The following is a 55601-nucleotide window of genomic DNA, read 5'->3' on the forward strand; positions in this document are numbered from 1 at the left end:
GTGAGTCCACCCGCACCCGTTGTCGCCGTCGACGGGGCAACCGCCACGACCGGGCCGTCACCGGCGGGCAGCGTCAGCACCGCAGTCGTCGGCTCGTAGTGCAAAGGGCCGACGACGACGGCCTCGGCCGGCCAGTCCGGTCGCGGCACCTCCAGGGCGGGCAGGGTCGCGATGAGACGTCGCAGCGGTCCCGGATCCTCGGCGGGCAGGCCGATCCCGACGCGGGCCGCGGATCGCTGCCGGAGCCCGGCGCGCCACGACCGCGCACTGAGTGCGCGCAGCGCCGCGTCGCGCAGCCGCCCCCGCACACCCGTTCCGGCCGCCAGCCCGCTGCCGATCGGGGGCAGGCCCTTCGACGGCCGGTACAGCGGGTGGGTGTTCAGCTCGACCCAGGGCACGCCCAGCAGGTCGGCGGCCAGCCCGCCGCACGCGGTGATCGAATCGGAGACCACCAGATCAGGTTCGAGTGCGGCGATCCGATCCCTGTTGAGCACCGCCATCCGGGCCGCCCGTTGGTGGATCTTGGCGCCCGCGTCGGCGTCGTCGTCGGCGGCCGTGGGATTCAGACCGTCCAGTTCGCAGGCCTCGATGCCCTCTCCACGTGCCGTGTCGAGCCATCGGGTCCCGGTCAGCAACGTCGGCGAATCCCCGTTGGCCAGAAAACGAAGACACAGTGCGATCGCCGGGAAGGCATGCCCCGGATCGGGGCCGGCAACAACTGCGACGCGCATTGGGCTACCGTGCCACAGCGCTGCGGCACTACGCTTGCGCCCATGACCGACCAGGCTTCTGAACTGAAAACCGACGTCGACAACATCCGGGCGGTGGAGACCTTCCTCTACGCCTTACAGGACGAGGACTTCGACACCGCCGACGGCCTGCTCGCCGATCACGCCGAATGGCACAACGTCGGCTATCCCACGATCCGCGGCCGCCAACGCATCATCGGGCTCATGCGCCGCGGTCAGGGACGATTCGGCTTCGAGGTGAAAGTCCACCGCATCGCCGCCGACGGCAGCTCCGTGCTCACCGAACGCACCGATGCGCTGGTGTTCGGACCCCTGCGCCTGCAGTTCTGGGTGTGCGGGACGTTCGAGGTGCACGCCGGGCGAATCACGTTGTGGCGCGACTACTTCGACACCTTGGACTTCCTCAAGGCAACGGTGCGCGGTCTGGTCGCGACGGTGGTCCCGTCGCTGCGGCCGACGATGTAGTCAGGCGCCGCGGACGTGGCCGAGTTCGTTGAACGCCTCGGCCCAGCCGATGAGCCGGTCGGTGGCGTTGGACAACTCGTCGCGGTAGCGCTGTTGCCACATCGGTGAGGTGGACGTCGGTCCGGCATTCGCCGCCGACACGAGTTGCGCTGCGGCGTTGACCATTTCGCTGTACTGCCGCGCCCCATGATCGAGTTGCGCCGTGAACGCCGCAATGGTGGGTGCCAGGTGGGCGCGCGACTGCGGGGTCGCGCGGATCGCGCGCTCCATCGACATCACTTCGTTCGCGGTGGCGCCCATGGTCGTCGCGGTCTGGTTCGCCGCGGCGCTCAGCTCGCGAAGTTCATCCGGCGGCAGCATCCGCCCCCGCTCCAGGACCCCGAGCAGCGAGAAGAATCCGCGCTCGGAGGCGGCCAACGCCGCCATCGGTTGGCGTGCGGCCGAACCCCACGGAGGGAGCCTGCGGGTGGCACGGGACCGCGGAGGGGGCAGCGGCTCGCGTCGCAGCCACCGGTAGCGCAGGAACGTCAGCGTGGCCAGGAAAGCCGCGCCCACGGCGATCGGAGACGGAATGAGCAGCGCCCATGCGGGGACGTCCCACGCTGCCACCACGCCGGTCACACCGATCCAGAACACGCAGGAGATCGTGAAGAACACCGTGAGCCGCAGCGCCCAGCGCCGCTTACGGAGCAGCTTTGCGCGGGGGTCGGCGGCGGCGTTCAGCTTGTCGGCCAGCACATCGGACCACTCGGCGGCCGTGTCGATGCCATTCTGGACACCCCGCTGCACCATCGAACGCCACGGCTCGGGTCGACGGCTCTGCGAACTCACTGGTGTCCTCACGAACTATTGAGACAGCGGGTTTTCCGGTGTCGCCTGCTGCGGATTGGTCGCCGGGGTCGCGGGCTGCGGGGCGGCGTTACCGCCCGCGGGCAACTGCTCACCGCGCATCGAGGCGCGAATCTGCTCCAGCCGGGAGTGCCCGGCCATCTGCACGCTCGCCTGCTGGACCTCCAGCATCCGGCCCTGCACCGAGTTCTGCGCCAGCTCGGCCTCGCCCATGGCGTTGGCGTACCGGCGCTCGATCTTCTGACGCACCTCATCGAGGCTGGGCGTGGTGCCCGGGGCGGCCAACTCGCTCATCGAGCGCAACGACGAGCTGACCTGCTCCTGCATCTTGGCCTGTTCGAGCTGGGACAACAGCTTCGTGCGCTCCGCGATCTTCTGCTGCAGCATCATCGCGTTCTGCTCGACGGCCTTCTTGGCCTGGCCGGCCGCATTGAGCGCCTGATCGTGCAGGGTCTTGAGATCCTCGACGCTCTGCTCTGCGGTCACCAGCTGCGCGGCGAACGCTTCGGCGGCGTTGTTGTACTCGGTGGCCTTGGCGGCGTCACCGTTGGCGACGGCCTGATCGGCCAGCGTCAATGCCTGTCGCACGTTGACCTGCAGCTTCTCGATGTCGGCGAGCTGGCGGTTCAGACGCATCTCCAGCTGGCGCTGGTTGCCGATCACCTGGGCGGCCTGCTGGGTCAGGGCCTGATGCTGGCGCTGGGCTTCCTCGATGGCCTGCTGAATCTGCACTTTCGGGTCGGCGTATTCGTCCACCTTGGAGCTGAACAGCGCCATGAGGTACTTCCACGCCTTGACGAACGGATTGGCCATGTCAGTTCACTCCGCCTTCGTGTCGTTGTGTCGGACTCGCCGGCCCGGCTTCCCGTGCTGCCCAATCTATCGGGTCGGCGCGCATCGCCACAGTCTGCTCGGCGCGTCAGGCGACCGCCATCGACACAACCTGGGGAATGACCACCTTGGTGGTGGCGTCGATGTTGGCGGCACCGGCGAAGGCGGCGCTCTCCTCACGCTCCATCTCCTGACCGGCGTCGAAGAGCACGCGGGAGAGCGGGACGTCCAGGGCTCCGCAGATGGCGCTGAGCAATTCGCTCGAGGCTTCCTTGCGGCCGCGTTCGACCTCCGAGAGGTAGCCCAAACTGACCCGGGCGGTATCCGACACTTCGCGCAGGGTGCGTCCCTGATCGACGCGGGCACGACGCAGCACGTCGCCGATCACCTCGCGCAGCAATGCCGTCATCGTGCTTCTCCCTTCGGAGTTGGTGTCTGGGATCTAGAAGGGCAACGCTGAAGGCGGGCCGGTTGGTTCCCGAATAACGCAGATCACTGTCGAACGAGGACCGACCGCAGGCGGACGACGGCCTCCCGGACCGCCGCGAGGCGGATCTCCCACCGCGATCCGTCCAGGCGCAACTCGACGACGTCGGTCTCGACCGGTCCGGCGATGCCGAGAAATACCGTTCCGACGGGGTGGCCACCGTGCGGTTCGGGACCGGCGACACCGGTCAGACCCACACCCCACGTCGCCTCGCAGCGCTGTCGGGCGCCGACGGCGAGGGCACGCGCCGTCGGCGCCGCCACGGGCCCTACCTCGTCGAGCACCTCGCGTGTCACCCCGGCCAGCAAGATCTTGGTGTCCTCTACATAGGTGACCAGGCCGCCGCGTAACACCGCGCTCGCACCCGGCACACCCGCCAGCGTTGCCGCCAGCAGGCCCGCCGTCAATGATTCGGCGGTCGCGACGGTCTGCCCGCGCACCGTGAGGTCGGCGACCAGGGCGCGTGCGTCGTCACTGACCAGCGGGTCGTCCACGCGAATCCTTGATCGCCGTCACGACGTAGTCGACGCCCGTGACGACCGTCAGGATGACCGCCGCCCACATGACCACCCACGCGGCGGCCAGCCACGCACCGGACAGCGGCAGCACGAACAGCCCGATCGCCACCCCTTGTACGAGCGTCTTGAGCTTGCCGCCGCGGCTGGCAGGGATCACGCCGTGACGCAACACCGCGAACCGCAGCGCCGTGATGCCGATCTCCCGGGTGAGGATCACCACCGTGATCCACCACGGCAGGTCGCCCAGTAGCGAAAGCCCGATCAGCGCCGCGCCGATGAGCGCCTTGTCGGCGATGGGGTCGGCCAGCGTGCCGAACTCCGTCACCATGCCGTAGTTGCGCGCCAGCGCCCCGTCGAACCGGTCGGTGATCACGGCGACGGTGAACACCACGAATGCGGCTATCCGCCAGAATGTTTCATGTCCGTCGCCGACGAACAGCACCACCAGGAAAACCGGAACCAACGCCATCCGCACGCCCGTGAGCACATTCGCGATGTTCGCTATGCGGGCGCGCGGAACCAGCGGATCAGTATGGGGTTGGCCCGACACCGCAACAGAATATCGGTTGCTCGAACCGATACTCTCCACCTGTGAGCGCAGAAACCGGCGAGGTCGTCGTGCGGCGTGCGCGAACCTCGGATGTCCCCGCCATCAAGACCTTGGTCGACATCTACTCCGGCAAGATCCTGCTGGAGAAGAATCTGGTGACGCTCTATGAGGCCGTACAGGAGTTCTGGGTCGCCGAAATCGACGGCGAACTGCTCGGCTGCGGCGCACTACACGTGTTGTGGTCCGACCTCGGCGAGGTGCGTACCGTCGCCGTGCATCCCAAGGTCAGGGGTCAGGGCGTCGGGCATGCGATCGTCGACAAACTGCTCGACGTCGCCCGCGAGTTGCGCCTCGAACGGATCTTCGTGCTCACCTTCGAAGTCGAGTTCTTCAGCAGGCACGGATTTCGGGAGATCGACGGCACACCCGTCACCGCCGAGGTCTACGAGGAGATGTGCCGCTCGTACGACACCGGTGTCGCCGAGTTTCTCGACCTGTCCTACGTCAAGCCGAACATCCTCGGTAACACCCGAATGCTGTTGACCTTGTAGCGTTTTGTGCACGCCTTGTTGCGCTCAGCGCTCCTGACCGTGCACCCGTCACTCGTCGTCGTCGCTGCCGGTGTCCGAACCGCGGATCGAGGCCAGCGTCGCCGCCAGTTCGTCGGGTTTGACGAGCACCTCGCGAGCCTTGGAGCCCTCGCTGGGCCCGACGATGTTGCGGGTCTCCATCAAATCCATCAACCGGCCGGCCTTGGCGAATCCGACGCGCAGTTTGCGCTGCAACATCGACGTCGACCCGAACTGGCTCGACACCACCAGCTCGACCGCCTGCAGGAAGACGTCCATGTCGTCGCCGATGTCGGGGTCGACGTCGGTGCGTTCGCTGTTGGTCTTGGCGTTGGTGACGCCCTCGGTGTACTCCGGTTCGGCCTGCGACTTGGTCGCTTCCACGACGGCGTGGATCTCGTCGTCGGTGATGAACGCGCCCTGCAGCCGGATCGGCTTGTTGGCCCCCATCGGCAGGAACAGTCCGTCGCCCATGCCGATCAGCTTTTCGGCGCCCTGCTGGTCGAGGATGACGCGGCTGTCGGTCAACGACGACGTCGCGAACGCCAACCGTGACGGCACGTTCGTCTTGATCAGGCCGGTGACGACGTCCACCGATGGTCGCTGCGTGGCCAGCACCAGGTGAATGCCTGCGGCGCGGGCCTTCTGGGTGATGCGCACGATCGCATCCTCGACATCGCGCGGTGCGGTCATCATGAGGTCGGCCAACTCGTCGACGATCGCGACGATGTACGGGTAGGGCTTGTACTCGCGCTGGCTGCCCAACGGTGTGGTGATCTCGCCGGAGCGCACCTTCTTGTTGAAGTCGTCGATGTGGCGCACGCGCGAGGCCTGCATGTCCTGATAGCGCTGCTCCATCTCCTCCACCAGCCACGCCAATGCGGCGGCGGCCTTCTTCGGCTGGGTGATGATCGGCGTGATGAGGTGCGGAATACCCTCGTAGGGCGTCAGTTCCACCATCTTCGGGTCGATCAGGATCATCCTGACCTCTTCCGGCGTGGCGCGCACCAACAGTGACACCAGCATCGAGTTCACGAAGCTCGACTTGCCCGATCCGGTCGAGCCGGCGACCAGCAGATGCGGCATCTTGGCGAGGTTTGCCGAGATGTACTCGCCCTCAATGTCTTTACCCAGACCGATGACCAGCGGGTGGTGATCACCGCGGGTGGCCGGGTCGGTCAGCACATCGGCCAGACGCACCATTTCGCGGTCCACGTTGGGGACCTCGATGCCGACCGCGGACTTGCCCGGGATCGGAGCCAGCATCCGCACGCTTTCGGTCGCCACCGCGTAGGCGATATTGCGTTGCAGCGCAGTGATCTTCTCGACCTTGACACCCGGTCCGAGTTCGACCTCGTAACGGGTGACGGTCGGGCCGCGGGTGCAACCGGTGACCGATGCGTTGACCTTGAACTGGTCGAGCACCTCGGTGATCGCCTCGATCATCCGGTCGTTGCCCGCGCTGCGCCGTTTCGGCGGATCGCCGGCGATCAGCAGCTCGAGTGACGGCAGCGCATACGGTCCGTCGACCACACGGTCCAACGTCATCGTCGACTGCTTGGCCTTCTTCTTGCGCGTCTTGGCGGTCGGTTCGGGGATTGTCGGCGCTTCGTCGGACAGCGGATAGTTGTCCATCGGAGTACCGGTCGGCCAGGCCTGCTCGGCGTCGTCGCCATAGGAGCCCGGATCGTCGTAGTAACCGTCGGAGAAATCGTCGGACTCGGAGATGACGGCGGTGTCCTCGTCGTCGTAATCGTCGTAGTCGTACTCGTCGTAGCCGCGGGCGGAGAACATGGCGCGCACGGTCGAGGGCACTTCGCGAATCGTCGTACCGGTCACCAGCAATACGCCGAACAACACACCGATGAACAACAGCGGCGCGGCGATCCACGCCGTCAGCCCGTCGGAGAGCGGACCGCCTATTGCGAATCCGAAGAAGCCCGACGCATGTTGACGCGCCGCCGGGTCCTGCGGCGATCCGGCCCACAGATGCCACAACCCGAGTGCGGGCAGCGCGATCATCGACGAACCCAGGATCAGCCTGGGCCTCGCGTCCGGATCAGGTTCGGTGCGCATCAGGGTCACACCGACGGCGGCCAGCGCGATCGGGACAAGTACGACGGCGGCGCCGATCAACGTCCGCCAGAAGGTGTCGAGCCAATCGCCCACCGGGCCGGCGGCGCCGAACCATGAACTCGCCGCGAGGATCACCGCCAAGCCGAGAAGGGCCAACGCGATGCCGTCGCGGCGATGGCCGGGTTCGAGATCGCGGGCCCGACCCACCGAACGCGCCGTGGTGCCCGCGCCCTTGGCCAACATCAGCCAACCGGCCCGCACGCCGCGACCCACCGAGGCACCCGCCGAGGAGATGGGTGACGACGTCCGGCGCGACGATGAGGCCCGGCGCGGTGCCGGCTTACGTCGCGGCGCTGCCCGGCCGCCCGATCGCGCAGCCGGCTTTGACCTGGTCGAACGACTTCCAGAGCGCGCGGCGGTCTTACTAGGCATGCCTGTAAGCCTAGTCGCTCCAGCCCCAGAATCACCATCTGCCACACGGGTAACAGATCCGTATCGATTGACGCGCTTTCGCGACTTATCGTGCGGAAATGACCGATATCGACAGGTCGGCGGGCTTGCCGACCACCACCAAAGTGCTCTGTGCCGCCTATGGCGCCATCGCGGTCGTCGCGCTGATCGCGACCTGGAGCCAGAACCTGGCCTACCTCGACCGCGGGGCCGGCTTCTTCCTCGCGTTCTGGGAGGACACCAAGGTCAACGCGGCGGCCCGGTCCATCACCGCGGACATCGCCCTGTTCCTGCTCGCCGCGGTGATCTTCATGGTCTACGAGGCCCGCAAACACGGCATCAAGTTCGTCTGGGTCTACATCGTCGCCTCGTTCTTCATCGCGATCAGCGTGACGTTTCCGTTGTTCCTGCTGGCGCGCGAGTTGCGCATCCACCGCACCGAAGCCCCGCGCATCGGGGCCGGGGACACCGTCGGGCTCGTCCTTGTCGCGGTGCTCACCCTGGCCTTCACGATCTGGATCGACGTGGTCTGAGCGTCGCGGGTGTGGGTGAGTAGGCTGTGCACTCGTCCAGCAGCACTCACCGAGGAGTCACGCCGCAGATGCCTGTCGTTGTCGTCGCCACCATGACCGCCAAACCCGAATCCGTTGACACCGTGCGGAACGCCTGCAAGAAGGCCATCGAAGCGGTGCACCAGGAGCCCGGCTGCGAGCTCTACGCGCTGCACGAGGCGAACGGCACCTTCGTGTTCGTCGAGCAGTGGGCCGACGAGGATGCCTTGAAGACGCACAGCACCGCCCCGGCCATCGGTGAGCTGTTCGGTGCGGTGGGCGAGCACCTCGACGGCGCGCCGGACATCAAGATGTTGCAGCCGGTCGTCGCGGGAGATCCGAGCAAAGGCGCGCTGCGGTCCTGATGGCTCCGCTCGCAGGCAAAGTCGCGTTCATCACGGGCGCGGCGCGGGGCCAGGGCCGCGCGGAGGCGGTGAAGTTGGCCTCCGACGGCGCCGACATCATCGCCGTCGACCTGTGCGACCAGATCGCGTCGGTGCCCTATCCGTTGGCGACGGCCGATGATCTGGCCGCGACCGTGAAGCTCGTCGAGGACGCGGGCGCGCGAATAGTGGCGCGCCAAGCCGATGTTCGCGACCAAGATGCGTTGGCCTCAGCGCTGCAGGCCGGCGTCGACGAATTCGGCCGCCTCGACATCGTGGTGGCCAACGCCGGAATCGCGCCGATGCAGTCGGGCGCCGACGGGTGGCGCGACGTGATCGACGTGAACCTGACCGGCGTACATCACACCGTGGAGGTGGCCAAGGGGGCACTGATCGCTCACGGCGAGGGCGGGTCGATCGTGCTCACCAGTTCGGTCGTCGGCCTGGTCGGAATGGGCAGCGACGATCCCGGCGCGATCGGCTACGTCGCCGCCAAACACGGCATCGTCGGGTTGATGCGGCTCTACGCCAACCTGCTTGCACCGCACAGCATCCGGGTCAACTCGGTACATCCCGCCGGCGTGGACACCCCGATGATCAACAACGAAGCGACACGGGAGTGGCTGGGCAGCATCGCGGAGAAGTCACCGCAGGACATGGGCAACGCGCTTCCCGTCCAGGTGCTGCAACCCGAAGACATCGCGAACGCGGTGGCGTGGTTGGTCTCTGACGCCGCGCGCTACGTCACCGGGGTGGCGCTGCCCGTCGACGCCGGATCGGTCAACAAGCGCTGAGCTTCCAGCGGTCGGTCGCAGCCGCCTGCTCTACCTGTCGGTGATGCCTCTTTTACTGCCCAGCTACGAGCGAATTATTCGTCGGTAGCGAATAATTCGCTCATAGGCGGGCAGCCGCACAATTGGTCCCTGCGGATGCTGGAGGGGCTGAGTCAGATCTCGATGACCGTCGGCACGATCATCGGCTGGCGGCGGTAGACCTCCCCCACCCATTTGCCGACGGCGCGCCGCGACGCCTGCGCGATGCGGTTGATGTCGGTGACCCGTTCGGCCACAAGCGCTTCGAGTGCCTCTTCGACCTTGCGGGTGGCGGGCTCGAGGGCCTTCGGGTCCTCGGAGAAGCCACGCGAGTGCAGGTGTGGCGCAGCCGCCGGCTTACCGGTGCCACGCTGGACGACGACCGTGATGCCGATGAACCCGGAAGAGAGCGTGAGCCGCTGACCGACCACGGCATCCCCGACGTCTCCGGTGACCAGCCCGTCAACGAACATCTTCCCCGTCGGCACCGCGCCCGCGATCGAAGCCCGACCGGCCACCAGGTCGACGCTCACGCCGTTTTCGGCCAGCACGATGTTCTCCTCGGGTACCCCCGTGCGGGCGGCCAGACCGGCGTTGGCCCGCAACATCCGCCAGGTGCCGTGCACGGGCATCACGTTGCGAGGCCGCACACCGTTGTAGAGGAACAACAGCTCACCGGCGTAGGCGTGCCCGGTAACATGCACGCGCACTTGCGCGTTGGTGACGACACGCGCGCCGATCTTCGCCAGCGCGTCCAGCACCCCGAAGATCGCTTCCTCGTTCCCGGGTATCTGCGACGAGGACATGATGATGAGATCACCTGCGGTCAACGTGATGCTGCGGTGCTCACCGCGCGACATCCGCGACAGCGCCGCCATCGGCTCGCCCTGCGTTCCGGTGGTGACGAGCACGACGCGCTCAGGTGCCATCATCTCCGCGGCGCCGATGTCGATGATGTCGTCATCGTTTTCCAGCGTGAGATATCCGAGTTCCTTGGCGATGCCCATGTTGCGGACCATCGACCGGCCGACGAACGCCACTTTGCGGCCCAGCGCCACCGACGCGTCGATGATCTGCTGTACGCGACCGACGTTGGAGGCGAAGCAGGCCACGATGACGCGGCCCTGGGCGCTGCGGATCAGTCGGTGCATGTTCGGACCGATCTCGCTTTCCGACGGCCCCACACCGGGAATCTCGGCGTTGGTCGAATCACACAGGAACAGGTCCACCCCGGCATCGCCGAGCCGCGACATACCGGGCAGGTCGGTCGGTTTTCCGTCGGGCGGAGACTGGTCGAGCTTGATGTCACCGGTGTGCAGCACAGTGCCCGCGCCGGTGTGGATCGCGATGGCCAGGCATCCCGGAATGGAGTGGTTGACCGCGAAGTACTCGCATTCGAACACGCCGTGTCGCGAGCTCTGGCCCTCGTCGACTTCGACGAAGACCGGCTTGATCCGGTGCTCGCGGCACTTCTCGGCCACCAGTGCGAGCGTGAACTTCGAGCCGACGACCGGGATGTCGCGACGGAGCTTGAGCAGGAACGGAATCGCGCCGATGTGGTCCTCGTGCGCGTGGGTGAGCACCAGCGCCTCGACCTCGTCGAGCCGATTCTCGATGAGGCGCAGGTCGGGCAGGATCAGGTCGACGCCGGGCTCGTCGTGCGTGGGGAACAAGACTCCACAGTCGACGATCAGCAGTCGGCCCAGATGCTCGAAAACGGTCATGTTGCGGCCGATTTCGCTGATCCCGCCGAGCGCAGTGACCCGAAGTCCGCCTGGGGCCAGCGGCCCCGGTGGGTTGAGTTCTTCGTTCACTACCGCAGCACCGCGGCCGCGCGCATGTCTGCGGCCAACGCGTCGAGTTGTGCGGGCGTGGCAGGCACTTGCGGCAGCCTCGGGTCACCGGCCTCGAAACCCTGCAGCCGCAGACCGGCCTTCGACAGTGTCACCCCGCCGAGTTGGGCCTGCGCGTCGACGAGCGGGCCCAGCGTGGCGTTGATCTTGCGGGCCGTCGCGATATCGCCGGATTGGAAGGCCGACAACATTTCTCGCAACTGGCTGGCCGCCAGGTGGCCCCACACACTGACGAACCCGACGGCTCCCATGGCCAGCCAGGGCAGGTTGAGAGCGTCGTCCCCCGAGTAGTACGCCAGCCCCGTCTCGGCGATGATCTGCCCGCCGCCGTGCAGATCGCCCTTGGCGTCCTTCACGGCGACGATGTTGGGGTGCTCGGCAAGGATGCGCAGCGTCTCCCACTGGATCGGCACCACCGACCTCGGCGGAATGTCGTAGAGCACCACCGGAAGAGGCGTCGAGTCGGCCACCGCGGTGAAGTGCGCCAGCAGCCCGGCCTGGGGCGGGCGCGAGTAGTACGGCGTCACCACCAGCAGTCCATGTGCGCCCTCGGCCGCGCACGCCCTCGCCAGGTGCACGCTGTGCGCCGTGTCGTAGGTGCCCGCACCGGCGATGATGCGCGCCCGATCGCCCACGGCGTCGAGCACCGCACGCAGCAGCGCGATCTTCTCGGCATCGGTCGTCGTCGGCGACTCACCGGTGGTCCCGGACAGCACGAGGCCGTCGCAGCCGGAGTCGACGAGTCGGGTCGCCAACCGGGCGGCGGTGTCGGTGTCGAGCGTGCCGTCCGGCTTGAACGGAGTCACCATCGCGGTCAGCACGGTGCCCAACCGGGCCCTCACATCGATTCCGCTGGTGCTCACGCGGCTCAGATTACTCGTTGATGGTCACGCTTCCGTGGCCAGTGGGGATGTGGCGACCTCCGTGCCGTCGGACAGCGTGGAGATCTCGAAGTCGCTGAACACCTGGGGTGCGACGTGGGCCAGTTGGCGAAGGCACTCGATGGCCAGCCGACGAATCTCGACGTCGGCGTGCTCGCTGGCCCGCATCGCGATGAAATGCCGCCAGGCGCGGTAGTTGCCGGTCACGACGATGCGGGTTTCGGTGGCGTTGGGCAGCACCGCACGCGCGGCCTGTCGCGCCTGCTTACCTCGCAGAACACCGAGTTTCTCCCCGGGCTCGTCGCCTCGGAATTTGGCCTCCAGGCGTTCGAGCAGCTCGGCGTAGGCAGCGCGGCTGGCGTCGGCGGCGGCGGTGAACAGCTCGATCAACTCGGGATCGTCCGCGATGCCGGGCGGCACCACCACCTGCGCGTCGTGTTCGGGAACGTACCGCTGCGAGAGCTGGGAGTAGGAGAAGTGGCGGTGACGGATCAGCTCGTGTGTGCATGAGCGGGAGATACCGGTGATGTAGAAGGAGACCGACGCGTGCTCGAGCACCGAGAAATGCCCGACGTCGATGATGTGGCGGATGTAGGCGGCGTTGGTGGCGGTGCGCGGATTCGGCTTCGACCAGCTCTGATAGCACGCGCGGCCGGCGAATTCGACGAGCGCGGGCCCGCCGTCGGCATCGGTTTCCCACGGCACATCCGGCGGGGTGATGAACTCCGTTTTGGCGATCAATTGGACGCGCAGCGGCGAGGTCTCGGCCACGGCTCACCCTAACGCGGACCGTCGGTGATGCCGGTGAGCGCGTGGGCCGCGCCGAGCCGGCCGCCGGGTGTGCGCCGGCTGTGCGGTTTCATCCGCGACTCGCCGGTCGCGGCGGATCAGATCGCACATTCGGCGGCGAACCGAGCGAAGAATCCAGGTTTCGACCCCGTGCGTGACGGGAACAAATCCGTTCTCAATCGGTGTTACCCAGACGCCGATCTAGAGAGGGAGTGTGACCAATGGCCACCGATTACGACGCACCCCGTGTGAAGGAAGCCGACGAAACGGTCGATGAGTCACTCGAGGCGATCGCCGCCCGGCGCGGCCAGGCTGACGTCGCAGTTCTCGACGTCGACGACGGTGACGGGGTCGACCCGATCATCCTGCCCGACGTGGACTTGTCCGGCGAGGAGCTGACGGTCCGGGTGATCCCGAAGCAGGCCGACGAGTTCACCTGCTCGAGCTGCTTCCTGGTGCAGCACCACAGCCGGCTGGCGCTGCAGTCCGGCGATCGCACGATCTGCGCCGACTGCGTCTAGACGCCCTTCTTGGCCGACTGTGGGGTTGTGTCACGCGATATTGCGCGCCGCGTGCATCAATCCAACACTCGGCGCAAGTCAGCGGGCCCCTAAGAGCCAGACGAGCCAGCTGACGACCAGCACAGCGGCGTACACGAACAAGATTGTCTTCGCGATACGAACTCCGCGATTATGAGTCAAGCGCGAGTGCACGAAGCGACTTCTACGCCCGGCGAACGCCAGCGCAACACCGACCACAGCGATCGCCGGCACCGCGACTGGCCACGCAGCCCATATCAACGCCGGGCCGTAGAGGCTCAGCCCGAACACGAACCCGAGGACGTACTCCCCTCCTGAGGCGGCCCCGTTGACAACGAATCGCCCTGCCGTCAGAAGACCGGCTACGAGGCACGCTGCTGCTGCCACGAGAGCGATGGATACTCCGATCTCCCGAAGGGACGGCGAACGTCCGGTTGTGGCGACCACGGACCTATCTTCCTTTGGCGACTGTTGGCAGTCGACCGGCGGTCGGATCCTGCAACTCGGTCGCGTGGGCACTGAAGGGATCTCCACCCCAGGGTGTGAGGTTTTCCAGTTCCCACTTCCAACTTGGGATGTCGGGTTCAACGAAGGGGATGGTCGCATCGCCAACCCAGTGGTGGCGGCTGAGGCTGGTCGCCGGGCCTAGTTCGCTACCCGAGTTGGCTGGATCCCATTGGAGTTCTACGGGCTCGGCGTAATCGCGGTACTGGTAGGTCTCCATGCTCGGGTAAATGGTCGTGTTGCCTCCGAGACTTACCGCACCATTCTCCGCGGGAGCGAAGGTCACGCGACCGTTCACCGTCACGCCAGCCGCCTTGGCCGCGGGGTTCTCGTATGAATCGTGGGCGTTGTAGTCAATAGTGATCCGACCATCGGGCGCTTCGAGAACATTGACCTGGGGAACGGCTGCAAGCGCGCCGCCTCGCTCTCCGTCGACTGCGACGGTTGGATTTTGTCGTGCGACGACAACGCCGTTCTCGTAATCGAGCAGGATCGTCACGCGCGACGCTTCAATGTCGGCATTCGGATCCGGTCCACGGTTGTCGCCCAAATTGTCTGGGAATAACCGACCGTTGGCGATGTCAGTCCCGTCCATGGCGACATTCTGGACCTTCTCAGCCGGGATGAAGAGGTTGGTCCGGACAAGTCCCCGACCCGGTTGCGGCGTGAAAGACCCTGCCACCACTTCCGCGTCGACACCGAGATTCCTCGGCTGATATGACCCGGGGTCGAGCGCAGCCGCCATACGCCAGTCATTGGGCGAGGCGGGGTCGCGACCGTAGACCTCGCGGAACGCATTGCGGCGGTTGAGCTCTCGTTCAGGAGTGACGTTCTCCGCGCCGATGCTCGGAAATCGATCACCAGTCGCCGATGACAGAACCCGCGCAAGTTCGTCGTCTGTCGACTCAGCATGCATCAACACAGCAGCGATGCGATTCCGGAGGTCGGCCACCTTCGCATTCGCCTTGACGACCTCCTCCGTGGACCATCCGACGGTATCGGGTGGAAGAACGGTGTTGGTGTTGGTCACTATCTCGATTGCCGGCGACTCGGCGGCATATGCAAGAAGCTCTCTGACTTCACTCTTTACAGCCTTTGCATCGTCGTACGCACGTGCGGCGCCAACGGCGACGAGAAACGCCTCTCGCGCGGAGATCTCGAGGCTATTGCGGCTCTCGCTGATCGCTTCTCGAGCGGCTTCTGCGGCATCCCCGCTCCACTGAGTGAACGCCGGCAGGTTACGAAGCTCGTCAGCCTTCTCGCGACTGGTCCGAGCCCGAGCAGCCGCGGCCTGCGAGACCTCATGGATCTCGTCAGGTTCCCAAAACTGTATGTCCGCGAGCGAAATGGACACGCGTTAGCTCACAGTCCTAGGTCGCGCAGACTGGGGTCGGCTTCGTCAATCGCAGAGGCTGATTCTGAGTCAGTTTCGAGGTAGCTGGCTGCAGCTGAACGAAAATCGTGGCCGCGTTCAACCAGATCAGTGTAGTGACGAGCGCTTTCTTCTTCCCATTGCGCCGCCTTCGCCGCCAGTGCGACCGCGCTCCCGCCGATCCAGCCACGCTGAGCTGCAGATATCCGCAAATGCGCGGAATTATGGCGAGCACGCAACTCGTCGGCGGTCATATCAATGTGCCGCGCTGTCTTATCCAGAGCTGGCACATCGACTTTCAGTTCGTCACTCATTCCATGCACACAAGTTGGCTAACGAGAAGCACTGATTGTTTGCTGGACAACCTACCACCATCAGGTGACTGCACCGGACACAAAATCCTTCGGCTGCTGAAATCGGCGCAAGTCGTCGACCAAGTCGCCGTTTGCGCCGACCGTGACGTCGGCCAAGCCGAGCCACGCCGCCATGGTCCGCAGTTCGTCGGCCAACGCCGGGGCGACTCGCGACCGCTCCGCGCCCTCTTCCACGAACGCGCCAACAACATGCAGCGCGTCGCCGGCCCGATCAGCCTTCAAGTCCACCCGACCAACCAGTTCACCGTCGAGCAGAAACGGCCACACGTAATACCCGTACTGGCGCTTGGGCGCCGGTGTGTAGATCTCGATCCGGTACTTGAATCCGCCGAACAGGCGCTCGACGCGTGGCCGAAAGAAGATCAGCGGGTCGAACGGGCATAGCAGCGCCGTTCCGCGGTCGCTGCGCGGAATGGTCTGTCCCGCGCGCAGGTACGCCGGCCCCTTCCAGCCGTCGACCTGAACCGGTTCCAGCTCGCCGTCCGCGACCAACTTCGCGATGGCCGGTTTCACCTGCGCCGGCGACAACCGGAAGTAGTCCCGGATGTCCTGTTCGGTTCCCACGCCCAGCGCGCCGGAGGCCCTCAGCACCAGCTCCCTCACTGCGTCCGCCTCGTCGACCTCGCGCGCGAGCACCTCCGGCGGCAGCACCCGCTCGGACAGGTCGTAGTGCCGCGCGAACCCGACCCGCGTCGCGGTCGTCAGCACTCCCGACGCGAACAACGCCTCGGTCACCCACTTCGTGTCGCTGCGGTCCCACCACGGACCTTTGCGGCCCCGTTGCTCCGCACCCAGATGCGCTTCTATCTGCCCCGCGGTCGACGGGCCCAGCTCGGTGACCGCGCGGACCACCTCGTCGGCCAGCTTGGCGTTCTTCTTGACGATCTCCTTGCCCCACCGGCCGTGGGTGTACTCGCGCATCCGCCACCGCAGCAGCGGCCAGTCGTCGACCGCCATCAGCGCCGCCTCGTGCGCCCAATACTCGACCAGCATCCGCGGTGACCGCGCCGAATGGCTCCACGCCGCCCTGTCGAGCACGTCGCGGTCGTAGGGCCCGAGCCGGCTGAACACCGGCGCATAGTGGGCGCGCACCGACACCGACACCGAATCCAACTGCAACACCTGGATCCGGGAGATCAGCCTTCGCAGGTGCGCGCGGGTGACCGAGCCCCGCGGGCGCGGTTCGGCCCGACCCTGCGCGGCGACGGCGACACGGCGCGCCTGGTCGGCCGTGAGTTTCCTCGGCACCCCGCCATGGTGCCCGACACCACCGACATCCCCGTCCGCCAGCGCTCAGTTACTACGCAATCCGCGGTGAAACCGTCCCCAGCTGAGCGGGTTTTCGGCGAAAACCGTCAGCGCCGCCGGTAGCTGTAGAACCGGTAGCGCAGACCCGATGTGCTGGTCAGCCAGTCCCCCGCCGCGCCGATCCAGGACTCGTCGAGCACCGGGGCCATCACGTCGGCGTCCTGACGCGGCAGGTCGATCTCGATCTCGGTCACCTCGCAGCGCGTGGCGATCGGCAGGGCCGCCGTGTAGATCTGCGCGCCGCCGATCACCCAGACCGGATCGTCGGTCAGCGCGTCGTCCAGCGATGCGACCACTTCTGCTCCCTCGGCCGCATAGTCGGGCCGGTGGGTGAGCACCACGTTGCGACGCCCGGGTAGCGGACGGACCTTGGCGGGCAGCGACTCCCACGTCAACCGGCCCATCACCACGGTGTGCCCCATCGTCAGTTCCTTGAACCGGGCCTGATCCTCGGGCAGGCGCCACGGGATACCGCCGCCGCGGCCGATGACACCCGAACTGGACTGCGCCCAGATGAGCCCGACGTCAGACCGCAACCGGGGCCTTGATCGCCGGGTGCGGATCGTAATTGAGGATGGCGACGTCTTCGTAGGTGTAGTCGAAGATCGAATCCCGCGGCGCGAGAACGAGTTCCGGGTAAGGGCGGGGATCGCGGCTGAGCTGCAATCGCACCTGCTCGACGTGATTGTCGTAGATGTGGCAGTCCCCGCCCGTCCAGATGAACTCGCCGACCGCCAGCCCGGCCTGCGCCGCCATCATGTGGGTCAACAGCGCGTAGCTGGCGATGTTGAACGGCACCCCGAGAAACAGATCGGCGCTGCGCTGATACAGCTGGCACGACAGTTTGCCGTCGGCGACGTAGAACTGGAAGAACGCGTGGCACGGCGGCAGCGCCATCTGCGGAATCTCCCCGACGTTCCATGCCGAGACGATGTTGCGGCGCGAGTCGGGATCGGACTTCAACAGCTCCAGCGCTGCGCTGATCTGGTCGATGTGCTCACCCGACGGTGTCGGCCAGGAACGCCACTGTACGCCGTATACAGGGCCGAGATCCCCTGTCGGAGAGGCCCATTCGTCCCAGATGGTGACGCCGCGCTCCTGCAGCCAGCGGACGTTCGAGTCACCGCGCAAGAACCACAGCAGCTCGTAGATGATCGACTTGGTGTGCACCTTCTTGGTGGTGATCAGCGGAAAACCGGCCGCGAGGTCATAGCGCATCTGGTGGCCGAACACGCTGCGGGTGCCCGTGCCGGTGCGGTCGGACTTCGGCGTCCCGCGCTCCATCACCAGCCGCAGGAGGTCCTCATACGGCGCGCTCAAGGATCCAGCGATCGGCACGCCGGTCAGCTTACTTCCAGACCCGCCGAGTAGAACGGAGGCCATGCCGAGTATCTCCGCGACCGTCACCACTCCCGACGGCACCTGCCCTGTCACCCTGCACACCCCGAACGGTCCCGGACCGTGGACCGGTGTCGTCATGTACGTCGACGCCGGCGGCGTCCGCGACACCTTCCAGGAAATGGCCGCGCGGCTGGCCGGCTTCGGCCACGCCGTGCTGCTCCCCGATGTGTACTACCGCCACGGCGACTGGGAACCGTTCGACATGCGGACCGCGTTCACCGACGCGAAGCAGCGCAGTCGCCTGTTCTCGATGATCTCCTCGATCACCCCCGACATGATGGCCTCCGACGCCGCGGCGTTCTTCGACTTCCTGCAGTCCCGGCCCGAGGTCAAAGGTGACGCATTCGGCGTCTGCGGCTACTGCATGGGCGGGCGCACCTCGGTGATCGTCGCCGGCCGGGTGCCCGATCGGGTCGCCGCGGCGGGATCGTTCCACGCCGGTGGGCTGGTCACCGACGAACCCACCAGCCCGCACCTGCTCGCCGACCGGATGAAGGCCACCGTCTACGTCGCCGGCGCCGAGAAGGACCAGAGCTTCACGACCGCGCACGCCGAGACCCTCGACAAGGCTCTGACCGCGGCGAACGTCGCCCACACGGTGGAGTTCTATCCCGCCGGCCACGGCTTCGCGGTGCCCGACAACGCCCCGTACGACGAAGAGGCCGCCCAGCGGCACTGGATTGCTCTGCAGGAGCTCTTCGAATCCGCTCTGCCCGATTGAGGTGCATTTGACCGGGTCCGGACACACCCTGCCGGGGCGATACGCGACGATGATCCGATGGACGTTTCGGATCACGGCGCTCACGCGGACCATGAGGACGTCGGCTCGCGTATCGACCCGGTGCTGGCCCGCAGCTGGCTGCTGGTGAACGGCGCACAGTACGACCGGTTCGCGCCTGCCGTGCGGTCCCGAGCCGACATCGTCGTCCTGGACATCGAGGACGCGGTCGCGCCGAAGGACAAGACCGCGGCCCGCGAAAACGTCGTCCGCTGGCTGACCGAGGGCAACACCGACTGGGTCCGCGTCAACGGGTTCGGCACGCCGTGGTGGGCCGACGACCTCGCGGCGCTGGCGAAGACGTCGGTCGGTGGGGTCATGCTCGCGATGGTCGAATCCGTCGACCACGTCACCGAAACCGCCAACCGGCTCCCGGGTGTGCCGATCGTCGCGCTGGTCGAAACCGCCCGGGGGCTCGAGCGCATCACCGCCATCGCCGCCGCGAAGGGCACGTTCCGGCTGGCCTTCGGCATCGGCGACTTCCGGCGCGACACCGGCTTCGGCGAGAGTCCGACCACCCTCGCCTACGCGCGGTCGCGGTTCACCATCGCGGCCAAGGCCGCCCACCTGCCGAGCGCGATCGACGGTCCCACGGTCGGTTCGAGTGCGCTCAAGCTCAGCGAGGCCACGGCGGTGTCCGTCGAATTCGGCATGACGGGCAAGATCTGCCTGACACCCGAGCAGTGCACCACCGTCAACGAGGGGCTCTCCCCGTCGCCCGAGGAAATCGCCTGGGCCAAAGAGTTTTTCGTCGAGTTCGACCGCGACGGCGGTGAGATCCGCAACGGGTCCGATCTACCCCGTATCGCGAGAGCGAACAAGATCCTCGATCTGGCCCGCGCGTACGGCATCGAGGTGTCGGAGTTCGACGACGTCGACGATCCGGCGCACATCCCGGCTCCGTCGGACACCTACCACTACTGAGGACGACGTCTGCGCAGCAACATCTGCAGCGACCGCAGCAGACCGCGTGCAGCGTAGATCCCGGCGACGATCGTCGCGAGGATCATCACGATGAACATCAGCAGCCAGTTCGTCCGGTCGTGGTCGACGTTCCACCAGACGATGGTGAACAGGATCGCGCAGACGAACACCACGATGTCGCGCCAGTTGCCGCGGTACGACATCGCCGCCAGCCGCAGGTCGCGGCTGCGCTCGGCGGCGCTGATCATGTCTTCGATGCGATGGTCGATGCTGGCTTTCAGCCGCGCCTTGAGTTCGGGCTGGTCGTCGGGTATGCGCTCGAGCAGGTCCATGTCCTTGGTGATCATTCCGCGGAAGTCAGGTCCGCGGAGGTTGCCCGCGGCGATTCCGAGCAGCGCGCCGCCGGCGAGTGGCGCTGCGCCCAGGGCGAGTTCGGCGATTCCCGGCATGGCTAATCCTCCATCAACGTGGCGGCCAACGGTCGTGATGGTTACCTTATGGGCGCTCGATCTTGCAGCGCGGTGATCATCCGTTGTATCGCCTCGCGCGTCGCCTGCAGCGTCGAAGGCTCCAATGCGTCGGCAAGTCGATTGTTGACGACGAGCGCACGTTCGGTGATTCCCCGCAGAACACGATGGCCTTCGGCGGTTGGCGCCAAGAGAGGCGATGTGCGGTGGTCGGGGTTGGGTCTGAATTCGCCGAGGCCGGCAGCGACCAGATCGTTGGCAACCCTTTGCACCCCCTGACGTGTGACCCCGAGGCGGCGAGCGGCTTGCGGCACGGTCAGCGGTAGTTCAGAGACCGCGCTGAGCAACTGCCATCGCGCCTGCGTCTGCCCCTCGCCGGCCGCGATGGCTTCACCTGAGCGCCGCAAGAGCCCGGCGAGTTCGTATACGTCTGCGATCAGCAGTGCCATCTCATCCGCGCTGTTATCCATTTGATAATATGTTGTCATTATGGTTCATAATTGTCAATCAGCTCGAGTTGTGACTGGAATCGGAGGAACATGAGCGCAGCAATAGCGAATCTTCAAGCGGCACAGCGTGATGCCGTTGCGCGTCGTCCACCGGTCCAGGGCTTCCCGCATCTGGCTGAAACGATGCGGCGCGCCGGTGTCCGAATCAATACCTGGTGGCTTCCAGCGATGCACAGCCTGTATGAGACCGATCTCGGTCCAGTCTGCATCCAGGACGTGCCCCTGGTCGACGGCATGTCGGAGGTGCCACCGTTCAACCAAGAGGCGCTCGTCGCCGCGCTGCGCGCCGACCAGGCGGGTGAGACCAGTTTTCGAGAGTTTGCCGCAGCGGCGTGGCGAGCCGGCGTTCTCCGCTATGTCGTCGACCTCGAGAATCGCACCTGCACCTACTTCGGCCTACACCATCGGTCGTACGTCGAACACTATGCTGCAGTGAGGATTTGCGACAATCCAGGAGCCTCTGAAGCTTGACAGCTATTCCATCAGCTGAGCAGCGACTGTTGCGCCGAGGTTCCAGCAGGCTTCGACGTCGGCCTTGGTCGGCTTACCCATGACAAGAACCGTCTCCGCAGCCTGCACCCAGCCAAGCCCAGTAGTGATGGCCATGAGACCCCGCTCGGCTCCCTCGGTGCCCTCGTTGCCGTGAATGTAGGCCCCGAACGACCGTCCTTGGGTGGTGTCGAGCAGTTGGTAGTACGACTGGTCGAAGGCATGCTTGAGGGCACCGCTGAGATATCCGAGGTTGGCGGGCGTGCCCAGCAGATAGCCGTCAGCCTCCAACATCTCGACCGGAGACACCGTGAGCGCTGGTCGGCGCACCACTTCCACGCCTTCGATCTCCGGATCGGTTGCGCCTGCCACGACCGCCTCGAGCATCTCTTGGCAGTGTGGCGACGGAGTGTGATGGATGATCAACAACGTTTTGCTCACGGCTCGCGCTCTTCCATCTCGACCGCTCTCTTCATCGCTTCGCGCGCCCGGCTGCGGTCACCGGCGTAGTCGTAGGCACGCGCCAGTCGATACCACCGTCGCCAGTTCTGCGGGTCGTTTTCCAGCTCCGCACGCACGGTGACGAACAGCGCGTCGGCGGCCTCACGCTGGATTCGCCCCGACGGCATCCGGGGCAGCGCGCTGACGTCGAGCTCCATCCCCTCGTCGTGGACGATCCGCGCGAGCCGCTGATGGGCCAGGCCCGCGCGCAGTGTGCTGAGCATCGCCCACAGCCCGATCAGCGGGAGCACCATCAGCGCCAGCCCCAAGCCCACGGCCGCGGGCTCTCCGGTCGTGACGAATGCCATCGCCAGGCGCCCGAGCAGCACGAAGTACACGACCAGCGCGACACACATGAAGCCGATCAGCAGTTGGATGCGCAGGACGCGGCCGCCGTCGGCCATCAGAGGTCGAGGAGCGGCTCGATACCCACGGTGAGCCCCGGCCGTTCGGCCACCCTGCGCACCGCCAGCAGGACTCCGGGCACGAAGGAGGTCCGGTCCAGGCTGTCGTGCCGGATGGTCAGCGTCTCCCCTTGTGTGCCGAACAGCACCTCCTGATGGGCGACCAGCCCCGCCAGGCGCACCGAATGAACTGGAACACCGTCGACGTCGGCGCCCCGCGCACCGTCGAGACCCGTGCTGGTGGCATCGGGGTTGGGCGGCATGCCTTTTCGCGCCTCGGCGATGAGTCGCGCGGTGCGCGCCGCGGTACCGGACGGGGCGTCGGCCTTGTGCGGATGGTGCAGTTCGATGACTTCGACCGATTCGAAATGCCGCGCGGCCTGCTGTGCGAAATGCATTGACAGCACCGCGCCGATCGCGAAGTTCGGCGCGATCAGGACCGCCGCGCCCGGTTTGGTGTCCAGCCATGCCCGGACCGTGGCCAGCCGCTCGTCGGTGAACCCGGTGGTGCCGACGACGGCGTGTATCCCGTTCTCGATGAGGAACTCGAGGTTGTCCATCACGACGTCGGGATGGGTGAAGTCGATGACGACCTCGGTCTGGCTGTCGGTCAGCAGGCTCAACGGATCGCCCGCGTCGACTCCCGCGGTGAAGGTCAGGTCTTCGGCGGCTTGCACGGCCTCGACCATCGTCGCGCCGACCTTGCCCTTTGCGCCCAGCACTCCGACTCGCATGGCGTCACCTTATCCACCCGGGGTCGACGCTGATCGAAGCGACCGAATCGCCGCATTCGGCGGCAATGCCGCGGGAAAGCGGGTAACCATTCATGACGGCACACCGGAACGACAGCAGATGGAGTTCGAAGTGACGGATATGAGTGGACGGCCCGAGCAGCAGGTGGGTGACCAGCGGCCCGCTCGCCAGGTCATCGCGACGTTCGACAACTATGCCGACGCGCAACGGCTGGTGGACCGCATGTCCGACGGTGGCTTCCCCGTCGAGCACGTGCGCATCATCGGCGACGACCTGCGCACGGTCGAGCGCATCACGGGACGTATGACCAAGGGACGGGCGGCGTTCGCCGGCGCGGCCAGCGGCGCCTGGTTCGGGTTGTTCATCGGCTTGCTCTTCGCCATTTTCACCGTGGGGCCGGTCTGGATCGTGACGATGCTGATCGCATTGGCGATCGGGGCGTTTTGGGGTGCGGTTTTCGGGTTCGTCGCGCATGTGGCGACCCGAGGCGAACGGGACTTCTCCAGCGTCGAGTCACTCGAAGCCCGCCGGTACGAGGTGTGCGTGCCGCCTCAGTATGCCGCCGAGGCGGCACGCTATACCCAAACCGCCTGAGCGGCAACGCTTCCGCGGCTACAGTGGTGACGCCCCCCGCAGGTGTTCGAAGATCAGCGACGTCTGCGTACCGGCCACGTCGGCGTCGGCGTTGAGGTTCTCCACCACGAACGACCGCAGGTCGTCGGTGTCACGCGCGGCGACGTGGAGGATGAAGTCGTCGGCACCCGCGAGAAAGTACACGTCCATCACCTGCGGTCTGCGCCGGATCTGCTGAATGAAGCTGTGGATCCTGCCGCGAGCGCTGGACTGCAGGCTCACCGAGATCATCGCCTGTAGCGGGAGACCGATGGCGCCCGGATCGATGTCGGTGTAGAAACCGCGGATCACCCCCGCCTCCTGAAGGCGCCGCACCCTGCCATGGCATGTCGACGGCGCAATCCCGACCGCCTCGGCAAGTGCGCTGTTCGGCATGCGCGCGTCGCGGTGTAGCGCGGTGAGAATCCGGCGGTCGACGTCATCGAGGGGAACCGGGCGAACATCCTTCGGGTCCGCACCGCCAGAAGTACGTGACAATGAAGATGCTTCGTCCATAGTGCGAATGTACAGAATTTCAAGCACAGCAATTGCTGATCACACGAAGCTTCTTCACACTGAGTACACATTCAGCAGAGGAGCGGTCATGCGTGTCGGCATTCCGACCGAGATCAAGAACAACGAATACCGGGTCGCGATCACCCCGGCCGGCGTCGCCGAGCTCGTGCACCGCGGTCACGAGGTGATCATTCAGTCGGGTGCGGGTGAGGGTTCGGCGATCTCGGACGCCGACTTCAAACGCGCGGGCGCCCAGCTCATCAACGGCGCCGACGAGGTATGGGCCCAGGCCGACCTCCTGCTCAAGGTCAAGGAGCCGATCGGCGCCGAATACGAGCGCATGCGCCGTGGTCAGACGCTGTTCACCTACCTGCATCTGGCGGCATCGCGGCCGTGCACCGAAGCCCTGCTGGCTTCCGGGACGACGTCGATCGCCTACGAAACCGTTCAGGCCGCCGACGGCGCCCTACCGCTGCTGGCCCCGATGAGCGAGGTTGCCGGGCGGTTGGCGGCCCAGGTCGGGGCCTACCACCTGATGCGCAGCCACGGAGGCCGCGGCGTCCTGATGGGCGGCGTGCCGGGCGTGGCTCCCGCCGACGTCGTCGTGATCGGCGGCGGCACCGCCGGCGCCAACGCCGCGCGGGTCGCGACGGGCATGGGCGCACACGTCACCGTGTTCGACGTCAGTCTCACCAAGCTGCGCGCCGTGGACGCGGAGTTCGGCGGCCGCGTGCAGACCCGCTACTCGTCGATCCTGGAGCTCGAGGACGCGGTGAAGGACGCCGACCTCGCCATCGGCGCGGTCCTGGTGCCGGGCGCCAAAGCCCCCACTTTGGTTTCGAATTCGACTGTCGCTCATATGAAGCCCGGTGCGGTGCTGGTCGACATCGCCATCGACCAGGGCGGGTGCTTCGAGGATTCGCATCCGACCACGCACGACGACCCGACGTATGCCGTACACGACACGATCTTCTACTGCGTCGCCAATATGCCCGGCGCCGTGCCCCGCACGTCGACCTTCGCGCTGACCAACGCCACCATGCCGTACGTGCTCAAGCTGGCCGAGCTGGGCTGGCGTGCGGCGTGCCGGGCCGACGCCTCGCTTGCGAGGGGTTTGTCCACACACGACGGCGCCCTGCTGTCCGAACAGGTCGCCGTCGACCTCGACCTGCCGTATACGGATCCGTCGCCGATGCTGCTCTGACCCCGATCTCCGCGTGTTTGCCCGGCACCCTTAAACGTGCCGGTGCAAAAAGATAGGGATTCGCCCGATTCCTCCGTCGCGCTCGATGCCATACGGTTTAGTCCAGCGGCTGGCGCTCAGTGCAGGGGGGCCAAGAGCGTGGGGGGACAGCCGCTGACAAGCCAGCTGGACCCGGCCCCGAGGGGTGGCCGGGCTAAGCTGCTGCCCTCGCCATCATGCGGCCAGGAGTTCGGCCACCAGCACCGAAGCCACGTCACCGACTAACTGGCGGTCGTTCGGGGCGTCGGGGTCGTTTGCCGCGGTCCTGGTCATGATCGCCAGCAGAAGTCGCTCGCCCGCCGGGCCGTACGCTATACCGACGTCGTTCGTGCTCGCGTAGTCACCACTGCCGGTCTTGTCGGCCGTCGCCCAGCCCGGTGGCAGGACGGGTCGCACGCTGGACGTCTGGTTGGTCCGCATCCAGTCCTCGAGTTGCCGGCGTTGCGGCTCGGCGAGCACGTTGCCGGTGAGTATCGACCGGTATCCAGCCCCGATGGCCTCGGGCGTCGTGGTGTCGCGCGGGTCTGCCGGCACCGCCGCGTTGAGCTCGATCTCCCAGCGGTCGAGCCGGGACCGCTGGTCGCCGATGCTGCGGGCGAAATCGGTCACGCCGGACGGACCGCCAATGACCCGTAACAGCCAGTTGGCCGCGGCGTTGTCGCTTCGCTGCAGGGCGGCCTGACACAACTGCGCCAGCGTCATCGTCTGCCCGACGTGCGCCTCGGTCACCGGCGAGTTGGGCACGATATCGCCCGGTTCGATGGTGACGCGATCGGTGAGCGCGAGCTCACCGCGCTCGGCCTTCTGCAGCACCCGCGCCGCGGCGTAGGTCTTGAACGTGGAGCACATCGCGAACATGTCATGCGCTCGGTGTGCGATGGTGCGCCCGGTGCCGAGATCGGTTGCGAACACCCCGATCAACGCGTTCTGGCGGCGTTCCATCTCGCCGAGTCGATCCTCGACCGGCTGCGGGGGGCGGTCAGGGTCGGCCATGACGGCCTTGTGCGGCGATGCGGCCAGCGCCGCCAGTGTCAATCCACCGATCAGAACGTGACGCCGTGGCACCTCGGTCATGGGTCCCCAGCGTAGGTGATCAGCCGGCGATGGCCCGAAGCGGCTGAGGCAGTGACCGTTTCGACCGAACCGGACCGAGCACAGCACCGCCGTAGGGCCGCCGCAAAAGCCGGCGCGCGACGGAATTGACCTCGTCGAGCGTCACGGCCTCGATCTTCGCCAACGTCTCGTCGATCGTTCGGTGTTCGCCGAAATGCAGTTCGCTGCGTCCGATGCGGTTCATCCGCGATCCCGAATCCTCGAGGCCAAGCACCAGTCCGCCGCGCAGGGAGCCCTTCGCGATGCGGCACTCGTCTTCGGTGATCCCGTCACGCGCCACCGCCTCGAGCACATCGGTGGTCACGCGGGCGACCTCGTCGAAGCGGTCCGGCAGGCAACCCGCGTAAACCGACAGAGCTCCGCTGTCGGAGAAGGTGTCGACCGTCGAGTACACCGAGTACGCCAACCCGCGTGCCTCTCGAATCTCCTGAAACAACCGCGAACTCAGGCCGCCGCCGAGCGCCGTGTTCAGCACCGACAGCGCCCAGCGGTGTTCCCAGTGCCGTCCGGGCGTGCGCACACCCAGCGTCAGGTGCGTCTGCTCGGAGTCCCGGCTGACCAGCTCCAGACTCGGGCGCCCGCCGACCCGGCCGATGCCCTTGCGCGGTGGCACCGGTGTGCGGCCCCGCACCAGTCGCGCACCGAAGTACTCGCGCGCCAGCGACACCACGTCATCGTGATCGACGTTGCCCGCCACTGCGAGCACCATTCGCTCGGGGGTGTAGCGGCGGACGTGGAAGGAGTGCAGTTGGGCGCGTGTCATCGAGGAGATCGAATCCACGCTGCCGATCACCGGGCGCCCAACGGGGTGCGAGCCGAACATCGCGGCGAGAAACACGTCGCCGAGAGTGTCCTCGGGATCGTCGTCGCGCATCGCGATCTCCTCGAGCACGACGTCGCGTTCGACCTCGACGTCCTGGGCCGCGCACTGTCCGCGCAACACGACATCGGCGACGAGGTCGACGGCCAACTCCAGATCGGAGTCGAGCACATGCGCGTAGTAGCAGGTGTGCTCGCGGGCGGTGAAGGCGTTCAACTCACCCCCGACCGCGTCGACGGCCTGCGCGATGCCCACCGCCGACCGGGTGGGCGTCGCCTTGAACAGCAAGTGCTCGAGGAAGTGCGCCGCGCCCGCAACGCTCGGCCCCTCGTCGCGCGAACCGACGTCGACCCACAGCCCGACCGACGCCGAATGCACCGACGGGATGTACTCGGTGACCACACGCAGGCCACCGGGTAGCAGCGTGCGACGCACTGCCTCCGACGATCGGTCGCCACGTCCGTTGTGGCGCAACGCCCTAACTGCTGGCCGCTGCGGCATCTGCCGGTGCGGTCTCCGAGTCGGGGGCTTCCTCATCGACCAGGATCAGCGAGATCTTGCCGCGGTTGTCGATGTCGGCGATCTCCACACGCAGCTTGTCGCCGACTTTGACGACATCCTCGACCTTGGCGATCCGCTTGCCACGTCCCAGCTTCGAGATGTGGACCAGCCCGTCGCGACCCGGAAGCAGCGACACGAAGGCACCGAAATCCGTTGTCTTGACGATGGTTCCGAGGAATCGCTCGCCGACCTTGGGCAGCTGCGGATTGGCGATCGCGTTGATGCGGTCGATCGCGGCCTGCGCCGACGGTCCGTCGGTGGCGCCGACGAACACCGTGCCGTCGTCCTCGATGGAGATCGACGCGCCGGTCTCCTCGGTGATCTGGTTGATGATCTTGCCTTTCGGGCCGATCACCTCGCCGATCTTGTCCACCGGCACCTTGATCGTGGTGATCCGCGGCGCATACGGGCTCATCTCGTCGGGGCCGTCGATCGCCTCGGCCATCACCTCGAGAATCGTCAGCCGGGCATCCTTGGCCTGCGACAGCGCGCCCGCCAGCACCTGCGACGGGATGCCGTCGAGCTTGGTGTCCAGCTGCAGCGCGGTGACGAACTCCTTGGTGCCCGCGACCTTGAAGTCCATGTCGCCGAACGCATCCTCGGCACCGAGGATGTCGGTGAGCGCGACGAACCGGCGCTCGGTCTTACCGTCCACTTCGATGTCGTCGGACACCAGGCCCATCGCGATGCCCGCGACCGGAGCCTTCAGCGGCACACCGGCGTTGAGCAGCGCCAGCGTCGAGGCGCACACCGAACCCATCGAGGTGGAACCGTTGGAGCTCAACGCCTCCGACACCTGACGGATCGCGTACGGGAACTCCTCGATGCTGGGCAGCACCGGCATCAGCGCGCGCTCCGCCAGCGCACCGTGGCCGATCTCGCGGCGCTTCGGCGAACCGACACGGCCGGTCTCACCGGTCGAGTACGGCGGGAAGTTGTAGTGGTGCATGTAGCGCTTGCTGGTCTCGGGCCCCAGCGAGTCGATCTGCTGGGCCATCTTGATCATGTCGAGGGTGGTGATGCCCAGGATCTGGGTCTCGCCACGCTCGAACAGCGCGCTGCCGTGCGCCCGCGGGACGACTGCGACCTCGGCGCTCAGCGCGCGGATGTCGGTGATGCCGCGGCCGTCGATACGGAAGTGATCGGTCAGAATGCGTTGCCGCACAAGCTTCTTGGTCAGCGACCGGAATGCGGCGCCGACCTCCTTCTCGCGGCCCGCGTACTGCTCGGCCAGCCGCTCGAGCACCTCGGCCTTGATCTCGTCGGTGCGGTCGTTGCGCTCGGCCTTACCGGCGATCGTCAGCGCCTCCGACAACGCGTCGGTGGCCACCGAGGCGACGGCGTAATAGACGTCTTCGCCGTACTCCGGGAACACCGGGTAGTCCGCGGTCGGCTTGGCGGCGCTCTCGGCCAGCTCCTGCTGGGCTGCGCACAGGCTCGCGATGAACGGTTTGGCGGCCTCCAGGCCCTCGGCCACGACGGCCTCGGTGGGCGCCTGCGCACCGCCGGCGACCAACTCGATGACATTGTCGGTGGCCTCGGCCTCGACCATCATGATCGCCACGTCACCGCCCTCGATGACACGACCGGCGACAACCATGTCGAACACCGCCCGCTCGAGCTGCTCGACGGTCGGGAAGGCCACCCAGGTTCCGTCGATCAGCGCGACACGCACGCCGCCGACCGGGCCCGAGAACGGTAGGCCGGCGATCTGCGTGGACGCCGACGCGGCGTTGATCGCGACCACGTCGTACAGATCCTTGGGATCCAGGCTCAAGACGGTGACCACGACCTGGATCTCGTTGCGCAAGCCGTCGACGAACGTCGGCCGCAGCGGACGGTCGATCAGCCGGCAAGTCAGGATCGCGTCGGTCGACGGGCGGCCTTCGCGGCGGAAGAACGAGCCGGGGATGCGACCCGCGGCGTACATGCGCTCTTCGACGTCGATGGTCAACGGGAAGAAGTCGAAATGGTCCTTGGGGTTCTTGCTGGCCGAGGTGGCCGAAAGCAACATCGTCTCGTCGTCGAGATAGGCGACGACGGCGCCGGCGGCCTGCTGGGCCAGTCGGCCGGTCTCGAAACGGATGGTGCGGGTGCCGAAGCTCCCGTTGTCGATCACGGCGGTCGCTTCGTACACGCCGTCTTCAATTTCAACTACAGACATAGGTGTCCGTATGGCCTCTCTGATTCAGTGTCTCCACTGTTTAGCTGTTTTCGCGTCGTCACAGCGCTTGAACCACGGGCCCCGATGCGGCTACGGCCATCGATCGAAGCTGCCGGCAGTTCTTCCGGCAGCCACTACCGAAGACCGCGCGATCGAGCAGGTCCTGGTTATGACGCGCGGGAACGATGCTCGCGGAGCTGCGAAAATCGCACCCAGGTCGTTCGCGCCGAATAAGCAGTCGAACGAGGCCATCGTACTCTGCGAGGAGTACCCGGCCGAATCCCGGCGCGCGTTCACGCGCCGGTACGAGGTCAGCGACGCAGGCCGAGTCGTTCGATCAGCGTGCGGTACCGCTGGACGTCGACCTGGGCCACGTACTTGAGCAGCCGGCGCCTGCGGCCGACGAGCAGCAGCAGACCGCGCCGTGAGTGGTGATCGTGCTTGTGCACCTTCAGGTGCTCGGTGAGGTCGGTGATCCGCTTGGTCAGCAGCGCGACCTGCGCCTCGGGCGAACCGGTATCGGTGTCATGCAGTCCGTACTCGGTCAGGACCGACTTTTTCTCTTCGGCGGTGAGCGCCACGAAACAACTCCATCTTTTCAGTCCGCGGGAAGGGACATGAGCCCCGTGGAGGCGCGGCCGCCGCGAACTGCAGCGCACGCCCGGTCGGCAGGCAGTCTAGCAGCGGCGGGTGTACAGCACGAAATCCGCCGAGCGCTCACCCATGTACTCGCGTTGGCCCGTTGTCCTGGGGTTTTGTGTTCGGGACTGAGCGCTCGGCGTCAGCGGGTCAGGATCGTGCGGGCGTGTTCGGTGTCGCGGCCCATCTGCTCCACCAGGTCGTCGACGTTGGCGAACTTCTCCTGGCCGCGCAGCCTGGCCACGAAGTCGACGGCGACGTGCTGGCCGTACAGGTCGGCCGTGGTGTCGAGCACGAACGCCTCCACGGTGCGGGTGCGCCCAGAGAAGGTCGGGTTGGTCCCCACCGACACCGCGGCCTGGTACCGCTCGCCGGGGATCACGCTGCCCGCGACCGGTCCATGACCGAGGACGGTGAACCACGCCGCATAGACGCCGTCGGCGGGTATCGCCGAATACATGGGCGGCGCCACGTTGGCGGTCGGAAAACCCAGCACCTTGCCCCGTCCGTCGCCGCGCACCACGACGCCCTCCACGCGGTGCGGGCGCCCCAACGCCTCGGCGGCGGCGACGACATCGCCCGCGTCGACGCAGGACCGGATGTAGGTCGAGGAGAACGTGACGGCCTCGTCGCGGGCGGTGTCGGCCACCCCAAGAGCCTCGGAAACCAGGGTCATGCTCTCCACAGCGAAGCCGAAGCGCTCGCCGGCCTGGCGCAACAAGCGGACATCGCCCGCCGCCTTCTTGCCGAACGTGAAGTTCTCCCCCACGACGACCTCGACCACATGCAGGCGCTCGACCAGGAGTTCATGGATGTAGCGCTCCGGGGTCAGCTTCATGAAGTCGGCGGTGAACGGCATCACCAGGAAGACGTCGACGCCGAGTTCCTCGACCAGTTCGGCGCGCCGGGTCAGCGTGGTCAGCTGGGCGGGATGACTGCCCGGGAAGACGACCTCCATCGGATGGGGATCGAAAGTCATCAGCACGGTGGGCACCCCACGCGACCGGCCGGCCTTGACCGCGTGGTTGATCAGCTCCTGGTGTCCGCGATGCACACCGTCGAAGACCCCGATGGTGACCACACATCGGCCCCAGTCCGTCGGGATCTCGTCTTGTCCCCGCCAGCGCTGCACGAGGGCAAGCCTACGGCGCGTCCGAGGTTCGCCGCGTCGCCGGATCCCCCGGATGAGGTGAGTATTGCCTAAACTTTCTCAATGTGAATCCTGCCGGCGATGCGCGTGACCTGACGACGGTTGCCCAGGACTACCTGAAAGTCATCTGGACCGTCCAGGAGTGGTCGCAGGAGAAGGTGAGCACCAAACTGTTGGCCGAGCGGCTCGGGGTGTCGGCCAGCACCGCCTCGGAGTCGATCCGCAAGCTCGCCGACCAGGGCCTGGTCGACCACGAGAAGTACGGCGCGGTGACGCTGACCGAGGCCGGCCGGGCCGCGGCCTTGGCGATGGTGCGCAGGCATCGGCTGATGGAGACGTTCCTCGTTCGCGAGCTGGGCTACAGCTGGGACGAGGTGCACGACGAGGCCGAGGTGCTCGAGCACGCGGTGTCGGACCGGATGCTCGACCGCATCGACGCCAAGCTCGGGCACCCGACCCGCGATCCGCACGGCGATCCGATCCCGGCCGCCGACGGCCGCGTGCCCACCCCGGACGCACGCCAGTTGTCGGCGTGCCACGACGGCGACCGCGGCACCATCGCGCGCATCTCCGACGCCGATCCGGAGATGCTGCGGTACTTCGACAGTGTCGGCATCAGCCTGGACTCACGGCTTCGCGTGGTGGCCCGGCGCGACTTCGCCGGCATGATCTCGGTGGCCATCGAGTCCGCAGACGGGCACGACACCACCGTCGACTTGGGAAGCCCGGCCGCAGAAGCGATCTGGGTGGTGGCGAGCTAGCTCGTTTGCGAACCCCTGGTTTGTGAACCCCTGGTTTGTGAACCCCTGGTTTGTGAACCCCTGGTTTGTGAACCCCTGGTTTGTGAACCCCTGATTTGTGGTCCTCCGTCGGGCTGCCGACCACTTCGACGAGTGCCCGCCTATCAGCGAATTATTCGCTGCCAGCGAATCTTTCGCTGTGAGGCGGGCACCTTCGCGAATGTGGGCCGCGAGAAACCGGCCGCCGGATTTGCGCCATCGCTCACATTTCAGCTGGGTGCCCGTCAGCGTCGTTCCAGGGCGGCGGGCTGTTCCTCGGACATCTTGAGCCCAGAAGCCCGCACGAGCACCGCCAGCACTATCGCAACCAACAGCAGCGCGGGCACATCGCCCAGCAGATGCCCGGTCTGGTGTTCACCGCGGACCGACTGCACCGCCATGATGACGGCGTGGACGACGCTGGACCACACCGTGAACCAGATCAGGCTCAGATGAGCGCGTGGGTTTCGCGCCGCCCACACCAGGAACACGCCCAGCGTGGCGTAGAGCCCGACGATCATCATGAAGTAGTCGGAGTGGTGCGGTGGTCCCGGATGCCACGCCCATCCTGACGGCCACACGGCGGCAAGCGGATACAGGCAGAGGGCGACCACGCCGAACACGCCCAATGCGATCTGAAGAGCCTTGTACGCAGACACCATTGTCGGCTCCCATCTCTAGGAGGGGGTCAGTATGCGCCCGGATGCGCCGGCCTACAAGGTCGCGGGACGCAACACGACGACCGACTTCGTGCGAGCGGACCTGTCTTCCAGCAGCGCGACGACCTGCCCGTCCTGAGCCGTAGCGGCGTAGATTCCCTCGATGCCCGCCGGTTTGAGCGGTCGGCCGTGACGCACGTCCTCGGCCTCGTCGGCGGTCAGGTCCCGCCGCGGAAACGTCAGAAGACACGCGGCGTCCAGGGTGTACGACAGCCGTGGTGTTTCGGCGAGCTCGTCCAGCGAGCGCGCCTCGGTCAGCCCGAAGCCGCCGACTCTGGTGCGTCGTAACGCCGTGAGATGCCCACCGACCCCCAGCGTGGCCCCGATGTCGCGGGCCAAAGCACGGATGTAGGTGCCGCTCGAGCACTCCACTTCGACATCGACGTCGATGACGCCGGCTTCGTGCCGTGCCTCGAGTACCGCGAAAAGGTCGATCCGCACGCGGCGGGGTGCCAACTCGACGGTTTGCCCTTCGCGCGCGAGTTTGTAGGCGCGTTGTCCGCCGATTTTGATCGCGCTCACCGCTGACGGGATCTGGTCGATCTCACCCCGCAGGTCGGCGACCGCGCGGTCGATGTCCTCGTCGGTGACGTGGCCGGCCGAAACCTCGTGCAGCACCTCGCCTTCGGCGTCATCGGTGGAGGTGGTCTGGCCGAGGCGGATGGTCGCGCGGTACGCCTTGTCCGTCGCCGTCAGCAGTCCGAGGATCTTGGTGGCGCGCTCGATGCCGACGACCAGAACACCGGTCGCCATCGGGTCAAGGGTCCCGGCGTGTCCGACCTTGCGGGTGCCGAAGAACCGACGGCAGCGGCCGACGACGTCGTGACTCGTCATGCCCGCGGGTTTGTCGACGATGACCAGCCCCGCCTCGGTCATAGCACGATCGCGGTCAACGCCAGACCGTCGCGGACCGACCACCGGCCGGTCAGGGTTTCCAGTGGCGGTCCGTGCATCGCCGCCGGGTCGATCAGGATTCGCGAGACGAAACCACCGGAGGTGCCGCCGTCGTCGACGTCGAAGACGATGTGCGCGTCCTCGAAACCCAGCCACCGGTGAGTCACCGGGAACCACGCCTTGTAGGTTGCCTCTTTGGCGCAGAACAGGATTCGGTCCCAGTGCAGCCCTTCGGGCAGCTGCCGCAGTTCGGCTCGCTCGGCGGGCAGGCTGATCGCGTCGAGCACACCGTCGGGCAGCACACCGTGCGGTTCGGCGTCGATACCCACCGACCGCACCTCGGCCCGCCGGCCGACCACTGCGCCCCGGTAGCCCTCACAGTGCGTCAGCGAACCGACGACACCGTCGGGCCAGCACGGTTCGCCCTTCTCCCCCTTCAGAATCGGCACAGGCCCGACACCGATCTCGGCAAGCGCCAACCGTGCGCAGTACCGCACGGTGACGAACTCGTTGCGTCGCTTGGCGACCGACCTGGCGACCAGTGACTCCTCCTCGGGCAGCGGCGCGAGGTCCGGCGGATCACGGTAGACCTCGGCTGCGGCCAGCCCTGGTGCCGTCGGCAGCACACCGGACAGCAGCGAAGCGGCGACCGTCATCGCGAGACCTGCCTGTCGCGGATCCGTTGCTGCATCTTCTGGGCGTTCTCCCGCATCTCCTGGGTGATGTGGAAGTGGCCGCCGAACTCGTTGAGGTACCCGGGCGGATACTGCGGATCCGGAAGGATCTGGCGCATCCAGCGATATGGCTTGCGGCGCCGCCACTCTCGCGGGTAACCGACCGACACCTCCTCGAACCGCACACCGTCGTACCACGTCGTGCGCGGAATGTGCAGGTGCCCGTAGACCGAGCACACCGCGTTGTAGCGGGTGTGCCAGTCGGCGGTGGCGGTGGTGCCGCACCACAGCGAGAACTCCGGATAGAACATCGCGTCGCAGGGTTCGCGCACCATCGGGAAGTGGTTGACCAGCACCGTCGGCGTCATCCAGTCGAGGTCCTCGAGCCGTTTGCGGGTGTAGGCCACCCGATCGCGGCACCACGCGTCGCGGGTGGCGTAGGGCTCGGCGGACAGCAGGAACTCGTCGGTGCCGACGACGTTGCGCTCGCGCGCGATGGCCAGTCCCTCCGCCTTGGTGGCCGCGCCCGCCGGCAGGAAGGTGTAGTCGTACAGCAGGAACATCGGCACGATCGTGGCCGGGCCGCCCTCCTCGGTCCACACCGGGAACGGGTGCTCGGGCGTGATGATGCCCATCTCGTCGCACATGTTGACCAGGTAGTCGTAGCGGGCCTTGCCGAAGATCTGCATCGGGTCGCGGTTGGTGGTCCACAGCTCGTGGTTGCCCGGAATCCAGATCACCTTGGCGAACCGTTTGCGCAACAGGTCCAGGGCCCACCGGATCTCGTCGGTGCGTTCGGCGACGTCGCCGGCGACGATGAGCCAGTCGTCGGGCGAGGCCGGGTGCAGCGACTCCGTCACGGGTTTGTTGCCTGTGTGACCCGTGTGCAGGTCGCTGATCGCCCAGAGGGTGGGTCGTCGGCCGTCGCGTGTCACAACTGACCAGGGTACTTAACCGGATGCACGTGGTTCGCCCGGCAACTAGAACAGGTTCTTGTTTCCTCTTCGGGCGGTGGGAGCGGCCCGCTACACTCCCCGCAGGGTCGGACTGCCGAAACGAAGGGGTGACATGCTCACCAAGCTGCGCTTGGTCTCGGCGCTGTGCGCGCTGATCGCTGCGGTGATGGTGGTGTGGCAGGCCAACCCCGCAGGTGCCCCGCGGGTGACAGCAGACGACATCCCGATGACGAATGTCACGACGTCGATCAAGTGGCCGGTGATCGAGACGACCGACCCGTCACCGTTCAACCCGTGCAAGCAGATTCCGCTCGAGGCGGTGCAGGCGATCGGCCTGACCTTCACCCCGCCGACGCCGGAGGATCAGCTGCGGTGCCGCTACGACGCGGGCAACTATCAGCTGGCCGTGGAGGCGATAGTCTGGCGCACCTATGAGCAGACGCTGCCCGTCGACGCGGTCCAACTCGATATCGACGGGCATCGCGCCGCGCAATACTGGGTGATGAAGCCGACCGACTGGAACAACCGCTGGTGGATCACCTGCATGATCGCCTTCGACACCAGCTACGGCGTCCTGCAGCAGTCGCTGTTCTACTCGCCGATCTACTCCGAACCCGACCCCGACTGCATGCAGACCAACCTGCAACGCGCGCACGAGCTGATCCCGCACTACGTGTTCTGATCGGCCGTTGGCTCGATGCGGTCCATCGGGCTCGACCGCTCCAGCATCCCGATCGTCTCCTCGCCGTCCCAGCGGTAGCGCACACCGGCCTGCTGCAGGGCAGGAAACGTCCAGTTCGCCATCTTTGCCAGTTGTTCGGCGGGGATCGCGGCGGGATCGGTGATGTCGTGGGTGGACAGCACGGTCTCCCCCTCGATGCGCACGGTTCCGCGAGCCGTCTCGAGCACCATCGACACGTCCTCCCCACGCGGTTGCAGTCGGCGCAGCCACGGGGCCTCAACGACGCGGGCGGGGATCAGCGCTGCCGAGTCCCCGAGGTACAGGTACCCCTCGTTGTAGTTCGGCTGACCGCCGGGCCGCGGCGGGTAGGCGATGTAGCCGAACGCACGTCCGCTGTCGAACAGCGCCGACTGCCAGCAGTGTCCCCAGAACCCCTCCAGCCGACGGACACCCTGCCGACGGATGCGCAGCCCGGTACCCGTGAGCGGCTGCCGACGACCCGCCACCTCCACGGCACCGTCGGCGCGGAACAACTGTTCGTAACGGGCGCCACCCATCAATTCGCCGACCACCGTGGTCTGCAGTTGATCGGCGGCGTCCGCGCGCATCGCGCCCTGGCTCCAGGGCGGCACCGCCATCGTCGCTTCGACCTCGAACCGCACGTCGACCAGCGGGCCGCTCTTGTCGCCGGCGGCCAGCGCCTCCGAGGACGTCTCGACCGCGCGGCCGTCGAACGCCACCGTCCACGTGTCGAACGGCGCCACGCACTCGAACGTCAGCGGCCCCGCCCCGAGCACCGTGGGTTTGCCGTCGCGGCCCCGCACCGGCTTACTCTTTCCGTCGTCGCGTAACCGGTAGACGCGTCCGTCGGCGAACGCCAGGTTGACCTGTAGTCCGTGGGCGCCCCAGTTGGACGCGACCGCCTCGATGCCGATTCGGGGCAGGCCGACCTCACCGCTTTCGTCGAACACCCAGAAGCTGACCGCATCCCGCATCTCGGGGTCCTGCGGCCGCTCGTCGAACATGTACTCGCGGGCCGGGTCGATGCCGCCGGTCACGTCGAGGGTCATGGCGCACTTTCCTTCTGCCGTTCCGGACGCCGAGAGTCACCGGCGTAAGCGTCTACGTAGGCGGCGAACAACGGTCGAATCACGTTGTCGTCCAGACCGAACGCCTGTGGGTCAGCCTTGGGGTGCGGCTCACGCTTTTCGGCGTTCTCGGCCCACCACGTCCGCATATGCGCCTCGAACCGGTCGGTCACACCCTCGCCGAGCCAGCTGTACAGCCGCTTGACCTCACCGATCGGATCGTCCTGCATGGCACGAAAGTCGATGTCGTAGAACCGATCCGCGGCCTTCTCGCGGAACGCCATCACCCGCGCGATGCCCGTCGACCACTGGGTGACGTTGAGCTCACCGAGATAACGCCGGTCGAGGTGGTCGGTGAAGCCGCCGACGATGTCGGCGTAGACGTCGACGACCGACAACAGCACGTCGGCCGGATCGCGGTGTGTCATGACGAAGCGGGCGTCAGGGAACACGCGGACGAGATAGTCCAGCGAAAGCACGTGTGCCGGTGACTTGAGCCGCCACGGGCGGGTCGGTTCCCCTCACTGCAGCAACTTGAGCACCCGTCGTTCGTAGCGGTAGGTCGACGTGAAATCAGCTGCGTCACAGAGCCATTGAGAGTAGCTGGGAATCTGCGCGTAGGCCTGGAAGATCTGGGATTTGAAGTCGAGCGCCATCAGGTCCAGGCATTCCATCGGGCCGCGGACGTCAGTGGGCACGTGGTGGCGAGTGCCGACGAGGACGGGCCGCTGATCCGGCGGAATGCGGGGGTCGTCGCCGCGCACGGTCGACGGTGGAGGGCACGGCTGCGCGGACTCCCAGCTGCGCAGGTAACGGACATCGGGATCCTGGGCGAGCAGAAACGACAGCGCGGTCGACCCCGTCCGCGGCAGGCCCAGCCCGAACACCGGCGAGCGGATCTGCTCGTCGTCGATGCCGGGATGGCGTCGGTACCAATCCTCCACCAAGAGCCGCTGAGACAGGTGCAGCCTGATGCGGTCGTAGACGAAGTGCTCGCCGCGCGCGTTGAGCCGAGCTTCGTCGCGCAGGGCGCGGACGAGGATCTCCAGGCCCTCCCGGAACGAGTCCTCACCGAAGTCGTCGAGCCCGGTGCGCTCGACGGCCGCGGCCATTAGCTCCTCGACAGATGCCACGCTGCACCTCCCACCGACCCGCCAACGTTCATCACCGCTCGATATCCCGGTGACTCTTCGCGCGGTGATCAACGTTCGGCAGGATTGTGAATTGGTGACAGTACACTGTCATCACTATGGCCGGCTCGTCAACACGTGCGTACGACAACAGCGTCCGCAGACGCAAGGCCGCCCACACTCGTGAGCGCATCGTCGTCGCGGGCAGTGAATTGGTGCACGAGTTCGAGAGTTGGGACTGGCGCGAGCTGACGTTCAGGGCCGTCGCCGCGCGGGCCGGGGTCGGCGAGCGGACCGTGTACCGGCATTTCCCGACCGAACGCCATCTGCACGATGCGGTGATGCAGCGCCTTGAGGACGAGGCCGGCGTGTCCTATGACGACGTCACGTTGGCGAACCTGAGCGAGGTGACGGCGCGGGTTTTCGCGTCGCTGCAACGCTTCTCGGTCGAGCGCAGCGCACCGTCGCCGGCGGACCCCGCGTTCGTCAGCTCCGACGTCCGCCGCCGCGACGCGCTGCAGCGAGCAGTCATCGAGGCCTCACCGCAACTTCCCGATGAGCAGCGGCGCGCGATCGCGGGTCTGCTCGACGTGTTGTGGAGCCCGGCCACCTACGAGCGTCTGGTCGCGGTGTGGGGCCTCGACGGCGACGCGGCGACCGAGGCGATCGACTGGTTGATGGCCCAGGTGACACGGGCGATCGACCGCGGCGGCATCGGTTCTGCGTAGCCTCGTGAGGTGACCGCTTCCACCGTCGCCGCCCCGCCGGCAGCCCGTTCGAAGGTCAAGCAGCTCACCGGACGCACCGTGTCACGCCTGCTGCGGCTGCCGCCGCACACCACCGACTTCACGGTCGACAAGGTCCGCGTTCCCATGCGAGACGGCATCGAGCTGCGCGCCGACCACTATGCGCCCACCACCGCGGACCCGGCGGGCACGCTGCTGGTGCGCTGCCCCTACGGCCGAGACTTCCCCTTCGCCGCCATCTACGCACGGGTCTATGCCGCACGCGGATATCACGTGGTCCTGCAGAGCGTGCGCGGCACATACGGCTCCGGCGGCGACTTCGACCCGATGGTCAACGAGATCGCCGACGGCGCCGACACCGTCGAGTGGCTGCGCAACCAGGATTGGTTCACCGGCTCGTTCGCCACGATCGGGCTGTCGTATCTCGGTTTCACCCAGTGGGCGCTGCTCACCGACCCGCCACCGGAGATGAAGGCCGCGGTGATCACCGTCGGCCCGCACGACGTCAGCGGGCCGCGGTGGGGCCGCGGTTCCTTCGCGCTGAGCGACTTCCTCGGTTGGAGCCATCTGGTGGCCTATCAGGAGGATCGGAACCGGGCGCGGGCGCTGGTGCGACAGCTGCGGTCGCGGCGCCGACTCGCCCGTGCGGTGAAGCGGCTGCCCGCCGGAGAGGCGGGCCGCGCGCTGCTGGGCTCGGGTGCGCCGTGGTGGGAATCCTGGCTCGATCACCCCGATGCCGACGACCCCTTCTGGACCGCGCTGAACCTGCGTCGCGCCCTGGACAGCGCCGACGTGCCGGTGCTGCTGATCAGCGGCTGGCAGGACCTGTTCCTGGAGCAGACGATGGCCCAGTATCGGCGGCTGCGCGAGCGCGGAGTCGAGGTCGGGTTGACCGTGGGCCCGTGGATCCACACCCAGCTGATGACCAAGGCCGCTCCGACGGCCATCCGCGACACGCTCGACTGGTTGGGCGCTCACCTCACCGGCGCCGAGAGCACGCGGCGCCAGCCGGTGCGGATCTTCGTCAACGGAAGCGGCTGGATCGACCTGCCCGACTGGCCACCGCCCATGCCCGAGGTGGTGCGCTACCTGCAACCCGGTGGTCGCCTGGGCGACGCCGTCCCGCCCGAGACCGCGGCTCCGTCGACGTTCACCTACAACCCGGCGAATCCGACGCCGACCGTGGGCGGCCGGCTGCTGTCGCCGGAAGGCGGATATCGCAAGGACACCAGCCTGGCTCAGCGTGCCGACGTGTTGAGCTTCACCGGCGACCGCCTCCCCGCCGACAAGTACGTCGTGGGGGTGCCGGTAGTGGAGCTGTCGCACTCATGCGACAACCCGTACAACGATCTGTTCGTCCGCGTGAGCGAGGTGGACGCCAAGGGACGCTCACGCAATGTGAGCGACGGCTACATCAGCGCCGCACCGGATTCCGGTCAGGTGCGTATCGAGCTCGATCCGGTCGCGCACCGCTTCCGTGCGGGTTCACGGATCCGGGTGATCGTGGCGGGCGGGTCGCACCCCCGGTTCGCCCGCAACCTCGGTACCGGTGAACCGCTCGGTACGGGCAGAACCCTCGCGCCGGCCACGCACACGGTGCATCTCGGCGACGGTGCGTCACGGCTGGTGCTGCCCGCCGGACCGCAGCCGCCCGCGGGCTGAGGCGCGGGTCACCCCACCGAGCGGCGCACGCTCTCGGCGATCTCGTGCAGCGTGGCGTCGTCGTGCACCGGGGGTGCCCATTCGGGGTCCACCGGCAGCTGCACCCAACTGGTGCAACCCGCGTACTCCGGGGCGCGTTCGAGTCGCAGCGGTCTCACCACGGGGGCCGCCTGGACGACGAGCGCGGTGAGCCGATGCTTGGGGCGGAAATCGAGCCGGTCGGCGCGTACCGATGCGTCGGTCCAGATATGCAGGGGCGCAATCTGTTCGAGCGCCTCCGGCCGGTTCACCTCGATCGCGGCGACGACGCGGGCACCGGCGCGGACCACTACGGCGTCCTGCGTGCTGTCGGCGGTCGCCACGTCGAGCAGATCGCGATGCTCAGGGCGCACCCGCTCGGCGTGGCTGTGCGCGACGGTCGGAAACAGCAGGAAGCGCGACGCCGTGACCGCGAACCGCTTTTCGTGAATTCCGCCCTTGCGCAGCAGCACGGTCTGCCTGCCGTCCAACAGCGCACGTATCGCGGCGCTCCACTCTTTGAGCGCGGGCTGCGTCAGCGTCGTCGTCATCAGACTATGTCGCGGCCGCCGCTTTGGCGTTTATGCGGGCCCGGACCTCGGGTCGGCGCAGCGGCGGCACCGTCTTGGGTGGCTGGCGCCGGGGCGGCAGGGACGCGAGCAGCCGAACGGTGGTGGCGGTGACCTCCGCGACGGCGGCCTCGAAGGCGTCGGCGTTGGCCGCGGTCGGCCGGGTGATGCCGCTGACCTTGCGAATGTACTGGCGCGCGGCGGCTTCGATCTCCTCGCCGGTGGCCGCCGGCTCAAGCCCGCGTAGCTCGGTGATGTTTCGGCACATGGCTCCACGATAGGTTCGTCGGGTGACTGACGACATCCTGCTCATCGAGACCCAAGATCGCGTGCGCACGCTCACCCTGAACCGGCCGCAGTCGCGCAACGCGCTGTCGGCCGAACTGCGCAGGCGGTTCTACCGCGCCCTCGGCGAGGCGCAGGCGGACGACGATGTCGACGTCGTGATCGTCACCGGCGCCGACCCGGTGTTCTGCGCGGGTCTGGACCTCAAGGAGCTGGGCGACACCACCGAGCTGCCCGACATCTCGCCGAAGTGGCCGCCGATGACCAAGCCGGTGATCGGCGCGATCAACGGCGCAGCGGTGACGGGTGGCCTCGAAATCGCGCTGTACTGCGATGTGCTGATCGCCTCCGAACAGGCGCGGTTCGCCGATACGCATGCCCGGGTGGGGCTGTTGCCGACATGGGGGCTGTCGGTGCGGTTGCCGCAGAAGGTCGGCGTCGGCATGGCCCGTCGCATGAGCTTGACCGGTGACTATCTGTCGGCGGCCGACGCGTTGCGAGCCGGCCTGGTCACCGAAGTGGTCCCCCACGATCAGCTCTTGCCCGCGGCCCGCCAAATCGCGGCATCGATCGTCGGCAACAACCAGAAGGCCGTGCGCGCTCTGCTCGCGTCGTATCACCGCATCGACGAAGCTCAGACCAACGAGGGACTGTGGATCGAGGCCGCCTCGGCGCGCGAATGGATGCGCACGACCAGCGGGGACGACATCGCCGCCAGCCGGGCCGGCGTCTTCGAGCGAGGCCGCGCCCAGGTCCGCTGACCTCCGGCAATGCGCGAGCGGGCGTGTTTGCACAAGACACGCCGCGGATTTACAGCAGTTTGCGCACCCTCATAGGCTGCGAGCGTGAACGAAGCGCACGAGTACTGCGGCAGCGAGGAATGGCGACAGCTGATCCGCGAGGTGATCCTGCCGTGGGCGCTGGGCGAGATCGACCTCGGCGACGACGTGCTCGAGGTCGGACCCGGCTACGGCGCGACCACCGACGTGTTGAGCGAATCGGTGGGCCGGTTGACGTCGGTGGAGATCGACGACGAACTCGCGGCGATGCTGACCGCTCGCTTCGCCGATGTCCCGACCGTCGAGATCGTGCGCGGCGACGCGACGGCACTGTCCTACGACGACGACCGCTTCACCGGCGCAGCGTGTTTCACGATGCTGCACCATGTCCCCACCGCCGAACTCCAAGACCGGCTGTTCGCCGAGGTCGCCCGCGTGCTGCGGCCCGGGGCGGCGCTGGTGGCCAGCGACAGCCTCGGCAGCGAGGAGTTGGCCGTCGCGCATGAAGAACCCCGTCAACCCCGCGACACTGCCGAATCGGTTGGCGGCGGCGGGGTTTGACGATATACGGGTGAAGACGACGGAGTTCGGCTGGGCCGCGATCGCGCGGGCCCGCGCATAGCGCGGACGCTGACCCCCCGCGAGCGGCCACATTCTGCCAATTCTTTGCGGCGTGTCCTGTACAGACGCGGGCGCTCGCGTCAAAGAAGTCAAGCCGTGCCCGGCACGAGCCACCGGCCCGAGAGGGCGCGCCAGCCCACGAACACCAACCGCAGCACCATGAACGTCGACAGCCCCGCCCAGATACCCAGCAGCCCCCAACCGAACGCGAGTGACAGCCAGATCAGCGGCAGGAAGCCCACCAGCGCGCTGGCGAGCGTCGCGTTGCGCATGAACTTTGCGTCGCCGGCACCCAACAGGACTCCGTCGAGCGCGAAAACGATTCCGGCAACCGGCAATTGAGCCACCATGAACCACCACGGCACCCCGATCGCGTCGAGCACCGAGCGGTCGTCGGTGAACACACTCGGGATCACCGACGCGCCGACCGCGAACACGAGGGACAGCACCGCCGAGGCCAACGCCGAGAAGATCGTCACCCGCCAGGCCACCGACTTGGCGTGCGTCAGCTGACCCGCGCCGAGTGCCGCACCGACCAGCGACTGCGCGGCGATCGCCAGCGAATCCAATACCAGCGCAAGGAAATTCCACAGCTGCAACACGACCTGATGCGCGGCCACGGCGGCCGCACCGAACCGGGCGGCGACGGCGCCCGCCGACACGAAACAAGCCTGGAACGCCAGCGTCCGCAACACCAGGTCGCGACCCATCACCACCTGCGCGCGCAACACCCCCGGGTGCACGCGCAGCGGCACCTTCTCGATCAGCAGCGCGCGACAGAACAACGCGGCGGCCACCCACTGCCCCACCGCGTTCGCGACGGCCGAGCCCGGCAACCCGAGCCGTGGCATGCCGAGCCAGCCGTACACCAGCAGCGGGCACAGCACCGCCGACAGCGCGAACCCGAGCACGACGAACTTCAGCGGCCGCACGATGTCCTGCACGCCACGCATCCACCCGTTGCCCGCCGCCGACACCAGGATCGCGGGCACGCCGAGAATCGCGATGCGCACCCACGACAGCGCCTCGTCGGCGATCTCTCCCCCGTCGGCCGACCCCGCCAGCGCCGACACCAGCGGCACCGCGAACACCTGCACCGCCGCGACGATCACCGCGCCCAATCCCAGCGCCAGCCACGTGGCCTGCACGCCTTCCCCGACCGCGGCCGGCCGATCGCCGGCACCGTAGAAGCGGGCCGAGCGGGCGGTGGTCCCGTACGCCAGAAAGGTCATCTGGGAGCTCAGCGTGGTGAGTATCAGCGCACCGATCGCCAACCCCGCCAGCGCCAGGGCGCCCAACCGGCCCACGACCGCGAGATCGAACAACAGGTAGATCGGTTCGGCCGCCAACACTCCGAGCGCGGGGAATGCCAGCCCGGCGATCCGGCGGCCGGTCACCGGAGCGTTCGACGGCTCCGGATCGGGCTCAGCCAAGGGCCGCGTACAACGCCTTCACCACGTCCTCGGCGGACCCGGTGGCCGAATATCCCGCGGCCAGGCGATGACCGCCACCGCCGAATCCGCTCGCGACCGGTGACAGGTCGTAAGACTTGGCCCGCATCGACACCGACCAGTGCCCCGGCTCGATCTCCTTGAACACCGCGGCCACCTCGGCCTCTTCGGTGGTGCGCACGATGTCGACGATGCTCTCGACTTCCTCGGGCCGCGCGTTGACCCACTCGTCGTAGTCCACCACCGCGCACACCAAGCCGCGGCCGCCGGCGGCATCGGGCAGCAGCTGCGCTGAGGACAGCACCCGCGACAGCATCGGCAACCAGGCGTAGGGATGGGTGTCCAGCAGGGTCCGGCTGATGCCGGCGTTGTCGACCCCGAGATCGACGAGGCGCGCCGCGAGCCGGTGCGCCCGCGGGGTGGCCCAGCGGAACGAGCCGGTGTCGGTGGTCAGGCCCGCATACAGGCAATGCGCGACGCCGATGTCGATCGGCTTGTCCCACGCGTCGAGCAGGTCGGCCACCAGCATCGTGGTGGAGTCCGCCGAGGCGTCGACGTAGTTGGCGGTGCCGAACAGCTGGTTGGAGGCGTGGTGGTCGATGACCAGGACTTCACGACCGGCGTCGACGAGGCCGCGCAGCACGCCGAGGCGGTTGACGCTGGGAATGTCGACGGTGACGATCAGGTCGGGGTCGCGGCGCATCTCGTCGGGGCCGACGAGCAGATGACCGCCGGGCAGCGACTGCAGCGATTCGGGCAGTTTCTCGGGCGCCGCGAAACTCACCTGGACACTCTTGCCGACCTGATCGAGGACCAACGCCAGCGCCAGACCGGCACCGATGGTGTCGGCGTCGGGATAGACGTGGCAGACCACTCCGACCGAGGCGGCCGCCGACACCAGTTCGGCTGCACCGTGGGCGTCGACCCGATCGCCCACTTCCGGGGCGTCAGTCGTCTTGTCGATCGCGGTCACCGCTGTCCTCAGAGTCGTCGGGCCCCCCGGCTACTGCCTCGCCCTCCACCTCACTGACACGGTACGGGTCCGCATCGCCGGCGTGCTTGGCACCTTGCCGAACTCTCGCCAAATCCTCATCTGCGGCGCGAGCGCGGGCCAGCAGTTCCTCCATCTTGACCGCGGCGTCGGGCACGGTGTCTCGCTCGAACGCAAGGGTGGGCGTGAAGCGAACACCGAGGCTCGCCCCCACCTTGGACCGCAGCACACCTTTGGCCTTCTCGAGCGCCGCTGCCGCCCCGCCGTAATCCGGCTCATCGGACAGCGACGCACCGAGCACCGTGTAGTACAGCGTTGCGTCGTGCAGATCGTTGGTGACCTTGGCGTCGGTGATCGTCACACCCGACAGCCGCGGATCCTTGATCTCGTACTCGATCGCCGAGGCGACGATGGTGGAAATGCGTTTGGCCAGCCGCTTCGCCCGTGCGGGGTCCGCCACTCTAGGTGCGCTCCTTTTCCACCAGCTCGTAGGTCTCGATGACGTCGCCTTCCTTGATGTCGGAGTACGTCAGCGTCAGACCGCATTCGTAGCCCTCGCGAACCTCGGTGACGTCGTCCTTCTCGCGGCGCAGCGACGACACGGTGAGGTTCTCGGCCACCACGACGTTGTCGCGCAGCAGCCGGGCCTTCGCGTTGCGTCGCATGATCCCCGACTGCACGAGGCAACCGGCGATGTTGCCGACCTTCGACGACCGGAAGATCGCACGGATCTCGGCGCGGCCGAGTTCGCGCTCCTCGTAGATCGGCTTGAGCATGCCCTTGAGCGCGGCCTCGATCTCGTCGATCGCCTGGTAGATGATCGAGTAGTACCGGATCTCGACACCCTCGCGGTTGGCCAGCTCGGTGGCCTTGCCCTCCGCGCGGACGTTGAACCCGATGATGATCGCATCCGATGCCGACGCCAGGTTGACGTTGGTCTCGGTGACGCCGCCGACACCGCGGTCGATGACGCGCAGCTCGACTTCGTCGTCGACCTGGATTCCCAACAGGGCCTCCTCGAGCGCCTCGACCGTACCGGCGTTGTCGCCCTTGAGGATCAGGTTCAGCTGGCTGGTTTCCTTCAGCGCCGAATCGAGGTCCTCGAGACTGATCCGCTTGCGGCTGCGGGCCGCCAGCGCGTTGCGCTTGCGTGCGCTGCGCCGGTCGGCGATCTGGCGCGCGATGCGGTCCTCGTCGACGACGAGCAGGTTGTCACCTGCGCCCGGCACCGAGGTGAAGCCGATGACCTGCACCGGCCGGGACGGCAACGCCTCCTCGACGTCCTCGCCGTGTTCGTCCACCATGCGGCGGACGCGACCGTAGGCGTCACCCGACACGATCGAGTCGCCGACCCGCAGCGTGCCGCGCTGCACCAGAACCGTGGCCACCGGTCCGCGGCCGCGGTCCAGATGTGCCTCGATCGCCACGCCCTGGGCCTCCATGTCCGGGTTGGCCCGCAGGTCCAGAGCGGCGTCGGCGGTCAGCACGACCGCTTCCAGCAGCGCCTGGATGTTGGTGCCCTGCTTTGCGGAGATGTCGACGAACATCGTGTCGCCGCCGTAGTCCTCGGGGATCAGCCCGTATTCGGTGAGCTGGCCGCGGATCTTGGCCGGGTCGGCGCCTTCCTTGTCGATCTTGTTGACCGCCACCACGATCGGCACTTCGGCGGCCTGCGCGTGGTTGATGGCCTCAACCGTCTGCGGCATCACGCCGTCGTCGGCGGCGACCACCAGGATCGCGATGTCGGTGGCCTTCGCCCCACGGGCACGCATGGCGGTGAACGCCTCGTGACCCGGGGTATCGATGAACGTGATCGGGCGAACGGTGCCGTCGAGGTCGACCTCGACCTGGTAGGCGCCGATGTGCTGGGTGATGCCGCCGGCTTCGCCCTCGCGGACGTTGGCCTGACGGATGGTGTCCAGCAGTCGGGTCTTGCCGTGGTCGACGTGGCCCATGACCGTGACGACGGGAGGACGCTGCTCGAGGTCCTCCTCGCCGCCCTCGTCTTCTCCGTAGGAGAGGTCGAAGGACTCCAACAGCTCGCGGTCCTCGTCCTCCGGCGAGACGACCTGAACCTTGTAGTTCATCTCGCTGCCGAGCAGCTCGAGGGTGTCGTCGCCGACCGACTGGGTCGCCGTCACCATCTCACCGAGGTTGAACAGCGCCTGCACCAGCGAGGCGGGGTTGGCGTTGATCTTGTCGGCGAAGTCGCTCAGCGACGCGCCGCGCGCCAACCGGATGGTCTCGCCATTGCCGTGCGGCAACCGGACGCCACCGACGACCGGCGCCTGCATGTTCTCGTACTCGGCGCGTTTCGCCCTCTTCGACTTCCGTCCGCGTTTGGGCGCACCACCGGGCCGACCGAAGGCGCCGGCGGCACCGCCACGTTGGCCGGGCCGACCGCCGCCACCGGGACGGCCGCGGAAGCCTCCGCCGGCGGGTGCGCCGCCGCCGCCACCGCGGTAGTTACCGCCGCCGCCGCCACCGCCGCCGGGACCGCCGGGACGACCACCGCCGCCACCGGGTCCGCGACCGCCGGGGCCCGGACGCGGGCCACCGGGGCGACCCATCGCGCCGGGCCGCGCGCCGGGCGGCCGCGGCGGCATGTTGCCGGGCGTCGCACCGCCGGGGCGGGGGGCGCCGGGCCGCGGAGCACCGGGTCCGGGTCGGGGGCCTTGGGGACGCGGCATCGGCCGGTCGACCGGCTGCTGAGAGGAGAACGGGTTGTTGCCGACGCGGGGAACGCGTGGCGCGGGCTTGGGCGCACCCGGCGTGGGCCCCGGCCGCGGGCCGGGTGTCGGGCCCGGGCGGGTGGGCGGCGCGGCGGGGGTCGCCGGCGGGGCGGCGGCCGCCGCGGGAGGCGCGACGGACGGAGCCTCGGCGGCCGGTGCCGCAGGCTTGGGCGCGGGCGCCTTCGCGGGCTCCGTCGGAGCGGCGCTCTTGGCAGGCGCGGCGGTCGCAGCGGTCGACGAGGCAGCCGCCGAACCGTTGCCATCAGATTTGACCTTCTCGGCAGCCTTCTTGCCGCCGCCGAAGGATTCGCGCAACCGGCGCGCGACCGGGGCCTCCACGGTGGAGGACGCGGATTTGACGAATTCGCCCTGTTCGCTCAGACGAGCGAGAACTTCCTTACTGGTGACACCGAGTTCCTTGGCCAACTCGTGTACACGGGCCTTACCTGCCACTACATCTCCATCTCTAGAGGCGTCAGCGGTGGTAGGCGCCGCGCCTCGGGTTAGCTATGACGCATGGTCATCGGGACTTCACGGTGTGCTCATGTTCTTCGCTACCTGTTCTGTTGCCGAGGGGTCGGGCGGGCCGGCACCACTTGACGTGCCGACATACTCGATCACCGCGGATACGTCCGGTGAACCGGTGATGCGCAACGCTCGACCGAACGCTCGCCGACGAATCGCCGCCTCGAGGCACTGAGGAGTGGGATGCAGCCACGCACCCCGCCCCGGCAGCTTTCTCGCCGGGTCAACGGTGACGGTGCCGAGAGAATTCCCAGCCCCATCGACGTTGCCGACAGCGACCACCCGAAGCAGTTCGACGGCCAGCTCTCGTTTTCGGCAACCAACGCAGGTCCGCACCGGTCCGACAGGATCGTCGGGGCTGCGTCGTTGCGCCGAAGCCGAAGTCTCGCGCTGGATCACAGGTGAGTCTACCGTCACGTCCGCCGGTATTTGAAATGGCTGCGCTGCTCGGCGTGGACGCGTGCGCCGGCCGGCGCTTACCGGTCCCCCACGACACCGCGTGCCGCGCCCTGATCGGGCTCGCCGGCGCCCGCCGGCGGCGCGTCGCTACGGATGTCGATGCGCCAACCGGTCAGCCGGGCCGCCAGCCGGGCGTTCTGCCCCTCCTTGCCGATGGCCAGTGACAGCTGGAAGTCGGGTACGACGACGCGGGCCGCGCGTGCGGCCTCGTCGATGACCGTCACCGAGACCACCTTGGCCGGTGAGAGCGCGTTGGCGACGAACTTCGCCGGATCGGGGTCGTAGTCGATGATGTCGATCTTCTCGCCCGACAGTTCGCTCATCACGTTGCGCACCCGCTGACCCATCGGCCCGATGCAGGCGCCCTTGGCGTTCAACCCCGGCACCCGCGAGGCCACCGCGATCTTCGAGCGGTGACCGGCCTCCCGAGCGACCGCCACGATCTCGACCGAGCCCTCGGCGATTTCGGGCACCTCCAGCGAGAACAGCTTGCGCACCAGGTTCGGGTGTGTGCGCGACAGCGTGATCAGCGGTTCCCGCGCGCCGCGGCTGACGCCCACGACATAGCAGCGCAACCGGTCGCCGTGTTCGTAGCGCTCGCCGGGTACCTGCTCGGCGGCGGGGATGACGCCCTCAGAACCCTTGGTCTCACTGCCCATCCGGACCACGACGAGGCCGCGGGCATTGGCCCGCGCATCACGCTGGATCACCCCGCCCACGATGTCGCCCTCGCGGGCGGAGAACTCGCCGTAGGTCTTCTCGTTCTCGGCGTCGCGGAATCTCTGCAACATCACCTGGCGCGCCGTCGTCGCGGCGACGCGGCCGAATCCTTCTGGGGTGTCGTCCCATTCGGTGATCGTGTTGCCGTCCTCGTCCACCTCGGACGCGATGACCTTGACCTCACCGGTCTTGCGGTCGATCTCGATGCGCGCCTCGGCGGCGTGGCCCTCGGTGTGTCGATATGCGGTCAGCAGTGCGGATTTGATGGTCTCGACGAGCTCGCCCACCGGAATTCCGCGGTCGACCTCGATGGCGTGTAGCGCGGCCATGTCGATATTCACGCCGACGCCTCCTTCCCAGATTGGCCGACCAGCTCCAGCTCTCGCGGATTGGGAGGCGAGAATTCAACTTGCACAACAGCTTTCGAGATGCCGTCCAAGGGCAACTCCCGGACGGAGAAGTTGGCCTGCCGACCGCTCCGCACCACCAAACGCACCACGCCGTCGCGGGTTTCGCCGAGCCTGCCGGTCAGTTGTGAGCCGTCGGACAGCGTCAGTTCGACCTTGCGGCCGCGTGCTCGCCGGTAGTGCTTCTCGGCGGTCAGCGGACGGTCCACACCCGGGGAGGTGACCTCGAGGACATACGGCGCGGATCGCTCGTCGAGGGCGTCGAGCAGCGCGGAGGCAGTACGGGACAGCTGGGCGATCGAAGCGAGGTCGAGGCCGTCGTCCCCGTCGGCCACCACCGTGATGCGCGGCGGACGCGCGGCCGGGTCGACGATCACGTCCTCGATTTCGTAACCCGCGCGCGCGAACTCGCCGTCGAGTAGCTCGATCACCTCGTTCTGCGACGGCAATCCCGCAGAATGCTCCGTCACGGCGAGCTCCTCGTCTTGAGTTGTCCGGACTCGATCCCGGGCGACAAACCTTGGAACCGACACTCCACGATACGCCAGCGCCGCCGCGGTAAACGCCAAACGAACACCGATGCGAACAGAGCGCAATGGCAAGATGTTGTCCGTGCCGAGCTCCCCGCCGACCATCAGCAGGAGACGCGCATTGGTCTCGACCGCGGCATTGGCCCTGCTGGGCGCGACCGCGGCAGCCTGCGGCTCACCGCCCCCACCGCCCGAGGTCGACGAACTCGCTGCTCAACTCGACCGGGCCCGCGCCGACAGCCAACTGGCCACCGATGCGGCGGGCAACGAGCGCGGGGCCGTCGCGGAGGCGTTGACGGCGGTGGCCGCCGAACGCGCCGCCCATGCCCAGGCGCTGTCCGACGAGTTGGTCCGGTTGCGCGGCGAGGAGGCACCCACGTCGACTCCGACCAGCACGACCGCAGAGCCGGCGAAACCGCCCACCGTCAAGGACGCCGCCAACGCGCTGCGGGTTTCGGCCTCGAGCGCCGCCGAGCTCGCGGCCAAGCTCTCGGGCTACCGCGCCGGGCTCGTCGCCTCGATCGCCGCGGCGTGCACCGCCGCGTACGAGGTCGCCCTCGCCGAACCGGAGAAGCCGCGATGACCTCGGCGGAGCCCACCCCGACGCGGCCGTCGGATGCCGCCGACGGCGCGCTCTACGACGCGATCGCCACCGAACACGCGACCATCTACGGCTACGGCATCGTGTCGGCGCGTTCAGCGCCCGAGGACAACACGCTTGTGTCGAAGTCCATGGCCGAGCACCGCGAACGCCGCGAGATCGGGCTGCAGATGCTGGAGGACCGGTCGATCGCCGGCCCCCTGCCCGCGGCGGGCTATCAGCTTCCGATGGAGGTCAAGACCCCCAACGACGCCGCCCAACTCGCGCTGCGGATGGAAGAGGACGCGGCCGTCGCGTGGCGCGCGGTCGTCGAGCAGGCCACCTCCGAAAAGGAGCGGGCCTTCGGCGTCCAGGCGCTGACGCAGTGTGCGGTGCGGGCGGCGCGGTGGAGCCAGCTGCTCGGCACGACGCCCGTGACGGTCCCGTTCCCGGGCGGAAGCGAATAGCGCCTCACCGCCGAGTGTGGGCTCGTGTCACGCTCTGAGCGCCGCGGGCGTGCGGGTAACCCACGTTCGCGCCACGACGTAGGGCCGCCGCCCGCGCTAGGTCCGCAGGGCGGCGACGATCTCGTCGGCCGCACCGTCGACGGCGATCTCGCGGGTGTCTGCGGTGAACCGGTTGCGCAGCTCGACGACGCCGTCGGCCCAGCCGCGGCCGACCACGACGAGCCACGGCACCCCCAGCAGCTCGGCGTCCTTGAACTTCACCCCGGGCGAGGCGGTGCGGTCGTCGAGCAGTACATCGATCCCGCGTCCATCCAGCTCGCCGGCCAGGTCTTCGGCCCCGGCGCGTGCCGCGGCGTCCTTGTTCGCGATGACGAGGTGGACGTCGAACGGGGACACCTCCGCCGGCCAACGCAGACCGAGCTCGTCGTGGTGTTGTTCGGCGATGACGGCAACCAGCCGCGACACCCCGATGCCGTAGGAGCCCATGGTCAACCGCACCGGTTTGCCGTTTTCACCGAGCACGTCGACCTCGAACGCGTCGGTGTACTTTCGGCCCAGCTGAAAGATGTGACCGATCTCGATACCGCGCGCGCTCACCAGCGGCCCGGCTCCATCCGGCGACGGGTCGCCGTCGCGCACCTCGGCGGCCTCGATGGTGCCGTCGGCGACGAAGTCCCGGCCCGCCACCAGGTCGACGACGTGCTTGCCGGGTTCGTCGGCGCCCGTGATCCACGACGTGCCGTCGACCACCCGGGGATCGACCAGATAGCGAACCGCGTTGTCCAGCAGAGCTTTCGGGCCGATGTACCCCTTGGCGAGGAACGGATACCTGGCGAAGTCGCTGTCGTCGAGCAGCGCATACTCGGCCGGTTCGAGCGCAGCGCCCAACCGTTTGTCGTCGACCTCCCGATCACCGGGCACACCGATGCCCAGCAGCTCCCACTCGCCGCCGGGCACGCGGGTCTTGAGCATCACGTTCTTCAGGGTGTCGGCGGCAGTGACGGTGCGGTCGAGCGTCGCGTTGGCCCAGTCGACCAGCGTGGCGATCGTCGGGGTGCCCGGGGTGTCGTAGACCTTGGCCTCGGGCTGGCCGTCGAGCGGCAGCGGCGCCGGGGCGGCGGTGGTCACCGCTTCGACGTTGGCGGCGTAACCGGATTCCAGACAGCGCACGAACGTGTCTTCGCCGATCTCGCTCTCGGCCAAAAACTCCTCGGACGCGCTGCCGCCCATCGCACCCGAGACGGCCGAGACGATGACGTAGCGGACGCCGAGGCGGTCGAAGATGCGCCGGTAGGCGTCGCGGTGGGCCAGGTACTGCGTTCGCAGACCGTCGTCGTCGACGTCGAACGAGTACGAGTCCTTCATGACGAACTCACGGCCGCGCAGGATTCCCGCCCGCGGGCGCGCCTCGTCGCGGTATTTGGTCTGGATTTGGAACAGCAGCAGCGGAAAGTCCTTGTAGGAGCTGTACTCCCCCTTCACCGCCAGGGTGAAGAACTCCTCGTGCGTCGGGCCGAGCATGTAGTCGTTGCGCCGGCGGTCCTGCAGCCGAAACACGCTGTCGCCGTACTCGGTCCAGCGGTTCGTCGTCTCGTACGGCCCCTTCGGCAGCAGCGACGGGAACAGGATCTCCTGACCGCCGATCGCGGTCATCTCGTCGCGAACGACCCGTTCGATGTTTCGCAGCACCCGCAGCCCCAGCGGCAGCCAGCTGTAGAGCCCGGGCCCGACCGGTCGGACGTAGCCCGCGCGGATCAGCAGTTTGTGGCTGGGCACTTCGGCGTCGGCTGGGTCGTCACGCAGGGTGCGCAGGAACAGTTCCGACATGCGGGTGATCACAGGCGACAACCTTACTGACCGCCCGAGCTACAGCTCGCCGGCCTCCACGGCTTCCTTGGTGTGCTGGGCGGAGGCGATCTGACGGGACGAGAAGCCGATGAAGAACGCGGCGATACCGACCAACACCGCGACACCGGCGACCCACAGCAGCGAGTAGGTGTAGCCGTAGCCGAGCGCGTCGAGCTGGGCCGGCGTCATGTCCTTGACCGGTCCGGTGGTACCGCCCAGATACAGCGTGCGCGACGTCTGCACCGCTTGGATGACGACGAGCACCAACGGGCCGCCGAGGTTCTGCACCATCAGCGTGATCGACGACACCGGGCCGATCTCGCCGGGGCCCACTCCCGCGATCGCGCACAGCGGCAGGATCACCGCGATGGCGCCGATACCGAAGCCGCCGATCACGATCGGTGCGAACAGGTCCGGGAAGTAGGGGATGCTGCGGTCCAGCGTCGACCCGTAGAGCATCGCGCCGAGGACGAAAAGGCCGCCGCCGAGGATCAGCCAGCGTGGCGCGACGTGCGGCGCCAGGCGGGCGGCCACCGCGGTGCCCACCCCGAAGGCCAGCGCGAACGGGATGAAGCAGATGCCCGCCTCGAGCGCCGAGTAGCCCAGGACGTCCTGCACCAGCAGGCCGATCATCACGGTCAGCGTCAACAGCACGCCGCCGGCCAGGAACAGCGCGATGAACGTCATGACCCGGTTGCGGTTGTCGAACACCGAGAACGGCACGATCGGGTGCTGGGCGGTGCGTTCGACGAGCAGGAAGCTGATGAAGAAGATCGCCGACGCGACAGCCGCACCGATGACCAGCGGGTCGACCCAGCCGCGCGGCGGGCCCTGAGTGAAGACGAGCACCGCCGACGAGCAGCCCAGCGTGGCGAGCAGCGCACCGGTGACGTCGAGTTTGAGTCGCTCGTGGTGTGTTTCGGCGAGTTTGAGGACCGCGATCGTGATGATCGCGATGCCGATCGGCACGTTGATCAGAAACGCCAAACGCCAGGAGATCACCGTCAGTGCGCCACCGAGCACCAGGCCGAGCACCGAGCCGATGCCCTGCATGGCCGCAGATATGGCCAACGCCCGGTTACGCGCCTGGCCGACCGCGTACGTCGTCGCGATCAGCGCAAGCCCCGTCGGTGCGGCCACCGCCGCCCCGGTGCCCTGCACCGCGCGCGCCACGATCAGCGTCGCGGGATCGGTGGCCAGACCGCACACCAGCGACGCGATCGTGAAGACGCCGACGCCGGAGAGGAACGCGCGCTTGTGACCGATCGCGTCGCCGACGCGGCCACCGAGCAGCAGCAGTCCGCCGAACGCCAGAACGTATGCGGTGATCACCCA

61 protein-coding genes and 1 pseudogene (2 of these 62 running past the window's edge) are annotated in these 55601 nt (G+C 67.5%); 19 read left to right on the plus strand and 43 right to left on the minus strand.

Annotated features, from left to right (window positions below):
* Positions 1 to 731 carry the 5' portion of a glycosyltransferase gene (locus RMCN_RS14995; protein WP_067390449.1) on the minus strand. It extends 442 nt beyond the left edge of the window, so only the first 731 of its 1173 coding nucleotides appear in the window; the start codon lies at positions 729 to 731; its stop codon lies off the left edge, out of view.
* A gap of 42 nt (positions 732 to 773) precedes the next feature.
* On the opposite strand from RMCN_RS14995, the gene RMCN_RS15000 reads away from it, so the two are divergent.
* Positions 774 to 1214, plus strand: coding sequence for a limonene-1,2-epoxide hydrolase family protein (locus tag RMCN_RS15000; RefSeq protein WP_064415904.1), 441 nt, complete (start codon positions 774 to 776; stop codon positions 1212 to 1214).
* On the opposite strand, the gene pspM is transcribed toward RMCN_RS15000, so the two are convergent.
* The 5 genes from pspM to pgsA all read right to left on the minus strand — a co-directional run bounded on the left by pspM (position 1215) and on the right by pgsA (position 4449).
* A complete protein-coding gene (gene pspM / locus RMCN_RS15005; protein WP_082680628.1) occupies positions 1215 to 2006 on the minus strand; it encodes a phage shock envelope stress response protein PspM in 792 nt (263 codons plus the stop codon).
* Positions 2007 to 2060: 54 nt separating this feature from the next.
* The gene (gene pspA, locus RMCN_RS15010; RefSeq protein ID WP_064350964.1) at positions 2061 to 2876 is read right to left on the minus strand and encodes a phage shock protein PspA; all 816 of its coding nucleotides are present in this window, start codon (positions 2874 to 2876) and stop codon (positions 2061 to 2063) included.
* Between the two features lie 106 nt (positions 2877 to 2982).
* Positions 2983 to 3303 carry a transcriptional regulator ClgR gene (gene clgR, locus RMCN_RS15015; RefSeq protein ID WP_064350965.1) on the minus strand — a complete coding sequence of 107 codons (321 nt, stop codon included), beginning with the start codon at positions 3301 to 3303 and terminating at the stop codon, positions 2983 to 2985.
* 83 nt (positions 3304 to 3386) lie between these two features.
* Positions 3387 to 3875, minus strand: coding sequence for a CinA family protein (locus tag RMCN_RS15020; RefSeq protein WP_064416798.1), 489 nt, complete (start codon positions 3873 to 3875; stop codon positions 3387 to 3389).
* Positions 3853 to 4449, minus strand: coding sequence for a CDP-diacylglycerol--glycerol-3-phosphate 3-phosphatidyltransferase (gene pgsA / locus RMCN_RS15025; protein ID WP_064415046.1), 597 nt, complete (start codon positions 4447 to 4449; stop codon positions 3853 to 3855). The genes RMCN_RS15020 and pgsA overlap by 23 nt, the downstream gene beginning before the upstream one ends.
* Positions 4450 to 4490: 41 nt before the next feature.
* Between pgsA and RMCN_RS15030 the strand changes: the two genes are divergently transcribed.
* Positions 4491 to 5000 (plus strand): amino-acid N-acetyltransferase, encoded by a 510-nt coding sequence (locus RMCN_RS15030; RefSeq protein ID WP_234787669.1) that lies wholly within the window; start codon positions 4491 to 4493, stop codon positions 4998 to 5000.
* Positions 5001 to 5048: 48 nt separating this feature from the next.
* Here RMCN_RS15030 and RMCN_RS15035 read toward each other — a convergent pair whose 3' ends face one another.
* A complete protein-coding gene (locus tag RMCN_RS15035) occupies positions 5049 to 7526 on the minus strand; it encodes an FtsK/SpoIIIE family DNA translocase (protein WP_067390452.1) in 2478 nt (825 codons plus the stop codon).
* A gap of 98 nt (positions 7527 to 7624) precedes the next feature.
* Between RMCN_RS15035 and RMCN_RS15040 the strand changes: the two genes are divergently transcribed.
* From RMCN_RS15040 to RMCN_RS15050, 3 genes are all read left to right on the plus strand, one after another.
* Positions 7625 to 8077 carry a DUF2834 domain-containing protein gene (locus RMCN_RS15040; RefSeq protein ID WP_067390455.1) on the plus strand — a complete coding sequence of 151 codons (453 nt, stop codon included), beginning with the start codon at positions 7625 to 7627 and terminating at the stop codon, positions 8075 to 8077.
* Positions 8078 to 8145: 68 nt separating this feature from the next.
* Entirely contained in the window at positions 8146 to 8460 is a 315-nt protein-coding gene (locus RMCN_RS15045; protein WP_064415008.1) for a putative quinol monooxygenase, read from the plus strand.
* Positions 8460 to 9272: a mycofactocin-coupled SDR family oxidoreductase gene (locus RMCN_RS15050; RefSeq protein WP_067390458.1), complete on the plus strand. Its 813-nt coding sequence runs from the start codon at positions 8460 to 8462 to the stop codon at positions 9270 to 9272. The genes RMCN_RS15045 and RMCN_RS15050 overlap by 1 nt, the downstream gene beginning before the upstream one ends.
* Positions 9273 to 9424: 152 nt before the next feature.
* Here RMCN_RS15050 and RMCN_RS15055 read toward each other — a convergent pair whose 3' ends face one another.
* From RMCN_RS15055 to thyX, 3 genes are all read right to left on the minus strand, one after another.
* Positions 9425 to 11104 carry a ribonuclease J gene (locus RMCN_RS15055; protein WP_064415006.1) on the minus strand — a complete coding sequence of 560 codons (1680 nt, stop codon included), beginning with the start codon at positions 11102 to 11104 and terminating at the stop codon, positions 9425 to 9427.
* Positions 11104 to 11952 (minus strand): 4-hydroxy-tetrahydrodipicolinate synthase, encoded by an 849-nt coding sequence (dapA, locus tag RMCN_RS15060; RefSeq protein ID WP_234787680.1) that lies wholly within the window; start codon positions 11950 to 11952, stop codon positions 11104 to 11106. Before dapA ends, RMCN_RS15055 begins: the two co-directional genes overlap by 1 nt.
* A 78-nt stretch (positions 11953 to 12030) precedes the next feature.
* Complete coding sequence (thyX, locus tag RMCN_RS15065) at positions 12031 to 12795, minus strand: FAD-dependent thymidylate synthase (protein ID WP_067390464.1); 765 nt, start codon at positions 12793 to 12795, stop codon at positions 12031 to 12033.
* A 239-nt stretch (positions 12796 to 13034) separates the two neighbouring features.
* Between thyX and RMCN_RS15070 the strand changes: the two genes are divergently transcribed.
* Positions 13035 to 13334 (plus strand): DUF4193 domain-containing protein, encoded by a 300-nt coding sequence (locus RMCN_RS15070; RefSeq protein WP_064415003.1) that lies wholly within the window; start codon positions 13035 to 13037, stop codon positions 13332 to 13334.
* A gap of 469 nt (positions 13335 to 13803) precedes the next feature.
* On the opposite strand, the gene RMCN_RS15080 is transcribed toward RMCN_RS15070, so the two are convergent.
* The 5 genes from RMCN_RS15080 to RMCN_RS15100 form a co-directional block, all read right to left on the minus strand.
* Positions 13804 to 15210, minus strand: coding sequence for an Rv0964c family protein (locus RMCN_RS15080; RefSeq protein ID WP_131808552.1), 1407 nt, complete (start codon positions 15208 to 15210; stop codon positions 13804 to 13806).
* A gap of 8 nt (positions 15211 to 15218) precedes the next feature.
* Positions 15219 to 15542: a WXG100 family type VII secretion target gene (locus RMCN_RS15085; protein WP_084377414.1), complete on the minus strand. Its 324-nt coding sequence runs from the start codon at positions 15540 to 15542 to the stop codon at positions 15219 to 15221.
* Positions 15543 to 15602: 60 nt separating this feature from the next.
* Entirely contained in the window at positions 15603 to 16850 is a 1248-nt protein-coding gene (locus RMCN_RS15090) for a winged helix-turn-helix domain-containing protein (RefSeq protein ID WP_067390473.1), read from the minus strand.
* 107 nt (positions 16851 to 16957) lie between these two features.
* Entirely contained in the window at positions 16958 to 17446 is a 489-nt protein-coding gene (locus RMCN_RS15095) for a dihydrofolate reductase (RefSeq protein ID WP_064415001.1), read from the minus strand.
* A complete protein-coding gene (locus RMCN_RS15100) occupies positions 17436 to 18194 on the minus strand; it encodes a thymidylate synthase (RefSeq protein ID WP_067391171.1) in 759 nt (252 codons plus the stop codon). Before RMCN_RS15100 ends, RMCN_RS15095 begins: the two co-directional genes overlap by 11 nt.
* A 97-nt stretch (positions 18195 to 18291) precedes the next feature.
* On the opposite strand from RMCN_RS15100, the gene RMCN_RS15105 reads away from it, so the two are divergent.
* Together RMCN_RS15105 and RMCN_RS15110 are read left to right on the plus strand one after the other, a co-directional pair.
* Entirely contained in the window at positions 18292 to 19032 is a 741-nt protein-coding gene (locus RMCN_RS15105; protein WP_064415000.1) for a dienelactone hydrolase family protein, read from the plus strand.
* Positions 19033 to 19089: 57 nt separating this feature from the next.
* Positions 19090 to 20013: an HpcH/HpaI aldolase/citrate lyase family protein gene (locus tag RMCN_RS15110; protein WP_064414999.1), complete on the plus strand. Its 924-nt coding sequence runs from the start codon at positions 19090 to 19092 to the stop codon at positions 20011 to 20013.
* Here the strand turns inward: RMCN_RS15110 and RMCN_RS15115 are convergent.
* Both RMCN_RS15115 and RMCN_RS15120 read right to left on the minus strand, forming a co-directional pair.
* A complete protein-coding gene (locus tag RMCN_RS15115) occupies positions 20007 to 20462 on the minus strand; it encodes a hypothetical protein (RefSeq protein ID WP_067390475.1) in 456 nt (151 codons plus the stop codon). The genes RMCN_RS15110 and RMCN_RS15115 overlap by 7 nt on opposite strands.
* 41 nt (positions 20463 to 20503) lie before the next feature.
* A complete protein-coding gene (locus RMCN_RS15120) occupies positions 20504 to 20950 on the minus strand; it encodes a MarR family winged helix-turn-helix transcriptional regulator (protein ID WP_064414997.1) in 447 nt (148 codons plus the stop codon).
* A gap of 69 nt (positions 20951 to 21019) precedes the next feature.
* On the opposite strand from RMCN_RS15120, the gene RMCN_RS15125 reads away from it, so the two are divergent.
* Positions 21020 to 21460, plus strand: a complete 441-nt coding sequence (locus RMCN_RS15125) for a DUF1398 family protein (RefSeq protein WP_067390478.1) — start codon at positions 21020 to 21022, stop codon at positions 21458 to 21460.
* 3 nt (positions 21461 to 21463) lie between these two features.
* Here the strand turns inward: RMCN_RS15125 and RMCN_RS15130 are convergent, their stop codons facing one another.
* The 3 genes from RMCN_RS15130 to dapB are packed head-to-tail and all read right to left on the minus strand — an operon-like array spanning position 21464 to position 23117.
* Entirely contained in the window at positions 21464 to 21865 is a 402-nt protein-coding gene (locus tag RMCN_RS15130) for a flavodoxin family protein (RefSeq protein WP_110765863.1), read from the minus strand.
* 50 nt (positions 21866 to 21915) lie between these two features.
* Positions 21916 to 22383 (minus strand): hypothetical protein, encoded by a 468-nt coding sequence (locus RMCN_RS15135; protein ID WP_067390481.1) that lies wholly within the window; start codon positions 22381 to 22383, stop codon positions 21916 to 21918.
* A complete protein-coding gene (gene dapB, locus RMCN_RS15140) occupies positions 22383 to 23117 on the minus strand; it encodes a 4-hydroxy-tetrahydrodipicolinate reductase (RefSeq protein WP_067390484.1) in 735 nt (244 codons plus the stop codon). The genes RMCN_RS15135 and dapB overlap by 1 nt, the downstream gene beginning before the upstream one ends.
* Here dapB and RMCN_RS15145 point away from each other — a divergent pair.
* The gene (locus RMCN_RS15145) at positions 23116 to 23730 is read left to right on the plus strand and encodes a YflT domain-containing protein (protein WP_234787670.1); all 615 of its coding nucleotides are present in this window, start codon (positions 23116 to 23118) and stop codon (positions 23728 to 23730) included. The genes dapB and RMCN_RS15145 overlap by 2 nt on opposite strands.
* 18 nt (positions 23731 to 23748) lie before the next feature.
* Here RMCN_RS15145 and aldR read toward each other — a convergent pair whose 3' ends face one another.
* A complete protein-coding gene (gene aldR, locus RMCN_RS15150; RefSeq protein ID WP_067390488.1) occupies positions 23749 to 24264 on the minus strand; it encodes an HTH-type transcriptional regulator AldR in 516 nt (171 codons plus the stop codon).
* 88 nt (positions 24265 to 24352) lie between these two features.
* Between aldR and ald the strand changes: the two genes are divergently transcribed.
* Positions 24353 to 25468: an alanine dehydrogenase gene (gene ald, locus RMCN_RS15155; protein ID WP_067390490.1), complete on the plus strand. Its 1116-nt coding sequence runs from the start codon at positions 24353 to 24355 to the stop codon at positions 25466 to 25468.
* Between the two features lie 213 nt (positions 25469 to 25681).
* On the opposite strand, the gene bla is transcribed toward ald, so the two are convergent.
* The 5 genes from bla to RMCN_RS15180 form a co-directional block, all read right to left on the minus strand.
* Positions 25682 to 26581, minus strand: coding sequence for a class A beta-lactamase (bla, locus tag RMCN_RS15160; protein WP_067390493.1), 900 nt, complete (start codon positions 26579 to 26581; stop codon positions 25682 to 25684).
* A gap of 19 nt (positions 26582 to 26600) precedes the next feature.
* A complete protein-coding gene (locus tag RMCN_RS15165) occupies positions 26601 to 27941 on the minus strand; it encodes a M16 family metallopeptidase (protein ID WP_084377416.1) in 1341 nt (446 codons plus the stop codon).
* A complete protein-coding gene (locus tag RMCN_RS15170) occupies positions 27919 to 30165 on the minus strand; it encodes a polyribonucleotide nucleotidyltransferase (RefSeq protein WP_064414989.1) in 2247 nt (748 codons plus the stop codon). The genes RMCN_RS15165 and RMCN_RS15170 overlap by 23 nt, the downstream gene beginning before the upstream one ends.
* Positions 30166 to 30476: 311 nt before the next feature.
* Entirely contained in the window at positions 30477 to 30746 is a 270-nt protein-coding gene (gene rpsO / locus RMCN_RS15175; RefSeq protein ID WP_064349735.1) for a 30S ribosomal protein S15, read from the minus strand.
* A gap of 200 nt (positions 30747 to 30946) precedes the next feature.
* Entirely contained in the window at positions 30947 to 31936 is a 990-nt protein-coding gene (locus RMCN_RS15180; protein ID WP_067390500.1) for a bifunctional riboflavin kinase/FAD synthetase, read from the minus strand.
* A gap of 83 nt (positions 31937 to 32019) precedes the next feature.
* Here RMCN_RS15180 and mntR point away from each other — a divergent pair, with 83 nt between their 5' ends.
* Entirely contained in the window at positions 32020 to 32715 is a 696-nt protein-coding gene (gene mntR, locus RMCN_RS15185; protein ID WP_067390503.1) for a manganese-binding transcriptional regulator MntR, read from the plus strand.
* A 263-nt stretch (positions 32716 to 32978) separates the two neighbouring features.
* On the opposite strand, the gene RMCN_RS15190 is transcribed toward mntR, so the two are convergent.
* From RMCN_RS15190 to RMCN_RS15205, 4 genes are read right to left on the minus strand one after another with little or no spacing between them, the layout of a single operon-like run.
* The gene (locus RMCN_RS15190) at positions 32979 to 33395 is read right to left on the minus strand and encodes a DUF6632 domain-containing protein (RefSeq protein ID WP_067390506.1); all 417 of its coding nucleotides are present in this window, start codon (positions 33393 to 33395) and stop codon (positions 32979 to 32981) included.
* Positions 33396 to 33446: 51 nt separating this feature from the next.
* Positions 33447 to 34328 (minus strand): tRNA pseudouridine(55) synthase TruB, encoded by an 882-nt coding sequence (truB, locus tag RMCN_RS15195; protein WP_067390509.1) that lies wholly within the window; start codon positions 34326 to 34328, stop codon positions 33447 to 33449.
* Complete coding sequence (pptT, locus tag RMCN_RS15200) at positions 34325 to 35002, minus strand: 4'-phosphopantetheinyl transferase PptT (RefSeq protein ID WP_067390512.1); 678 nt, start codon at positions 35000 to 35002, stop codon at positions 34325 to 34327. Before pptT ends, truB begins: the two co-directional genes overlap by 4 nt.
* Entirely contained in the window at positions 34999 to 35955 is a 957-nt protein-coding gene (locus RMCN_RS15205) for an ACP phosphodiesterase PptH (RefSeq protein ID WP_064414983.1), read from the minus strand. The genes pptT and RMCN_RS15205 overlap by 4 nt, the downstream gene beginning before the upstream one ends.
* 133 nt (positions 35956 to 36088) lie before the next feature.
* Here RMCN_RS15205 and RMCN_RS15210 point away from each other — a divergent pair, with 133 nt between their 5' ends.
* Complete coding sequence (locus tag RMCN_RS15210) at positions 36089 to 36658, plus strand: DUF3558 domain-containing protein (RefSeq protein WP_064414982.1); 570 nt, start codon at positions 36089 to 36091, stop codon at positions 36656 to 36658.
* Here the strand turns inward: RMCN_RS15210 and RMCN_RS15215 are convergent.
* On the minus strand, positions 36646 to 37728 hold the full coding sequence (locus tag RMCN_RS15215; protein WP_067390515.1) for a DUF7064 domain-containing protein: 1083 nt from the start codon (positions 37726 to 37728) through the stop codon (positions 36646 to 36648). The genes RMCN_RS15210 and RMCN_RS15215 overlap by 13 nt on opposite strands.
* Positions 37725 to 38879: pseudogene (locus tag RMCN_RS15220) on the minus strand (sulfotransferase family protein). The gene RMCN_RS15215 and the pseudogene RMCN_RS15220 overlap by 4 nt, the downstream one beginning before the upstream one ends.
* A 116-nt stretch (positions 38880 to 38995) precedes the next feature.
* On the opposite strand from RMCN_RS15220, the gene RMCN_RS15225 reads away from it, so the two are divergent.
* Together RMCN_RS15225 and RMCN_RS15230 are read left to right on the plus strand one after the other, a co-directional pair.
* The gene (locus RMCN_RS15225) at positions 38996 to 39604 is read left to right on the plus strand and encodes a TetR/AcrR family transcriptional regulator (RefSeq protein ID WP_067390518.1); all 609 of its coding nucleotides are present in this window, start codon (positions 38996 to 38998) and stop codon (positions 39602 to 39604) included.
* A gap of 9 nt (positions 39605 to 39613) precedes the next feature.
* Complete coding sequence (locus tag RMCN_RS15230; RefSeq protein ID WP_067390521.1) at positions 39614 to 41284, plus strand: CocE/NonD family hydrolase; 1671 nt, start codon at positions 39614 to 39616, stop codon at positions 41282 to 41284.
* An 8-nt stretch (positions 41285 to 41292) separates the two neighbouring features.
* On the opposite strand, the gene RMCN_RS15235 is transcribed toward RMCN_RS15230, so the two are convergent.
* Complete coding sequence (locus RMCN_RS15235; protein WP_067390524.1) at positions 41293 to 41853, minus strand: DUF1802 family protein; 561 nt, start codon at positions 41851 to 41853, stop codon at positions 41293 to 41295.
* A 4-nt stretch (positions 41854 to 41857) separates the two neighbouring features.
* The gene (locus RMCN_RS15240) at positions 41858 to 42139 is read right to left on the minus strand and encodes a DUF2277 domain-containing protein (protein WP_067390526.1); all 282 of its coding nucleotides are present in this window, start codon (positions 42137 to 42139) and stop codon (positions 41858 to 41860) included.
* A 22-nt stretch (positions 42140 to 42161) separates the two neighbouring features.
* Between RMCN_RS15240 and RMCN_RS15245 the strand changes: the two genes are divergently transcribed.
* Together RMCN_RS15245 and RMCN_RS15250 are read left to right on the plus strand one after the other, a co-directional pair.
* Positions 42162 to 42917, plus strand: coding sequence for an enoyl-CoA hydratase (locus RMCN_RS15245; protein ID WP_064414975.1), 756 nt, complete (start codon positions 42162 to 42164; stop codon positions 42915 to 42917).
* An 84-nt stretch (positions 42918 to 43001) separates the two neighbouring features.
* Entirely contained in the window at positions 43002 to 43496 is a 495-nt protein-coding gene (locus tag RMCN_RS15250; protein ID WP_234787671.1) for a class I SAM-dependent methyltransferase, read from the plus strand.
* 149 nt (positions 43497 to 43645) lie between these two features.
* On the opposite strand, the gene RMCN_RS15255 is transcribed toward RMCN_RS15250, so the two are convergent.
* The 7 genes from RMCN_RS15255 to rimP form a co-directional block, all read right to left on the minus strand.
* Positions 43646 to 44989, minus strand: a complete 1344-nt coding sequence (locus tag RMCN_RS15255; protein ID WP_067390530.1) for an MATE family efflux transporter — start codon at positions 44987 to 44989, stop codon at positions 43646 to 43648.
* Positions 44982 to 45980 (minus strand): DHH family phosphoesterase, encoded by a 999-nt coding sequence (locus tag RMCN_RS15260; RefSeq protein WP_067390533.1) that lies wholly within the window; start codon positions 45978 to 45980, stop codon positions 44982 to 44984. Before RMCN_RS15260 ends, RMCN_RS15255 begins: the two co-directional genes overlap by 8 nt.
* On the minus strand, positions 45955 to 46458 hold the full coding sequence (gene rbfA / locus RMCN_RS15265) for a 30S ribosome-binding factor RbfA (protein ID WP_064414972.1): 504 nt from the start codon (positions 46456 to 46458) through the stop codon (positions 45955 to 45957). The genes RMCN_RS15260 and rbfA overlap by 26 nt, the downstream gene beginning before the upstream one ends.
* Position 46459: 1 nt before the next feature.
* Positions 46460 to 49183, minus strand: a complete 2724-nt coding sequence (infB, locus tag RMCN_RS15270; protein WP_067390536.1) for a translation initiation factor IF-2 — start codon at positions 49181 to 49183, stop codon at positions 46460 to 46462.
* Between the two features lie 78 nt (positions 49184 to 49261).
* A complete protein-coding gene (locus RMCN_RS15275; RefSeq protein WP_409366052.1) occupies positions 49262 to 49672 on the minus strand; it encodes a YlxR family protein in 411 nt (136 codons plus the stop codon).
* A gap of 59 nt (positions 49673 to 49731) precedes the next feature.
* The gene (nusA, locus tag RMCN_RS15280) at positions 49732 to 50775 is read right to left on the minus strand and encodes a transcription termination factor NusA (protein ID WP_064414969.1); all 1044 of its coding nucleotides are present in this window, start codon (positions 50773 to 50775) and stop codon (positions 49732 to 49734) included.
* Positions 50772 to 51311: a ribosome maturation factor RimP gene (gene rimP / locus RMCN_RS15285; RefSeq protein WP_067390539.1), complete on the minus strand. Its 540-nt coding sequence runs from the start codon at positions 51309 to 51311 to the stop codon at positions 50772 to 50774. The genes nusA and rimP overlap by 4 nt, the downstream gene beginning before the upstream one ends.
* A 133-nt stretch (positions 51312 to 51444) precedes the next feature.
* Here rimP and RMCN_RS15290 point away from each other — a divergent pair, with 133 nt between their 5' ends.
* Entirely contained in the window at positions 51445 to 51954 is a 510-nt protein-coding gene (locus RMCN_RS15290) for a hypothetical protein (RefSeq protein WP_201028848.1), read from the plus strand.
* Positions 51951 to 52418 (plus strand): ferritin-like domain-containing protein, encoded by a 468-nt coding sequence (locus tag RMCN_RS15295; protein ID WP_067390541.1) that lies wholly within the window; start codon positions 51951 to 51953, stop codon positions 52416 to 52418. The genes RMCN_RS15290 and RMCN_RS15295 overlap by 4 nt, the downstream gene beginning before the upstream one ends.
* Positions 52419 to 52514: 96 nt before the next feature.
* Here the strand turns inward: RMCN_RS15295 and RMCN_RS15300 are convergent, their stop codons facing one another.
* The gene (locus tag RMCN_RS15300; protein ID WP_067390544.1) at positions 52515 to 54257 is read right to left on the minus strand and encodes a proline--tRNA ligase; all 1743 of its coding nucleotides are present in this window, start codon (positions 54255 to 54257) and stop codon (positions 52515 to 52517) included.
* 27 nt (positions 54258 to 54284) lie between these two features.
* A protein-coding gene (locus RMCN_RS15305; RefSeq protein WP_064414965.1) for an MFS transporter crosses the window boundary here: on the minus strand, positions 54285 to 55601 show its 3' portion. 201 nt of this gene lie beyond the right edge of the window; 1317 of the gene's 1518 nt are visible here — the last part of the coding sequence; its start codon lies off the right edge, out of view; the stop codon is at positions 54285 to 54287.

Source organism: Mycolicibacterium novocastrense (assembly GCF_001570485.1).
GTDB classification, from domain to species: domain Bacteria; phylum Actinomycetota; class Actinomycetes; order Mycobacteriales; family Mycobacteriaceae; genus Mycobacterium; species Mycobacterium novocastrense.

Bases quoted from the DNA above. Each gene is read 5' to 3' on its own strand.
- RMCN_RS15000 (WP_064415904.1), top strand. From the start codon at position 774: ATGACCGACCAGGCTTCTGAACTGAAAACCGACGTCGACAACATCCGG.
- pspM (WP_082680628.1), bottom strand. From the start codon at position 2,006: ATGGTGCAGCGGGGTGTCCAGAATGGCATCGACACGGCCGCCGAGTGG.
- pspA (WP_064350964.1), bottom strand. From the start codon at position 2,876: ATGGCCAATCCGTTCGTCAAGGCGTGGAAGTACCTCATGGCGCTGTTC.
- clgR (WP_064350965.1), bottom strand. From the start codon at position 3,303: ATGACGGCATTGCTGCGCGAGGTGATCGGCGACGTGCTGCGTCGTGCC.
- RMCN_RS15035 (WP_067390452.1), bottom strand. From the start codon at position 7,526: ATGCCTAGTAAGACCGCCGCGCGCTCTGGAAGTCGTTCGACCAGGTCA.
- RMCN_RS15040 (WP_067390455.1), top strand. From the start codon at position 7,625: ATGACCGATATCGACAGGTCGGCGGGCTTGCCGACCACCACCAAAGTG.
- RMCN_RS15045 (WP_064415008.1), top strand. From the start codon at position 8,146: ATGCCTGTCGTTGTCGTCGCCACCATGACCGCCAAACCCGAATCCGTT.
- RMCN_RS15050 (WP_067390458.1), top strand. From the start codon at position 8,460: ATGGCTCCGCTCGCAGGCAAAGTCGCGTTCATCACGGGCGCGGCGCGG.
- dapA (WP_234787680.1), bottom strand. From the start codon at position 11,952: ATGGTGACTCCGTTCAAGCCGGACGGCACGCTCGACACCGACACCGCC.
- RMCN_RS15070 (WP_064415003.1), top strand. From the start codon at position 13,035: ATGGCCACCGATTACGACGCACCCCGTGTGAAGGAAGCCGACGAAACG.
- RMCN_RS15085 (WP_084377414.1), bottom strand. From the start codon at position 15,542: ATGAGTGACGAACTGAAAGTCGATGTGCCAGCTCTGGATAAGACAGCG.
- RMCN_RS15100 (WP_067391171.1), bottom strand. From the start codon at position 18,194: ATGGAGCGCGGGACGCCGAAGTCCGACCGCACCGGCACGGGCACCCGC.
- RMCN_RS15105 (WP_064415000.1), top strand. From the start codon at position 18,292: ATGCCGAGTATCTCCGCGACCGTCACCACTCCCGACGGCACCTGCCCT.
- RMCN_RS15110 (WP_064414999.1), top strand. From the start codon at position 19,090: ATGGACGTTTCGGATCACGGCGCTCACGCGGACCATGAGGACGTCGGC.
- RMCN_RS15115 (WP_067390475.1), bottom strand. From the start codon at position 20,462: ATGCCGGGAATCGCCGAACTCGCCCTGGGCGCAGCGCCACTCGCCGGC.
- RMCN_RS15120 (WP_064414997.1), bottom strand. From the start codon at position 20,950: ATGGATAACAGCGCGGATGAGATGGCACTGCTGATCGCAGACGTATAC.
- RMCN_RS15125 (WP_067390478.1), top strand. From the start codon at position 21,020: ATGAGCGCAGCAATAGCGAATCTTCAAGCGGCACAGCGTGATGCCGTT.
- RMCN_RS15130 (WP_110765863.1), bottom strand. From the start codon at position 21,865: ATGCTCGAGGCGGTCGTGGCAGGCGCAACCGATCCGGAGATCGAAGGC.
- RMCN_RS15135 (WP_067390481.1), bottom strand. From the start codon at position 22,383: ATGGCCGACGGCGGCCGCGTCCTGCGCATCCAACTGCTGATCGGCTTC.
- RMCN_RS15145 (WP_234787670.1), top strand. From the start codon at position 23,116: ATGGCGTCACCTTATCCACCCGGGGTCGACGCTGATCGAAGCGACCGA.
- dapB (WP_067390484.1), bottom strand. From the start codon at position 23,117: ATGCGAGTCGGAGTGCTGGGCGCAAAGGGCAAGGTCGGCGCGACGATG.
- aldR (WP_067390488.1), bottom strand. From the start codon at position 24,264: ATGGACGAAGCATCTTCATTGTCACGTACTTCTGGCGGTGCGGACCCG.
- ald (WP_067390490.1), top strand. From the start codon at position 24,353: ATGCGTGTCGGCATTCCGACCGAGATCAAGAACAACGAATACCGGGTC.
- bla (WP_067390493.1), bottom strand. From the start codon at position 26,581: ATGACCGAGGTGCCACGGCGTCACGTTCTGATCGGTGGATTGACACTG.
- RMCN_RS15165 (WP_084377416.1), bottom strand. From the start codon at position 27,941: ATGCCGCAGCGGCCAGCAGTTAGGGCGTTGCGCCACAACGGACGTGGC.
- RMCN_RS15170 (WP_064414989.1), bottom strand. From the start codon at position 30,165: ATGTCTGTAGTTGAAATTGAAGACGGCGTGTACGAAGCGACCGCCGTG.
- RMCN_RS15190 (WP_067390506.1), bottom strand. From the start codon at position 33,395: ATGGTGTCTGCGTACAAGGCTCTTCAGATCGCATTGGGCGTGTTCGGC.
- truB (WP_067390509.1), bottom strand. From the start codon at position 34,328: ATGACCGAGGCGGGGCTGGTCATCGTCGACAAACCCGCGGGCATGACG.
- pptT (WP_067390512.1), bottom strand. From the start codon at position 35,002: ATGACGGTCGCCGCTTCGCTGCTGTCCGGTGTGCTGCCGACGGCACCA.
- RMCN_RS15210 (WP_064414982.1), top strand. From the start codon at position 36,089: ATGCTCACCAAGCTGCGCTTGGTCTCGGCGCTGTGCGCGCTGATCGCT.
- RMCN_RS15215 (WP_067390515.1), bottom strand. From the start codon at position 37,728: ATGACCCTCGACGTGACCGGCGGCATCGACCCGGCCCGCGAGTACATG.
- RMCN_RS15225 (WP_067390518.1), top strand. From the start codon at position 38,996: ATGGCCGGCTCGTCAACACGTGCGTACGACAACAGCGTCCGCAGACGC.
- RMCN_RS15235 (WP_067390524.1), bottom strand. From the start codon at position 41,853: ATGACGACGACGCTGACGCAGCCCGCGCTCAAAGAGTGGAGCGCCGCG.
- RMCN_RS15240 (WP_067390526.1), bottom strand. From the start codon at position 42,139: ATGTGCCGAAACATCACCGAGCTACGCGGGCTTGAGCCGGCGGCCACC.
- RMCN_RS15290 (WP_201028848.1), top strand. From the start codon at position 51,445: ATGTTGTCCGTGCCGAGCTCCCCGCCGACCATCAGCAGGAGACGCGCA.
- RMCN_RS15295 (WP_067390541.1), top strand. From the start codon at position 51,951: ATGACCTCGGCGGAGCCCACCCCGACGCGGCCGTCGGATGCCGCCGAC.